The 56,665-nt window shown below is 67.0% G+C and carries 52 protein-coding genes and 1 pseudogene (1 of these 53 cut by a window edge); 22 read left to right on the top strand and 31 right to left on the bottom strand.

The window, feature by feature from the left end:
* The 9 genes in view from A3A5_RS38250 to A3A5_RS0111050 are tightly spaced (at most 13 nt apart) and all read left to right on the top strand, a layout consistent with a single transcriptional unit that may run on beyond the window.
* Positions 1-1,005, top strand: the final stretch of a protein-coding gene (locus tag A3A5_RS38250) for a DotA/TraY family protein (protein ID WP_018310646.1). Its footprint begins 1,833 nt before the window's first position; only the last 1,005 of its 2,838 coding nucleotides appear in the window; the start codon falls outside the window, past its left edge; the stop codon is at positions 1,003-1,005.
* Positions 1,002-1,475 (top strand): hypothetical protein, encoded by a 474-nt coding sequence (locus A3A5_RS0111085; protein ID WP_018310645.1) that lies wholly within the window; start codon positions 1,002-1,004, stop codon positions 1,473-1,475. Before A3A5_RS38250 ends, A3A5_RS0111085 begins: the two co-directional genes overlap by 4 nt.
* A 10-nt stretch (positions 1,476-1,485) precedes the next feature.
* Positions 1,486-1,734, top strand: coding sequence for a hypothetical protein (locus A3A5_RS0111080; RefSeq protein ID WP_018310644.1), 249 nt, complete (start codon positions 1,486-1,488; stop codon positions 1,732-1,734).
* Between the two features lie 10 nt (positions 1,735-1,744).
* A complete protein-coding gene (locus A3A5_RS0111075) occupies positions 1,745-2,230 on the top strand; it encodes a hypothetical protein (protein WP_018310643.1) in 486 nt (161 codons plus the stop codon).
* Positions 2,227-3,021, top strand: coding sequence for a hypothetical protein (locus A3A5_RS0111070; protein ID WP_018310642.1), 795 nt, complete (start codon positions 2,227-2,229; stop codon positions 3,019-3,021). Before A3A5_RS0111075 ends, A3A5_RS0111070 begins: the two co-directional genes overlap by 4 nt.
* A gap of 13 nt (positions 3,022-3,034) precedes the next feature.
* Positions 3,035-4,153: a M23 family metallopeptidase gene (locus A3A5_RS0111065; RefSeq protein ID WP_018310641.1), complete on the top strand. Its 1,119-nt coding sequence runs from the start codon at positions 3,035-3,037 to the stop codon at positions 4,151-4,153.
* A gap of 11 nt (positions 4,154-4,164) precedes the next feature.
* Complete coding sequence (locus tag A3A5_RS0111060; RefSeq protein ID WP_018310640.1) at positions 4,165-4,653, top strand: hypothetical protein; 489 nt, start codon at positions 4,165-4,167, stop codon at positions 4,651-4,653.
* Positions 4,641-5,258: a hypothetical protein gene (locus A3A5_RS0111055; protein ID WP_018310639.1), complete on the top strand. Its 618-nt coding sequence runs from the start codon at positions 4,641-4,643 to the stop codon at positions 5,256-5,258. The genes A3A5_RS0111060 and A3A5_RS0111055 overlap by 13 nt, the downstream gene beginning before the upstream one ends.
* Positions 5,259-5,269: 11 nt before the next feature.
* Positions 5,270-5,869, top strand: coding sequence for a hypothetical protein (locus A3A5_RS0111050; protein WP_018310638.1), 600 nt, complete (start codon positions 5,270-5,272; stop codon positions 5,867-5,869).
* 115 nt (positions 5,870-5,984) lie between these two features.
* Here A3A5_RS0111050 and A3A5_RS0111045 read toward each other — a convergent pair whose 3' ends face one another.
* The 4 genes from A3A5_RS0111045 to A3A5_RS0111030 form a co-directional block, all read right to left on the bottom strand.
* Positions 5,985-6,632, bottom strand: coding sequence for a DNA-binding protein (locus A3A5_RS0111045; RefSeq protein ID WP_198293126.1), 648 nt, complete (start codon positions 6,630-6,632; stop codon positions 5,985-5,987).
* 886 nt (positions 6,633-7,518) lie between these two features.
* Positions 7,519-8,637: a site-specific integrase gene (locus A3A5_RS0111040; protein ID WP_018310636.1), complete on the bottom strand. Its 1,119-nt coding sequence runs from the start codon at positions 8,635-8,637 to the stop codon at positions 7,519-7,521.
* 196 nt (positions 8,638-8,833) lie between these two features.
* The gene (locus tag A3A5_RS0111035; protein WP_232431319.1) at positions 8,834-9,127 is read right to left on the bottom strand and encodes a helix-turn-helix domain-containing protein; all 294 of its coding nucleotides are present in this window, start codon (positions 9,125-9,127) and stop codon (positions 8,834-8,836) included.
* Between the two features lie 23 nt (positions 9,128-9,150).
* On the bottom strand, positions 9,151-9,477 hold the full coding sequence (locus tag A3A5_RS0111030) for a type II toxin-antitoxin system RelE/ParE family toxin (RefSeq protein ID WP_018310634.1): 327 nt from the start codon (positions 9,475-9,477) through the stop codon (positions 9,151-9,153).
* Positions 9,478-9,808: 331 nt separating this feature from the next.
* On the opposite strand from A3A5_RS0111030, the gene pilB reads away from it, so the two are divergent.
* The 6 genes from pilB (at position 9,809) to A3A5_RS0111000 (ending at position 15,656) form a co-directional block, all read left to right on the top strand.
* Positions 9,809-11,533, top strand: a complete 1,725-nt coding sequence (pilB, locus tag A3A5_RS0111025) for a type IV-A pilus assembly ATPase PilB (protein ID WP_018310633.1) — start codon at positions 9,809-9,811, stop codon at positions 11,531-11,533.
* A gap of 79 nt (positions 11,534-11,612) precedes the next feature.
* Positions 11,613-12,884: a type II secretion system F family protein gene (locus A3A5_RS0111020; RefSeq protein WP_018310632.1), complete on the top strand. Its 1,272-nt coding sequence runs from the start codon at positions 11,613-11,615 to the stop codon at positions 12,882-12,884.
* 3 nt (positions 12,885-12,887) lie between these two features.
* On the top strand, positions 12,888-13,790 hold the full coding sequence (locus tag A3A5_RS0111015; protein WP_018310631.1) for an A24 family peptidase: 903 nt from the start codon (positions 12,888-12,890) through the stop codon (positions 13,788-13,790).
* Between the two features lie 63 nt (positions 13,791-13,853).
* Positions 13,854-14,480: a dephospho-CoA kinase gene (gene coaE / locus A3A5_RS0111010; protein ID WP_018310630.1), complete on the top strand. Its 627-nt coding sequence runs from the start codon at positions 13,854-13,856 to the stop codon at positions 14,478-14,480.
* Positions 14,481-14,691: 211 nt separating this feature from the next.
* Positions 14,692-15,450, top strand: coding sequence for a cell division protein ZapD (gene zapD / locus A3A5_RS0111005; protein WP_018310629.1), 759 nt, complete (start codon positions 14,692-14,694; stop codon positions 15,448-15,450).
* A gap of 17 nt (positions 15,451-15,467) precedes the next feature.
* Positions 15,468-15,656, top strand: coding sequence for a DNA gyrase inhibitor YacG (locus A3A5_RS0111000; protein ID WP_018310628.1), 189 nt, complete (start codon positions 15,468-15,470; stop codon positions 15,654-15,656).
* A 28-nt stretch (positions 15,657-15,684) separates the two neighbouring features.
* Here A3A5_RS0111000 and A3A5_RS0110995 read toward each other — a convergent pair.
* The 5 genes and pseudogenes from A3A5_RS0110995 to secA form a co-directional block, all read right to left on the bottom strand.
* Positions 15,685-16,026: pseudogene (locus tag A3A5_RS0110995) on the bottom strand (oligopeptide transporter, OPT family); the annotation flags it as partial.
* 44 nt (positions 16,027-16,070) lie between these two features.
* Positions 16,071-16,514: an NUDIX domain-containing protein gene (locus tag A3A5_RS0110990; RefSeq protein WP_018310626.1), complete on the bottom strand. Its 444-nt coding sequence runs from the start codon at positions 16,512-16,514 to the stop codon at positions 16,071-16,073.
* Entirely contained in the window at positions 16,511-17,407 is an 897-nt protein-coding gene (locus A3A5_RS0110985; RefSeq protein ID WP_018310625.1) for an ATP-binding protein, read from the bottom strand. Before A3A5_RS0110985 ends, A3A5_RS0110990 begins: the two co-directional genes overlap by 4 nt.
* Before the next feature lie 43 nt (positions 17,408-17,450).
* A complete protein-coding gene (argJ, locus tag A3A5_RS0110980; RefSeq protein WP_018310624.1) occupies positions 17,451-18,677 on the bottom strand; it encodes a bifunctional glutamate N-acetyltransferase/amino-acid acetyltransferase ArgJ in 1,227 nt (408 codons plus the stop codon).
* Between the two features lie 149 nt (positions 18,678-18,826).
* Complete coding sequence (gene secA / locus A3A5_RS0110975) at positions 18,827-21,604, bottom strand: preprotein translocase subunit SecA (RefSeq protein WP_018310623.1); 2,778 nt, start codon at positions 21,602-21,604, stop codon at positions 18,827-18,829.
* Positions 21,605-21,887: 283 nt separating this feature from the next.
* On the opposite strand from secA, the gene A3A5_RS0110970 reads away from it, so the two are divergent.
* Complete coding sequence (locus tag A3A5_RS0110970; RefSeq protein ID WP_018310622.1) at positions 21,888-22,391, top strand: hypothetical protein; 504 nt, start codon at positions 21,888-21,890, stop codon at positions 22,389-22,391.
* A 66-nt stretch (positions 22,392-22,457) separates the two neighbouring features.
* On the opposite strand, the gene lpxC is transcribed toward A3A5_RS0110970, so the two are convergent.
* From lpxC to coq7, 18 genes are all read right to left on the bottom strand, one after another.
* Positions 22,458-23,375, bottom strand: coding sequence for a UDP-3-O-acyl-N-acetylglucosamine deacetylase (gene lpxC / locus A3A5_RS0110965; protein WP_018310621.1), 918 nt, complete (start codon positions 23,373-23,375; stop codon positions 22,458-22,460).
* Positions 23,376-23,528: 153 nt separating this feature from the next.
* Positions 23,529-24,035: a peroxiredoxin gene (locus tag A3A5_RS0110960; RefSeq protein WP_018310620.1), complete on the bottom strand. Its 507-nt coding sequence runs from the start codon at positions 24,033-24,035 to the stop codon at positions 23,529-23,531.
* A gap of 449 nt (positions 24,036-24,484) precedes the next feature.
* Positions 24,485-25,678, bottom strand: coding sequence for a cell division protein FtsZ (gene ftsZ, locus A3A5_RS0110955; protein WP_018310619.1), 1,194 nt, complete (start codon positions 25,676-25,678; stop codon positions 24,485-24,487).
* 180 nt (positions 25,679-25,858) lie between these two features.
* The gene (gene ftsA / locus A3A5_RS0110950; RefSeq protein ID WP_012353950.1) at positions 25,859-27,091 is read right to left on the bottom strand and encodes a cell division protein FtsA; all 1,233 of its coding nucleotides are present in this window, start codon (positions 27,089-27,091) and stop codon (positions 25,859-25,861) included.
* Entirely contained in the window at positions 27,088-28,002 is a 915-nt protein-coding gene (locus A3A5_RS0110945; RefSeq protein WP_018310618.1) for a cell division protein FtsQ/DivIB, read from the bottom strand. The genes ftsA and A3A5_RS0110945 overlap by 4 nt, the downstream gene beginning before the upstream one ends.
* A 27-nt stretch (positions 28,003-28,029) precedes the next feature.
* On the bottom strand, positions 28,030-29,013 hold the full coding sequence (locus A3A5_RS0110940) for a D-alanine--D-alanine ligase (RefSeq protein WP_018310617.1): 984 nt from the start codon (positions 29,011-29,013) through the stop codon (positions 28,030-28,032).
* Entirely contained in the window at positions 29,010-30,434 is a 1,425-nt protein-coding gene (murC, locus tag A3A5_RS0110935; RefSeq protein ID WP_018310616.1) for a UDP-N-acetylmuramate--L-alanine ligase, read from the bottom strand. The genes A3A5_RS0110940 and murC overlap by 4 nt, the downstream gene beginning before the upstream one ends.
* A 22-nt stretch (positions 30,435-30,456) precedes the next feature.
* Positions 30,457-31,527: an undecaprenyldiphospho-muramoylpentapeptide beta-N-acetylglucosaminyltransferase gene (gene murG, locus A3A5_RS0110930; RefSeq protein WP_018310615.1), complete on the bottom strand. Its 1,071-nt coding sequence runs from the start codon at positions 31,525-31,527 to the stop codon at positions 30,457-30,459.
* Positions 31,524-32,765 (bottom strand): putative lipid II flippase FtsW, encoded by a 1,242-nt coding sequence (gene ftsW, locus A3A5_RS0110925; protein WP_018310614.1) that lies wholly within the window; start codon positions 32,763-32,765, stop codon positions 31,524-31,526. Before ftsW ends, murG begins: the two co-directional genes overlap by 4 nt.
* Positions 32,762-34,273, bottom strand: coding sequence for a UDP-N-acetylmuramoyl-L-alanine--D-glutamate ligase (murD, locus tag A3A5_RS0110920; protein ID WP_018310613.1), 1,512 nt, complete (start codon positions 34,271-34,273; stop codon positions 32,762-32,764). The genes ftsW and murD overlap by 4 nt, the downstream gene beginning before the upstream one ends.
* A 69-nt stretch (positions 34,274-34,342) precedes the next feature.
* Entirely contained in the window at positions 34,343-35,512 is a 1,170-nt protein-coding gene (mraY, locus tag A3A5_RS0110915; protein ID WP_018310612.1) for a phospho-N-acetylmuramoyl-pentapeptide-transferase, read from the bottom strand.
* 13 nt (positions 35,513-35,525) lie between these two features.
* Positions 35,526-36,926, bottom strand: coding sequence for a UDP-N-acetylmuramoyl-tripeptide--D-alanyl-D-alanine ligase (gene murF, locus A3A5_RS0110910; protein ID WP_026200661.1), 1,401 nt, complete (start codon positions 36,924-36,926; stop codon positions 35,526-35,528).
* Complete coding sequence (locus A3A5_RS0110905; RefSeq protein ID WP_018310610.1) at positions 36,923-38,494, bottom strand: UDP-N-acetylmuramoyl-L-alanyl-D-glutamate--2,6-diaminopimelate ligase; 1,572 nt, start codon at positions 38,492-38,494, stop codon at positions 36,923-36,925. Before A3A5_RS0110905 ends, murF begins: the two co-directional genes overlap by 4 nt.
* Positions 38,491-40,296 (bottom strand): penicillin-binding protein 2, encoded by a 1,806-nt coding sequence (locus A3A5_RS0110900; RefSeq protein WP_018310609.1) that lies wholly within the window; start codon positions 40,294-40,296, stop codon positions 38,491-38,493. Before A3A5_RS0110900 ends, A3A5_RS0110905 begins: the two co-directional genes overlap by 4 nt.
* Positions 40,293-40,610, bottom strand: a complete 318-nt coding sequence (gene ftsL / locus A3A5_RS0110895) for a cell division protein FtsL (protein WP_018310608.1) — start codon at positions 40,608-40,610, stop codon at positions 40,293-40,295. Before ftsL ends, A3A5_RS0110900 begins: the two co-directional genes overlap by 4 nt.
* Positions 40,607-41,608 (bottom strand): 16S rRNA (cytosine(1402)-N(4))-methyltransferase RsmH, encoded by a 1,002-nt coding sequence (rsmH, locus tag A3A5_RS0110890; RefSeq protein WP_026200660.1) that lies wholly within the window; start codon positions 41,606-41,608, stop codon positions 40,607-40,609. The genes ftsL and rsmH overlap by 4 nt, the downstream gene beginning before the upstream one ends.
* Before the next feature lie 7 nt (positions 41,609-41,615).
* Positions 41,616-42,044 carry a division/cell wall cluster transcriptional repressor MraZ gene (gene mraZ, locus A3A5_RS0110885; RefSeq protein WP_010814778.1) on the bottom strand — a complete coding sequence of 143 codons (429 nt, stop codon included), beginning with the start codon at positions 42,042-42,044 and terminating at the stop codon, positions 41,616-41,618.
* Positions 42,045-42,462: 418 nt separating this feature from the next.
* Positions 42,463-43,086, bottom strand: a complete 624-nt coding sequence (coq7, locus tag A3A5_RS0110880) for a 2-polyprenyl-3-methyl-6-methoxy-1,4-benzoquinone monooxygenase (protein ID WP_026200659.1) — start codon at positions 43,084-43,086, stop codon at positions 42,463-42,465.
* Positions 43,087-43,422: 336 nt separating this feature from the next.
* Between coq7 and A3A5_RS0110875 the strand changes: the two genes are divergently transcribed.
* The 4 genes from A3A5_RS0110875 to A3A5_RS0110860 all read left to right on the top strand — a co-directional run bounded on the left by A3A5_RS0110875 (position 43,423) and on the right by A3A5_RS0110860 (position 46,824).
* Positions 43,423-44,562 carry a porin gene (locus A3A5_RS0110875; RefSeq protein WP_018310605.1) on the top strand — a complete coding sequence of 380 codons (1,140 nt, stop codon included), beginning with the start codon at positions 43,423-43,425 and terminating at the stop codon, positions 44,560-44,562.
* Between the two features lie 177 nt (positions 44,563-44,739).
* Positions 44,740-45,741 (top strand): tripartite tricarboxylate transporter substrate binding protein, encoded by a 1,002-nt coding sequence (locus tag A3A5_RS0110870; protein WP_018310604.1) that lies wholly within the window; start codon positions 44,740-44,742, stop codon positions 45,739-45,741.
* A 130-nt stretch (positions 45,742-45,871) separates the two neighbouring features.
* Complete coding sequence (locus A3A5_RS0110865; RefSeq protein ID WP_026200658.1) at positions 45,872-46,375, top strand: MarR family winged helix-turn-helix transcriptional regulator; 504 nt, start codon at positions 45,872-45,874, stop codon at positions 46,373-46,375.
* Positions 46,372-46,824, top strand: a complete 453-nt coding sequence (locus A3A5_RS0110860) for a hypothetical protein (RefSeq protein WP_018310602.1) — start codon at positions 46,372-46,374, stop codon at positions 46,822-46,824. The genes A3A5_RS0110865 and A3A5_RS0110860 overlap by 4 nt, the downstream gene beginning before the upstream one ends.
* A 105-nt stretch (positions 46,825-46,929) precedes the next feature.
* Here the strand turns inward: A3A5_RS0110860 and A3A5_RS0110855 are convergent, their stop codons facing one another.
* On the bottom strand, positions 46,930-48,612 hold the full coding sequence (locus A3A5_RS0110855) for a long-chain fatty acid--CoA ligase (protein WP_018310601.1): 1,683 nt from the start codon (positions 48,610-48,612) through the stop codon (positions 46,930-46,932).
* A gap of 189 nt (positions 48,613-48,801) precedes the next feature.
* Positions 48,802-49,464, bottom strand: coding sequence for a TetR/AcrR family transcriptional regulator (locus tag A3A5_RS0110850; protein WP_026200657.1), 663 nt, complete (start codon positions 49,462-49,464; stop codon positions 48,802-48,804).
* Between the two features lie 210 nt (positions 49,465-49,674).
* Between A3A5_RS0110850 and A3A5_RS0110845 the strand changes: the two genes are divergently transcribed.
* Positions 49,675-52,983 (top strand): carboxyl transferase domain-containing protein, encoded by a 3,309-nt coding sequence (locus tag A3A5_RS0110845; protein WP_018310599.1) that lies wholly within the window; start codon positions 49,675-49,677, stop codon positions 52,981-52,983.
* Positions 52,984-53,008: 25 nt separating this feature from the next.
* Here A3A5_RS0110845 and A3A5_RS0110840 read toward each other — a convergent pair whose 3' ends face one another.
* Complete coding sequence (locus A3A5_RS0110840) at positions 53,009-54,142, bottom strand: aminopeptidase (RefSeq protein ID WP_018310598.1); 1,134 nt, start codon at positions 54,140-54,142, stop codon at positions 53,009-53,011.
* Complete coding sequence (locus A3A5_RS0110835) at positions 54,139-56,247, bottom strand: molybdopterin-dependent oxidoreductase (protein WP_018310597.1); 2,109 nt, start codon at positions 56,245-56,247, stop codon at positions 54,139-54,141. Before A3A5_RS0110835 ends, A3A5_RS0110840 begins: the two co-directional genes overlap by 4 nt.
* Before the next feature lie 303 nt (positions 56,248-56,550).
* Between A3A5_RS0110835 and A3A5_RS41210 the strand changes: the two genes are divergently transcribed.
* On the top strand, positions 56,551-56,665 hold a 115-nt coding region (locus A3A5_RS41210), incomplete at its 3' end, for a DUF4372 domain-containing protein (protein WP_157637156.1).

Genomic DNA, 56,665 nt, shown 5'->3' with positions numbered 1-56,665 from the left:
CTGTTCGTGCGCCCTGCGCTAGCCGTGATCGGCCTATTCGCTGCCATGCTCGTCGCTGACCCAGTAGTGGACTACATCGTCAAGGCGTTTTTCACCACCAGCGGAGCAATCAGCAGCGGCACGACATTGAGCTGGTTCGCTGGCATCTTCCAGTTTTTCTGGACGCTGAGCATCTTCGGTCTGCTCCTGCTGCCGGTGCTGTATGCAATCTACTCGCTGCCGCAGACACTGCCGGATCACGTCCTCCGGTGGATCAACGCCGGTGTCCACGATCTGGGAGCGACGGCCGCAGCCAATGAGATGCGCGGCGGCGTAACGCAAGGCGCGCCGACGCCCCCGATCCTGGGTGGCGGAGGCGGCGGCGGCCGGGCAGGCCGTATTCCCGGCGCGGGCCGCTCTGGCGGTGGTGATGCCATTCGTGGTGATGCACCTCGGCTGGGCGGCGGCGGACAAGGCCATGTGCCGGTAAACGCTGGCGGGCAAGGCGTGGCCCCTCCTAGCGAAACGGCGGCGTTTGGCGGTGCGGCCCCCGCCAGTACAAGCCAGGTGCGATCCAGCGCGCCGGATGCCGCCCGTCCTGCACGGACGCAAGCTGCCGCAAGCGGCGACCAACCACTCTCAGGCGGCACCACCCCTCCCTCGCGCAGTCAGGAGGCCGCAGCGCGTGGCTTCGCCGACCGGGTGTCTGACACCGTAGGCGTTGGTCTTGGCAATGCGGCGCTTAGCGTCGGCCGCACTGCGGCCGGCATCGTTCGGGGCGCAGCCAACTCGGCTCGTTCATCCGAGTCCACACACGGTGCTGTGCTGGGTCTGGTGACCGGCGCAGTTGGCGGAGGCTTCGCAGCAGCCGCCAGCGCAGGGCTCACCACCGCAACGGAGGCGGTTGGGGCGTTCCGCGAGGGTGCAGACGCCCGAATCAAAGCTATGCGCGAGCCTGGCGATGCCGCCGTCAACGGCGGAGACCGAACCGCCAACGACAAACCGGAACCGGAGGACAAGGCATGAGCAACGACTTCTACGCCAGCCCGCAGGGCGCGATGGCCATGCACGGCGCTGGACGTAATCTTGGCCGGTCTGAGGGCTGGCGCGACGGATACGACGAGGGCATCGCCGAAGGCGTCGCACTCGGCCGCCGTCAGGCCCAGGAGGCGACACAGCCGCAAATCGAACAACTGCTCAGCCAGGTTCGCGCGCTCGAAGACCGCACCTGGACCGACCGGGAAAAGTATTTCGCCTTCGCGGTTGTCGGCCTGGCGGCGATTGAGTCGCTGGGTTCTGCCTCGCAGGAACAGCAGCTCGCGTTTCTGACGGCTTACAACCGCCTCCTCAGTGAGGCCAAGGCCAAGCAGCTTTTGAACATTGCTCCGCATGCGAGCGATGCGTTTGAACGCGGCAATCCTGTCGCCGCCAAGTTCCTGCGCTCGATGCTCGCCATCGCGATGCAGCCGCAGGCCGATCACTCTCCCAACCTTTGAGGACATGCATATGCCGAGTCAACCCTTGACGTTCATGCGCGCAGAGAACTTGCGTCGCGTCACCCCCAACACCATCCGGTCGGCTCGCATCGTCCGCGCTGCCGATGGGTTCCAGCTCTTGGCCGTCCTGCCCGGAAGTGCCTCGGAGTGGACTTTGACATCACCGGGCGGCATCGCCGACACGTTTCCTTCGCTGCCTGGCCTCGAAGCGTTCGCCCGCGTCGTCCTGGCCGACAAGCCGCTTTCCATCGCAACTTGAGCCCTCGCCCATGCGCACCAAGACACTGCTCACTCTGGCCTTGTCCTTCGCCGCAGGTGCCGCCTGGGCGCAAGGCATGCCGCTCACCCTCCGCGACGCCAGCGCCTCCACTGCCGACGATTGGGCCAAAGCCGCTCCGCTTCTGAAAGCAGCCATCGAGTGCAGGACCGCGCTGACAGCCACCCCGGCAGTCCGGGCCGTATTCAAAGCGACCAATGACGCGCTTGATGGCGACCACACCCTGCCCGAACCGCTGACCGTTTTCGGCTCGCTCAAGACGATGGGCGTCTCCATCTTCCTTGGCGGCGAGGATGAAGGCAGCAGCTATACCGTCAAGCCCGAGGGCGTGACGCTGCCCCAGGTAGTGAAGGCCGCCAACCTGAAGAAGGATGGCCCGCGCTACATCCGCAAGGTCCGCGACGGGATCATCGAGGCCAGCGAGCCGCGTCCGGGCGAAGTGCAGATCGCCTGCATCCGTGGAGGTGGCGCGCAATGACCACGGCCCGCCTGACCAAGCCTGCGCTCGGCGTCCTCATGGGTGCCAGCATCGCCCTGGCCGCCAGCGCTGTTGCTGGTCAGGCGGGTTCGTCCTGGTTCTCCGGGTCGTTTGCCACTGGTGGCAGTGGCAGTGCTGGTGCCGACCAGGCACTGCTCGCACAGACCGACGCCGCCATGTCGGCCCAGCTCAAGGCCGACGCGGAGAACTGCGATCAGCTCGGCATCGGCGCGTCGATCCGCACGGCCATCGGTGCGCACTCGCAAATGGCCGCCGCGACACCGAACGTCGAGAGCCTGTTCGACCCGGCCGACGACTGCTTCTCGTCCATCAATCAGATCATCGACCTGTCCTTCTCGATCCCCAGCCTGGGCTCGATCCTCTCAGCCGCGCAGGATGCTGTCGTCAAGTACGCCCAGAAAAAGGTCTGCTCGGCCGTGGGCAAGGTGAGCGGCATGGTCACGTCGCCGATCAACCAGACCATCGCGAGCTGGAACCAGCTCGGCACGCAGTTCACCGACATCTCGGGCATGGGCAACACCGCCAACGGTGGCGCGATGTCCACCATCGACCCCCAGCTCGGCGCGGCCTACAAGCCTGCCACCAGCGGCGGGACGTACACGGTCAACGCCAACCCGTTCGCATCGAGCCAGACGACTTTCACGGGCGGCAAGACGGCCACCCCGCAGTCGTCGGCCGCCCCCGCCACGGCGCAGCCGCAAGCCGCAGCGCAGCCCGCAACCGCCGCATCCCAGAGCTTCACGAGCTGGGCCGCGAGCCTGTTCAACTGACGGAGGGCCACGCATGCGCACGTTCATCGCCCTGACGCTCGCGCTGGCCTCGGCCAGCACCTGGGCCGGCACCTGCATGGTGTCGCCAACCCAGAAAGACCTCGTGACAGGCCGCTTCGGGAAGTTCCGCGAAGGTGGTGCAGCCAACTTCGGCAGCGGCAACGCGAAGCCGCACATGCACGACGGCCTCGACTTCTCGACCGGCGCGCAGCCGGGCCAGGTCGTGGCCACCGCTGACGGCGTGGTGACGTGGGCCAAGGCACGCGGCACGGCTGGCAACACCGTGATGATCCGCCGCCCTAGCGGCGAGACGGCCGTGTTCTATCACCTGTCGCATATCGCTGTGAACGAAGGCGATCAGGTCAAGGCAGGCCAGGTCATCGGCACCTCCGGCGCGACCGGCATGGGCCCGACAGGCGTGGTGCATTTGCACTTCATCTACGGCGTGCCCAGCGCCGACGATGCACGGGCCAAGACCTTTTCGGCGGACGCTGCCAAGAACCCGGCGTTCAACCCGGGCCAGCTTCCGACCTCGCTCACGAACAAGAACGCGGCGTTCAATTTCCCTACCGACCCGAGCCCCTATTTCTGCTCCACGTATCCCATCAAGCCGGACGGCCTGGAGCCTGTCTTGGGCGGAGACACGAAGGCCCAGTACGCCAAGCTCTTCGGCTCCACGCCCGCGATGGGCGTGCCGCCGTCCACCCAGTTCGACGCAACGGCCATCGCTGCGGCCAACGGCGACGCACTGCAAGCGGCCTCGAAGGGCGCGAGCGCGCTGGCTGGCGTGCTGAACGACGCGGACGGCTTTGGCGCTCTGCCCTCCGCTCCGCTCGGGGACTACGAGTCGATGTCTCCCGCCGAGATGCTAGCCACCGAGGCGAAGCGCCGTTTCATGGATTCCCAGTGGAATCAAAACGTCACGAAGGTCAGCAGCCGCGCGCTGTGGGTGGACTACCTCAAGGCGCTGGGCACCTCGGCCTACATCAACGAGGCTATCCGGCAAAAGAAGGAGCGCGTCGAAGCACTGATGGCCGTCTACACCTCGCAGAAGCTCGCCGCGAAGCGCAGCCAGGTTGAAGCCAAACAAATGCGCGCGCTTCGTGACGACGCGACTCGCGCGATCAAGTAGAGGACTTCGTGATGCTCCTGTTCTTCGAGTTCGACCGGCTTCTCTGGAGTCACCACATCGGCGAGCACGGGCCGGCGGCCCGGCTGGCTCGCGTGCTGGATGAGTTCCCCACAGTGGAACTGGTGATGATTCGATGGGCGATTGGCCCAATTCGGGGCATGGAAGACGTGCAGGGCGAACTGCCCGAGCTTGGCAACCGCGTCAGGCATCTGTCGCATCGTCCCATGCACTCTGACGTGCTCCATGAGCGCGAGATCACCTCGACGTTGCGTCGGCTGAAACAGATCTATTGGGTCGCCGTCGTACATGAGCGCTTGGCGGGCGGCTACCTCCGCACAGCCCAGAGCAGCGGCGCTCCCCTGGTGCTCTGTCGCAATGGCTTCGATGAAGAAGCCGCTGACCGATTGCGCGTCGCGTTGGAGCGCGTTGTGGGTGCGGAGGCGTTCGTCAGTGCGGACCACGGATTTTCCAAACCGAAGGAGTTCTCATGCGCTTTGTGAGTCGTGCGGCTCAGGCCGCCAAGTACGTCACCGTGACGATGCCGCTGTCGATGTTCGGTTGGCAGCTGAACAAAGGACTCTTCGCGTGGAACCGCTCAATGTGGACGCGGACGATCAATCCCACTTGCCCGGACTGCGATGCCGGCGTGCTCTTGGCTCAACGCGACAGCCCTGCGATCCTGGATCAGGCTGAGGGTGGTGGCGCACGGCCGCTGCAAACCTGGGCCTGCAATCGCTGCGGTTTCGCAATGCTCGCTCCAGAGGGACGCAACGGTATCCTAGAGGTCGCCAATCGCCACCGCCTGGCGCGCGCCCGGATGGCCTTTGGCGAGCTGTCACTGGCCGAGCGCGAAGCCTTCGGTCGCCAGCACCGGATCGCCTCACGCATCTTCTTCGCCGCTGCCGCCTTGATCGGCGCTCATGGCATCTACCTGCTTGCGTCGGCCGCGCCGCTCATCATCGCCCTCAACTGGATGTCGTTCGCCGTCATGTTCTGGGTGTTCGGCATGAAGAAGTCGTATCGGTCGTGGCAGGTCACGACAGGTCACATCTTCCAGGAGGGCGCGGCGCGCCATTGGTTCGGCCACGAAAAGTGGCTTGTTTGAGGGGGGAACCCATGCTGCTGTTCATCGAGCACGACGCCGTGATGGCGACCGCTGAGGCCCGCAAAGCGCTGGCCGACTTCGTGGGCCACCGGCCCGGCATCAACTTGGCCGTGTTCCACGCGGCCGACGAGTCCGAAGACGACGTGCGCGCCGTCTACCCCGCTGCGCTCCGCGAGCGCCTGCTGCTGACGCCCAAGACGCCGCGAGCGCGCGATCTATGCTTCTGGCTGGCCTACGAGGCAGGCTGCGTCTGGGCCGCCTTGCGCAGCACCGGCAAGATGACGCAGTGCGAAGCCTGGGTGACGCTGGTGCCGCCCGCCTGGGAGGAAACGGCTCGTGAGCAGTTCGGCGACAAGCGGGTGGTGGTCATTCCTGCCGCATTCTCGGCCGCTGATGCACGCCGCCTGGCGCGCACCCTCTCCACCTACCGGCGCGTACCCGTCAATCCCGGGTCGTCGGCACGCAACCGTGCCAGCAGTGCCTCGGCCGTGCCGATGGCCTCCAGCTCGGCTGCGGTGAACACCGGCTCGCGCGGTAAATCTGCCGGCCACTCAACCCGAGCGGCCTCACCGGCAAAGCGGTCGGCCAGCTCGGCAAGCATCTTGGGGTAGTGCTGCAGCAGCTCCGCCCCCGGCCCGGCGATGTGGCAGGCATCGAGCACCTGTTGCAAGCTCGCGGCCGTCAGCCGCAGATCGGCGACCAACGCCTCGATGCGGCTCGGTCCGGTCACTTCTTTCCGCCCTTGGCGACGGACGCATCTGCACCCGTCGTGGCGGTCAGGCCCTGAACGGTGCGTTGCAGGGCATCCAACTGCCCCTGCAAGCCCTCGACGGCCTTCGCTGAGGCCCTGAGCCCAGCCAGTTCCTGATCGCGTGCAGCAAGGGCGCGGTGGGCCTCCGCAAGCTGAGCTTCAAGTCGCTCCGCAACCAATGCTTTCTCCTGAATGGTCGCCTGCTGGGCCGCCGTGCTCATCTCAAGCTCGCGCACGCGCTGAATGAGCGTGTCGATACGGCTCGCCTGCTCCTGTTCAATGCCTTCGAGCCGTGCGACTTCAGACTCAGCACCTGCAAGCCGACCTTCGGCCTTGTCGCGGGCAGCTTCGGCCAGCGCGAGCGGTTCGGCGACAGCCGCCTTAGCGTCGTGCAACGCATGGGCGTAAAGGGCCTGCACAAACTCGCGGCCTCTTGCTTCGACATCGGCAGGCAGGTCAACTGCGGCGATCACGCCCTTGCGCTTGGCCTCCCAAGCTTCGAGGTGCCGCTTCACCGTGGTGTACGACCCGCCTGTGCGGCCCTGTACCGCCGTAAGAGTCGGCTCGATGCCTTCCAACATGAGCGCTTCAGCCACTGAGTAAACCGCTTCTTGCGTCGCCACTTGCCTCGCCATCATCAATCCCTCAACTTACGATAATTACCGTAACCGTATTATCGTAATTACGGTAATTACAGTCAAGCGCCATTGATGTGGATATGCCCTGCCTCAAGGGCGCTGGGCAAGGCGCTTCGCCCCCCAACGCCCGTCCACGGAGGAGTGGCCCGCCTGCTGCCGCCGCCGAACCCAGCCTGTGCATGCCCTACGATGGAGGGGCAGAAGGACGCGGCCTCATGCGCTTTCCCAGGCGATTTCGCGTGGGCTGGTCTGCAAGACCACGCTCAATGCAAAACTGCGCTTGGCGTCCAATTGGAAGGCCGGCCCTTTTCTAAAGACCAAATGGGCCTTTGCGGACCACCAGCGACTCCACCGGGGCATAACGTGCGCAGCCCGACAGTCCGGGGGACTGTCGGGTGAGGCGGTAGGAGCCGGGCCGGTAGGCCAAAAACCGGCTCAAGCCGGTTTTTCTCCGTAGCCCGCCGAACACATGCCCCGGCGCACAGGCCGTCGAGCACCAGCGGGCGGCTTGTCCGCCCTTCAAGCAATGCTGCCCCGCAGGGGCCTCGATTTGGGGGAGGGGGAGCCGACTAGATCGGGGGAACCCCCGCAGGGGGTGCCCCGGCCGCAGGCCGCCTTGTGCCGCCTTCTCCACAGTTTTCGCCGCTCTCGCTACTAGTGAAGTTAAAGGCAAAGAGCTACAGGCAACCTTACAGGTTTAGGGAGGGGGCAATTTAACGGAGGGAGGGGGGCAACTTTATCGGAGCGATGCCCCGACAGGGGGGTGCCTTTATCGGAGGTCAGGGGGGTAGATTTATCGTGGACAACTTACTCCGTCCACAGGCTTGCCCCCACCTGCGTGGCTGCCCAAGGGGGGGGCGATTTATCGGAGCTACCCCAGCTTCTTTGCAAGGTCTTCGGCACGCGGGTGGTAGTAGCGCTTGAGCATCCTCAAGTCGCGATGCCCGGTCACGGCGGAAAGCTCCAAGACGTTGGAAAGCTTCTCGGCAAGGCGCGAGGCGGCCTCGTGACGTGTGTCGTGGAAATGGACATCGGCAAGGAACCCGGCAAGTGGCTTGCGCTTCGCCGCCTTGCAGTCTGCCTTGTACTGCTCCTGCGCGCGCTCAATGGCCCGCGTGAAACCCTTGCGCAGCGCCAAGGCAGTGGTCGCAAAGACCTTGCCTGTGCGGCGCTCTTTTGCGTCATCCTCGACCTCAGCATCCTCGTCGGCGTCAGGGTCTGGGAGCGCGGCCAGGATTGCGACAGCCTTGGTCGAAAGCGGGACCGTCCGGGCATCCCCGTTCTTCGTGTCAGGCAAGTGCGCGGTCTGCCGCTTCAAGTCCACGTTCTCCCACTCCAGCGCAAGCAGCTCGCCGCGCCGCATTGCCGTCTCAATCGCGAGCTGGACGAGTGGCAGCAGCCACGGGTTGCGAGCCCCCTTGCTGAACGTCCCGTCAGGCAGCCGCTCACCACCCGTCAGGGCCGCTAGCAAATAGGCCTCTTCTTCGGCCGAAAACCGGCGATCTCGCGCCCTTGCCTTCTCAGGTCGCTTCACGTAGGGAATTGGGTTCTCGACATGAATGCCCCACTCGCGGCGAGCATGGTTGAGCACGGCGGAGATCACGTCAATCTCCCGATTGACCGTCGCCCCACTGACCTCCTTCAAGCGGCGGTCCCGCCAGCTAGCCACGGCGGCGCTGGTGATCGCCGACATCTTGAGCTTGGGAAGCGAAGCGTCTTTCAAGATGACATCGATCTTGATCGACTCGATGTCGGCCGACTTTTTGGCGGGCGTGACCTCCTTCTGATACCGTTTGAGCACCTCAGCCAGCGTGTTCTTGTCTGCCTCCCGGCGATCCACAAAACCAGACGTCTCCAACTCCCGCTCGACGGCCCGCACCCACTTCTCGGCGTCCTCCTTGTACGAGAAGGTGCGGGACTGCGTGGGGAACCCCCCGCGCCTTACCTTCGCCTGCCACTGCAACTCGCCCCGCTTCGTGATGGTTCCCATGTCCCGTGTCCCAAATTTGTCCCAACAAATCAGGGATCACCTTAAACCACCAGTAAAATAGCCGCAAGGGCTAAGCGTTCGGGACGTAGAGGCCGGAGGTTCGAATCCTCTCACCCCGACCAGATTTAAAAGGCCGAATCAACGTCAGTTGGTTCGGCCTTTTGTCTTTCTGCCCCCCCCCCCGCTCGCCGGCAACTCATCCCTTGATCGCCTTGCGCTGAAGCTTGAATGCCTTCAGGTCGGCCGCGGAAAACAGCTGGCTACGCCCCACTTCCGCATGGGGTGCCAGCTTGCCGTCGCGCACCAGCCGCCGGAGGGTGGCAATTGAAACTTCGAGGTATTCGGCCGCCTCCGCGGCGGTGAAGTCTGCTTCAGCGAGATGGCCAAAGACCTCCTCGTGCGAGAAGTTCTCGTCCTTGAAAGCCTGTTCGCCCACCAGCATGAAGAACTTGACGCGCTCCTGCGCGGGCATCTTGCTGACGGCCTTCATCAGGTCTTCTGCGGTCATGATGGTCATCCCTTTCTCTCTGCCCTCAGGTACTGCTTGAGCTCTTCGTAGAAGTTCTCATGCGAGCCCACCTTGTAAAATTCGATCCACAGCATTTCGAGATCTACGCCTGCCGCCTGCTCCCCGGGTCGCGGTGGCCGGTAGGCGATCAGGCATTCCTGCCGGTTGAACTTGAATTTGTGGACCCGGATCCCGGCCAGATCGCCAACCTTGGCCTCCCCAACGCCAGGATCTGCGCAAACCACCTCCACTTCATCCTCGATCGCCAGCTGCAACGGCTTGTGTGCCTTCTTGACGAACTGCACGAAGGGCTTCTTGTAAATTGGCTTCATGCAACGTTATGCACGCATTTTTGATTCTATATCAGATCAAAATGGCGTGGCGTCTTCCGTTGTGAAAAGGCCAATGGAAACATGGGCGGGGACAGGGATTCCTCTCAAAAGGACACCACCCCGGGGCGCAAGGAAGCTGCCTGAACGCCCCTTCTTCCCCGCGCAAGTAGGGTTGCGCCCGTGTCGCGCAAACGCCAACACCGCGCCCGCGTCGGCTTTACAAAAAGTGACCCCAGCGGCAAACTGCCCCGATCCGGGGACGTGGGTCCGTCCGCCCTCGCCTGCGTGGCATCCGCCACCACCACTAACCGCACCGCACAGCGCACCTGCCATGACACTCGGTCTTGCCCTGGCCCAGAGCCGGCGTATCGCGCCCGCCCTGCTTGCTCAGCTGGAGCAGGCCGCGCGTGAAAAGCAGTCGCAGCTGATCGACGAGATCGTCGGCAGCGGCACCATGAGCGCGCACGACCTGGCGCTGTTTGCCGCGGACAAGTACCAGCTGCCGCTGCTGGACCTGGCCCAGTACAACCTGACCAAGGTGCCGCCGGCGCTGGCTGGCAACCGTGAATTCCACGCGCACCGGCTGCTGCCGCTGGGCCGGCGCGAGAACCGGCTGGTGCTGGCGATGTCCGACCCGTCCAACCAGGCCGGGCTGGATGCGATCAAGGAAAAGTACAAGCTGCCGGTCGAAGCGGTGGTGGTCGAGCACGACAAGCTGATGAAGCACGTGCGCTCCGCCGGCGAGGCCCTGGGCACGCTGAAGAACATCTCGCCGGTGCAGGCCGAGCGCAAGATGATCGACTACGATCCGGTGGCCGCGGCCGGCAACCAGCGCAACCGCACCACCGCCGACAATATCGACGACGCTCCGGTGGTGCGCTTCCTGCAGAAGCTGCTGACCGAGGCCTTCCACCGGGGCGCGTCCGACCTGCACTTCGAGCCGTTCGAGACCTTCTACCGCATCCGCTTCCGCGTGGATGGTGTGCTGCAGGAGGTTGCGCGCCCGCCGCTGGATATTCGCGACAAAATCGCCACCCGCATCAAGGTGCTGTCGCGCCTGGATATTTCTGAAAAGCGCGTGCCGCAGGACGGCCGCATGAAGCTGCTGATTGCGCTGCCCAAGCACAAGGATTCCAAGGAAACCGTCGAGAAGGCGGTGGACTTCCGCGTGTCGACGCTGCCGACGCTGTTCGGCGAGAAGATCGTGATGCGGATTCTGGAATCTTCGTCCGACAAGCTGGACATCGACCAGCTCGGCTATGAGCCCGGGCAGAAGGCGCTGCTGCTGGACGTGATCAAGCGCCCCTATGGCATGGTGCTGGTGACCGGCCCCACCGGCAGTGGCAAGACGGTGTCGCTGTACACCTTCCTGAACCTGCTGAACCAGGGCGACATCAATATCTCCACCGCGGAAGACCCGGCCGAAATTCAGCTCCCCGGCGTCAACCAGGTCAATGTCAACGACAAGGCGGGCCTGACCTTTGCCGCGGCGCTGCGTTCGTTCCTGCGCCAGGATCCGGACATCATCATGGTCGGCGAAATCCGCGACCTGGAAACCGCCGACATCTCGATCAAGGCCGCGCAGACCGGCCACCTGGTGTTGTCGACGCTGCACACCAACGATGCGCCGACCACGCTGACGCGGTTGATGAACATGGGCGTGGCGGCCTTCAATATTGCCTCGAGCGTGCTGATGATCACCGCGCAGCGGCTGGCGCGGCGGCTGTGCACCTGCAAGCGCGAGGGCGAGATCCCGCGCGAGGCCTTGCTGGAAGCGGGCTTCCGCGAACAAGACCTGGACGGCAGTTGGCAGCCCTACCACCCGGTCGGCTGCGAGCGCTGCAACGGCACCGGCTACAAGGGCCGCTGCGGTATCTACCAGGTCATGCCGATCACCGAGGCCATGCAGGAGATCATCCTGGCGCATGGCTCGGCACTGCAGATCGCCGAGCAGGCGCGCAAGGACGGCGTGCTATCGTTGCGCGAAGCGGGGCTGCTGAAGGTAAAGCAGGGCGTCACGTCACTCGAAGAAGTGCTGGCGACAACGAATACTTAGGGAAGCAGGACCGGCGGGGCAAGACATAACGTAAGTACAAGACGCAGAACAAGCGTCATTTGCATCGGGGGTCAATATCATGGCGACACGCGCACCAGCGTCGGGCGCCCGGACGGCGGCACCGTCACGGGGGAAATCAGGGAAGGGGCGCAAGGCACCCACCCAGTACATCTTTGAGTGGGAAGGCAAGGACCGCAAGGGCAAGACCTTCACCGGCGAGCTGCGCGCCGAGAACCAGGCCGAGGTCACCGCCACGCTGCGCAAGCAGGGCCTGACCATCGTCAAGCTGAAGAAGCGCAAGGCCGCGCGCGGGCGCAAGATCACCGAGAAGGACATCGCCTACTTCACCCGGCAGCTGTCGACCATGCTCAAGGCTGGCATCCCGCTGCTGCAGTCGATCGACATCATCGCGCGCGGGCACGCGAACCCCAACTTCACCCAGCTACTGTCGGACATCCGCTTCGATATCGAGGCCGGCAGCAGCATGGCCGCGGCATTCCGGCGCCATCCGAAGTACTTCGATACGCTGTACTGCAACCTGATCGATGCCGGCGAACAGGGCGGTATCCTGGACTCACTGCTGGAGCGCCTGTCGCTCTACATGGAAAAGACCATCGCCCTGAAGGGCCAGATCAAGTCGGCGATGATCTACCCGATCGCGGTGCTGACCGTGGCCTTTGCCGTCACGGTGATCCTGATGCTGTTCGTGATTCCGGCGTTCAAGGGCGTGTTCTCCAGCTTCGGCGCCAACCTGCCGGCGCCGACGCTGCTGGTGATCGCCATCTCGGACTTCTTTGTCCAGTACTGGTACCTGGTGATCGGGGCGCCGGTGGCCGGCATCTCCTTCTACCTGCGCGCGCTGAAGAAATCTGAGAAGGTGCAGCGCGCGACCGACCGCACGCTGCTGAAGCTGCCGATCTTTGGCAGCCTGTTCCGCAAGGCCGTGATCGCGCGCTGGACCCGCACGCTGGCCACCATGTTCGCCGCCGGCACGCCGCTGGTGGAGTCGATGGAGTCCGTGGCCGGCGCAGCCGGCAACTGGGTCTACTACGACGCCACGCGCGAGATCGAGCAATCGGTGCGCATCGGCACCAGCCTGACCAACGCGATGCAGGCCACCCATGTGTTCGACAACATGGTGCTGCAGATGACGCAGATCGGTGAGGAGTCCGGCGCGCTGGACAACATGCTGCTGAAGGTGGCCGAGTTCTACGAGCGCGAGGTCGACGATGCCGTCGCCGCGATCTCAAGCCTGATCGAGCCGCTGATCATCGTGGTGCTGGGTGTGCTGATCGGCGGCATGGTGGTGGCGATGTACCTGCCGATCTTCAAGCTTGGACAGGTGGTGTAAGCGATGTTGTCTGCGTGGTCTGCTTCTCCGTATCCAACCGGCAGCGCGCCGCTGGCGGAGGCACTGGCGGCGCTGCCGCCCGCCTTTCTGGTGGTGGCCGCGGCGCTGCTCGGGCTGGTGGTCGGCAGCTTCCTCAACGTGGTCATCCACCGGATGCCGCGCATGATGGAGCGCGACGAGGCCAACTATATCGCCGAGCTGCGCGGCGACCCGCGGCCCCACCCCGGCCGCTACAACCTGATGGTGCCGCGCTCGGCCTGCCCGCATTGCGGCCACGCGATTGCACCGTGGGAGAACGTGCCGGTGCTGAGCTACCTGTTCCTGCGCGGACGCTGTTCGGCGTGCAAGGCGCCGATCAGTGTGCGCTATCCGCTGGTCGAGCTGGCCTGTGGCGTGCTGAGCGCGCTGGTGGCGTGGCGCTTCGGTCCTGGCGGACAGGCCCTGGCGGGGCTGGTGCTGGTGTGGGCGCTGCTGGCGCTGACCATGATCGATGCCGATACGCAACTGCTGCCGGACCAGATCACCCTGCCGCTGCTGTGGCTGGGCCTGCTGCTGAACCTGGGCGGCGTGTTCGTGACACTGCCCGACGCCGTGATCGGCGCGGCTGCCGGCTACCTGGTACTGTGGACGGCCTACTGGCTGTTCCGGCTCGTGCGCGGCAAGGAGGGCATGGGTTTTGGCGACTTCAAGCTGATGGCGGCGCTGGGCGCCTGGTTCGGCTGGCAGGCGCTGCCGGCGCTGGTGCTGCTGTCGTCGGTGGTCGGCGTGCTGTTCGGGCTGGCCAATATTGCGCTGCGCCGCCAGGAACGCGACACGCCCTTCCCGTTCGGGCCCTTCATCGCGCTGGCCGGCGTGGTGGTGCTGCTGTTCGGCCCCGGCGTGCTGCCGCTGTTTGCATGGCCATGACGGTGTCCGACGATATCCGCTGAAGCTGGTATCGTTGCTGCAACATCGTCAACTGAGCCTCACATGCTGGAAATCGGACTGACCGGCGGCATCGGCAGCGGCAAGACCCGCGTGGCCGACATGTTTGCCGCGCGCGGTGCCGCGATCATCGACACCGACCTGCTCGCGCATGAGATCACCGCCCCGGGCGGGCGCGCCATCCCGGCACTGGTCGAGGCCTTCGGCCCGGCCTGCCTGCGCCCCGACGGCGCCATGGACCGCGACGCGATGCGCGCACTGGTGTTCGCCGACCCTGCAGCCAAGGCGCGGCTTGAAGCCATCACCCACCCGCTGATCCGTGCGCTGACCACCGAGCGCGCCCAGTCGATCCGCGATGCCGGCGAGCATCCCTATCTGATCTACGTGGTGCCGCTGCTGGTGGAATCGGGCTCATGGCGCGAGCGCGTTGGCCGCGTGCTGGTGGTCGACTGCACCGAGGCCACCCAGGTGGCGCGCGTGATGGCGCGCAACGGCTTCAGCCGCGAGCAGGTGCGGGCCATTATGGCCAAACAGGCCACGCGCGCCGCGCGCCTGGCATGTGCCGACGACGTCATCGACAACGACGGCCCGGTGGAGGCGCTGGTGGACCAGGTCGACCGGCTCGACCGCTGCTATCGTGAACTGTCGGCGGCGGCCAGGGTCCATCCATAACGCGCAACCCGGCGCGCCGGCGCATTGCATCACGCACGCGACATTGTCCTCGGCCCTTGTCTCGCATAGAATGCGCTGGAATATGCGGGGAAATCACCGCATACTGCCGGTATCCGCCTGCCATATATCGCCCCTTCCGGCATTTCCCGGGCCTCATTCTGCACCGGGCCGCTCCTGAAAGAGCGCCCGACGCCCTGCACGGACATTGCACTTGATTCTGTACGAATACCCTTTCAACGAACGCATCAGGACACTCCTGCGCCTGGAGGACCTGTTCGATCGGCTGGAATACTTTCTCGGCCAGGATCATGCCCACCAGCACCATGTCGCGCTGACCACGCTGTTCGAGATCATCGACGTGGCCGGCCGCGCCGACCTCAAGACCGACCTGATCAAGGAACTGGAACGCCAGCGCCAGGCACTGGCGCCGCTGCGCGCCAGCCCGCAGATCGACCAGGAGGCGCTGGACGCCATCATCGGCGAGATCGAGCAAGGCATCGCCATGCTCAACCAGACTGTGGGCAAGGCCGGCCAGCTGCTGGCCGACAATGAGTGGCTGACCAGCATCCGCAGCCGCGCGATCATTCCCGGCGGCACCTGCGAGTTCGACCTGCCGGCCTACTATGCCTGGCAGCACCGCCCCGCCGAAGACCGCCGCGCCGATATCCTGAAATGGGTACGTCCGCTGCTGTCGCTGCGCATGGGCACCACCATCGTGCTGCGCCTGCTGCGCGAAGCCGGCCAGAGCGGCAAGGTGATCGCCACCGGCGGCAGCTACCAGCAGATGCTGTCCGGACGCAGCTACCAGCTGATGCAGGTCTACCTGGACGATTCGCTGCTGGCCTTCATCCCCGAGATGAGCGCCAACAAGTACATGCTGTGGGTGCGCTTTACGCAGCAGGACGGCGACCTGCGTCCGCGCCCGGTCGATGCGGATATCCCGTTCCTGCTGAAACTCTGCAATTTCTGAAGCCTGCGCTGAACGCTATGCCTGCTGTCGTCAAATGCCCCACCTGCGGCACCGATGTGGCCTGGGTGCCCGACAACAAGTTCCGCCCCTTCTGTTCCGAGCGCTGCAAGCAGATCGATCTCGGCGCCTGGGCGTCCGAGAAATACGTGATCGGCGGCAAGCCGGGCGAAACCTCCGCCGACCAGCCTGAAGACGAGGACGACTGAAGCGCCCTCGCCTTCAGCCCTCCCTGGTTCAGTGCGCCGCCGCCAGCACGCGGCGGTAGAAGCCCACGCACACCAGTGCGAACACCGCCAGGCCCAACCACTGCGCGGTCGCTTCAAACCCCGCCCCGACCAGCGCCAGCGGTGCATCCTTGCCCGACAGGCCGATCAGCGCGGCCAGCATCACCCCAACCAAGCTTTCCCCTACGATCAGGCCCGAGGCCAGCAGCGTGCCGCGCCGCTCGGCATGTTGCAGCGCCAGCTTGACGTCGTCCCCGCGCGCCAGCGCCTGGTTGGGGTCCATGCGCGCAGGCAGCGCGCCGGCGAAGCCATAGGCGCTGTAGAGCAGTTCCAGTACGGGCGGGATCACCGCAATGGCGCGGGAACGTCAGGCAGGCGCGGCCCAGGGTCTGTGCCCTAGGCTTCCTCGGCCAGCCATTCGACCACCGGGATGGTGGCGGGCAGCAGCGGCGCGACCGTCACGGGCACCGTCTGCCAGGAAAAGGCCTGGCCTTCGCGGCCGACCGGGTCACCGCGCCAGGCAGTGACCTTGCAGAAATAAAGACGCACATAGGCGTGCGGGTAGTCATGCTCGAGCACATGCCAGCGCTCGCAGTGCGTGATGTCCAGCCCCAGCTCCTCATGCAGCTCGCGGGCCAGCGCGGCCTCCACCGTCTCACCCGGCTCCAGCTTGCCGCCCGGGAATTCCCAGTAGCCCTCATACGGCTTGCCATCCGGGCGCTGCGCCAGCAGGAAACGCCCGTCGGGCTGCACCAGCACGCCGACGGCAACCTCGGTGACCTTGCGCTGGGCCGTATGGAGCTGGGCCTGCGCCGGGACCTTGTCCTGCCCTTGTGTCATGCGCCCTCCACGTCGGCAATGAACGGCTTGCCATGCTTGCCGCCCCAGTCGCGCGCAAACTGCCAGGCCACGCGGCCCGAGCGCGAGCCGCGCTCCAGCGCCCACACCAGCGCATCGCCGCGCGCCGCGGCGATGTCCTCGTCGGTGCAGCCGAAGTGCCTGAGCCAGTGGCCGACGATGGCCAGGTATTCGTCCTGCTTGGGCGGGTAGAACGACAGCCACAGCCCGAAACGTTCGGACAGCGAGATCTTCTCTTCCACCACTTCGCCGGGATGGATCTCGCCATCGTCGGTGTGACGGTAGGTCTCGTTGTCCTTCATGTACTCAGGCAGCAGGTGCCGGCGGTTGGAGGTGGCGTAGATCAGCACGTTGTCCGACTGCGCCGCCACCGAGCCGTCCAGCGCCGACTTGAGCGACTTGTAGCCCGACTCGCCCTCTTCGAACGACAAGTCGTCGCAGAAGATCACGAAGCGCTCGGGGCGCTGCGCAACCAGCTCGACGATATCGCCGAGATCGCCCAGGTCATCCTTGTCCACCTCAACCAGCCGCAGCCCGTCCCTGACGAAGGCATTGAGGCAGGCCTTGATCAGCGACGACTTGCCGGTGCCGCGCGCGCCGGTCAGCAGCACGTTGTTGGCCGGCAGCTTGTTCACGAACTGGCGCGTATTGCCGACGATGGCGTCCTTCTGGCGCTCGATGTTCTTCAGGTCGTCCAGATGGATCGGCGGCAGCTGGCGCACCGGCTGCAGGTAGCCGATATTGCCGAACAGGCTCTGCCGCTTGCGCCAGCGGAACGCCACGGCCTCTTGCCAGTCGGCGTCGCTCAGTTGCGGCGGCAGCCATTGTTCGAGTCGGGCGAGGAAGTTATCGAGGCGGGCGGCAAGGTCAGACATGGCAGCGGGCGTGTGGCAGTAGAGGTCAGCGTGTTGCTGGCAGTTATGAGCGGTAATCCGCGTTGATCGACACGTAGTCGTGCGACAGGTCGCAGGTCCATACGGTCGCTTCCGCCTTGCCGCGGCCGAGCGCGATGCGCACGGTGATCTCGGCCTGCTTCATCACGCGCTGGCCGTCTTCCTCGCGATAGTCGGGGTTGCGGCCGCCATCGCGGGCGACCCAGACATCGTCCAGCCACAGGTTGACGCGGCCGACATCGAGGTCGTTCACGCCGGCGTAGCCGACCGCCGCCAGGATGCGGCCCAGGTTGGGGTCCGACGCATAGAACGCGGTCTTGACCAGCGGCGAGTGCGCCACCGCATAGGCGATCTGGCGGCACTCGGCCACATCCTTGCCGCCTTCGACGCGGATGGTCATCAGCTTGGTGGCACCCTCGCCGTCGCGCACGATCATCTGCGCCAGCTCCTGCGCCAGCGCGGTCACCGCGTCGCGCAGCGCCTCGAAGGCCGGGCCTTCGGCGCGCTCGACCACGGCGCCGGACTTGGCCGTCGCGATCAGCACGAACGAGTCGTTGGTCGAGGTATCGCCGTCGATGGTGATGCTGTTGAACGAGTGGTCGGCGGCGTGGGAGACCAGCGCCTGCAGCACCGGCTGGGCCACGGCGGCGTCCATGGCGATAAAGCCGAGCATGGTCGCCATGTTCGGGCGGATCATGCCCGCGCCCTTGCTGATGCCCGACAGCGTCACGGTCTTGCCGTCGATCTGCACCGTGCGCGACGCGGCCTTGGGCTGCGTGTCGGTGGTCATGATGGCCTCGGCGGCGGCCAGCCAGTTGTCCGGCTTCGCGTTGGCGATGGCGGCGGGCAGGCCAGCCACCACGCGGTCCACCGGCAGCGGTTCCAGGATCACGCCGGTCGAGAACGGCAGCACCTGTTCGGGGGCGATGCCCAGTTGCGCGGCCAGCGCGTCGCAGGTGGCGCGGGCATTGGCCAGGCCCGGCTCTCCGGTGCCGGCGTTGGCATTGCCGGTATTGACCACCAGCGCGCGGATGCCCTTGCCAGCGGTCAGGTGCTCACGGCAGACCTGCACCGGCGCGGCGCAGAAGCGGTTGCTGGTAAAGACGCCGGCCACGGTGCTGCCTTCTGCCACGCGCACCACCAGTACGTCCTTGCGGTTGGCCTTGCGGATGCCCGCCTCGGCCCAGCCCAGCTCCACGCCGGCGACGGATTTCAGGTTCTCTGCCTGGGGCAGCGGAAGATTGACGGGCATGTGGACTCCTCGTTCCTGCTTGCGTTAACTGCTTGCGCTTTCTGCTAGCGAATTGCTTGTCTCAGACGAACATGCCCGCGGAGGGCGGGCATGTCGTTTCCATTCGCGTCACGCCTTGCAACGGGCGCGACGTCATGCCGGTGCGCGACTCAGCTGAGCCGGCCGTGGCACTGCTTGAACTTCTTGCCCGAACCGCACGGGCACGGATCGTTGCGGCCGACCTTGGGCATGCCCGCCAGCGCCAGCTCGGCGGCGGCCATAGCCGCACCGGTGCGCGGCGACGGCGCTTCCTCGACCGGCTCGCGCCCTTCGGCGAACTCGTCGTGCTTGTACTGGACGTTCTCCAGGTGCGACAGGCCTTCCTCGATCTCTTCCGACGCCTGCTCCAGTTCTTCCGGCGACTGGATCTGCACGTTGAAGGTCACGCGCGTGACTTCGCTCTTGATCAGGTCCAGCAGGCGCGCGAACAACTCGAACGACTCGCGCTTGTATTCCTGCTTGGGATCCTTCTGTGCATAGCCGCGCAGGTGGATGCCCTGGCGCAGGTGGTCCAGCGCGGCCAGGTGCTCGCGCCAGTGTGTGTCGATGCTCTGCAGCATGACCGAGCGCTCGAAGCCGGCGAACGACTCGCGGCCGACCATCGCGACCTTGCTGTCGTAGCGCTCCGCGGCCGCCTTCATGATCAGGTTGAGCAGCTCTTCGTCCTCGATGCTCTGCGCGCCCTCGATAGTCTGCGCCAGCGGCACTTCCAGGCCCCAGTCCTCGCGCAGGCGCGTTTCCAGGCCGGCGATGTTCCACTGCTCTTCCATGGTGTCGGCCGGCACGTGGTCGCGGAACAGCTCAACCAGCACGCTCTCGCGCAGGTTGGTCACCATGTCGCCGACATCCTGGGCTTCCAGCACGTCGTTGCGCAGCTTGTAGATTTCCTTGCGCTGGTCGTTGGCGACGTCGTCGTACTGCAGCAGCTGCTTGCGGATATCGAAGTTGCGCCCTTCGACCTTGCGCTGCGCCGACTCGATCGAGCGCGTGACGATGCCGGCCTCGATCGGCTCGCCCTCGGGCATCTTCAGGCGTTCCATGATGGCGCGCACGCGGTCGCCGGCGAAGATGCGCAGCAGCTGGTCGTCCAGCGACAGGTAGAAGCGCGACGAACCCGGGTCGCCCTGGCGGCCGGCACGGCCGCGCAACTGGTTGTCGATACGGCGCGACTCATGGCGCTCGGTGCCGACGATATGCAGGCCGCCGGCGGTCTTGACCTGCTCGTGCAGCGAATGCCACTCATCCTCGAGCTGCTTGATGCGCGCGGCCTTTTCGGCGTCGGACAGGTTCGGATCCGCCTCGATAAAGCCGGATTGCTTCTCCACATTGCCGCCCAGCACGATGTCGGTACCGCGGCCAGCCATGTTGGTGGCAATGGTGATCATCTTGGGGCGGCCGGCCTGGGCCACGATCTCGGCTTCGCGTGCGTGCTGCTTGGCGTTGAGCACCTGGTGCGGCAGTTGTTCGCGATCGAGCAGGCCCGACAGGTATTCCGAGGTCTCGATCGAGGTGGTGCCCACCAGCACCGGCTGGCCCCGCTCGTAGCAGTCGCGGATATCGCGCACCACGGCGTCGTAGCGCTCCTTGCCGGTCTTGTAGATCTGGTCCTGCTGGTCCTTGCGCTGGGCCGGGCGGTTGGTCGGGATCACCACCACTTCCAGGCCGTAGATCTCCTGGAATTCATACGCTTCGGTGTCAGCCGTGCCGGTCATGCCGGCCAGCTTGCTGTACATGCGGAAGTAGTTCTGGAAGGTGATCGTCGCCAGCGTCTGGTTCTCTTGCTGGACGGTGACGCCTTCCTTGGCCTCCACGGCCTGGTGCAGGCCGTCGGACCAGCGGCGGCCGGTCATCAGGCGGCCGGTGAACTCGTCGACGATCACGACTTCGTCGTTCTGCACCACGTAGTGCTGGTCGCGATGGAACAGGCTGTGCGCGCGCAGGGCGGCGTACAGGTGGTGCATCAGCGTGATGTTCTGCGGCGCGTAGACCGACTCGCCCTCCCCGATCAGGCCCTGCTGCGACAGGATCTCTTCGGCCTTCTCGTGGCCGGCTTCGGTCAGGTAGACCTGGTGGCCCTTCTCGTCGACGTAGTAGTCGCCCGGCTTCTCGACGCCGGTGCCGTCGGCCTTTTCCTCGCCGATCTGGCGCTCGAGCAGCTTGGGGATGCCGTTCATGCGCTGGTACAGGTCGGTCTGGTTCTCGGCCTGGCCGGAGATGATCAGCGGGGTGCGGGCCTCGTCGATCAGGATCGAGTCCACTTCATCGACGATGGCGTAGTTGAGCGGCCGCTGCACGCGTTGCGACGGGTCGTAGACCATGTTGTCGCGCAGGTAGTCGAAGCCGAACTCGTTGTTGGTGCCGTAGGTGATGTCGGAGTTGTACGCCGCCTGCTTCTGGTCATGCGCCATCTGCGACAGGTTCACACCCACCGACAGGCCCAGGAAGTTGTACAGCCGGCCCATCCACTCGGCATCGCGCTGCGCCAGGTAGTCGTTGACGGTCACCACGTGCACGCCCTTGCCGGTGATGGCATTCAGGTACACGGCCAGGGTCGCGGTCAGCGTCTTGCCTTCGCCGGTGCGCATTTCGGCGATCTTGTTGTCGTTCAGCACCATGCCGCCGATCAGCTGCACGTCGAAGTGGCGCATCTTCATGACGCGCTTGCTGGCCTCGCGGCAGACGGCGAAGGCCTCGGGCAGCAGCGCCTCGAGCGATTCGCCGCCGGCGTGGCGCTGCCGGAAGGTCTCCGTCATGCCGCGCAGCTCGTCGTCCGAGAGCTGCTCGAACTTCGGCTCCAGCGCATTGATCTGCGCCACCGTGCGGCGATATTGTTTGATCAGCCGCTCATTGCGGCTGCCGAAGACTTTCTTGAGAAGGCCGGTGATCATCGATTGCTTTCACCTGCGCGGAACCGGATGGCATCCCAGGGATGCGGGCTGCTCCGGCGGCCGGGCGAGGAATGGATAGATTGGCGCAAAACGCCGAGTTTATCATGTGCCGGGGTCACGGCCGGAACGCACCTGGCCCCGTCCCGCAAGGGCAGGCGAGCCTGCCGGATGTCGGTCGCGCTTGTCGCCCGCGCGCCCCATCAGCCAGAGTTTGTGGCGGCCGCCGCAGCTTCAATCCACAGTGGGGCAAGGCGGCCCCCGCGCCCCTTGCTAGAATGCGTGCATGCGCCGCTTCACCCACCACGCCCTGCAAACCCCCGCCGCCAAGCCGCTCAATGACTGGCTGGCCAAGGCCGGCCCGGTTTCCGCGCTGATGCAGACCGCGCGCCAGCTGTCGGTACTTGAGGCCGAGGTGCTGGCGCTGCTGCCCGCCGGCATGCACAACGGTTTGGGTGTCGCCGGTGTCAAACGTGACGCCAGCGACCCGAACGGCCAAGTGCTGCTGTTGCTGGCGGCCCACGGTGCGGCCGCGGCGCGGGTGCGCCAGATCGTGCCGACGCTGCTGGGACGGCTACAGCAGCGCGGCTCGCCGATCACCGCGATCCGGGTGCGGGTGCAGCCAGACGTGCAGCGCCACTCGGACTGGGAAGTGGAGCCGGTGGCCCGCCAGCGCACCAGCGGCCGCATGACACCGGCCGGGCTGGCCAACCTCGACCAGCTGGCGCGCAGCCTGCCGGATTCGCCACTGCGCGATGCGCTCAATACCCTGCTGGCCCACCACCGCTGAAGGCCAGCGCGGCCCAAAACCAAAAAGCCGACCCTTGGGTCGGCTTTCTTGCATCGGCACCGCGGCTCAGGCGAATGCCGGCTGCGCCTGCGGCAGGAACGCGGCCGGGGCTTCCTCGATTCGGTCGAAGGTGACCAGCTCGTAGGCTTCCTGGTCGGCCAGCAATGCGCGCAGCAACTGATTGTTCAGGCCGTGGCCCGACTTGTTCGCCACATAGGCGCCGATCAGCGGATGGCCCACCACATACAGGTCGCCGATCGCATCCAGGATCTTGTGGCGCACGAACTCGTCGCCGTAGCGCAGTTCTTCGTTGTTGAGCATGCGGTGCTCATCCAGCACGATCGCGTTGTCCAGGCTGCCGCCGCGCGCCAGGCCCATCTCGCGCAGGGCTTCCACCTCGTGCGCAAAACCGAAGGTACGGGCGCGGGCAATCTCGCGCACGTAGCTGGTGTCGGCAAAGTCGATCGAGAAGGTCTGGCCGGTCTTGTCGACCGCCGGGTGGCGGAAGTCGATGGTGAACGACAGCTTGAAGCCGAAGAACGGTTCCAGCCGCGCCAGCTTGTCGCCCTCGCGCACTTCCACTGGCTTCTTGACGCGGATGAAGGTCTTCAGCGCGTTCTGCTCCTCGATCCCCGCCGATTGCAGCAGGAATACGAAGGACGCGGCGCTGCCGTCCATGATCGGGATTTCCTCGGCGTCGACGTCGACATAGAGGTTGTCGATGCCCAGGCCGGCGCAGGCCGACATCAGGTGCTCGACGGTTGAAACGCGCGCACCATCCTTCTGCAGCACCGATGCCAGGCGCGTGTCGCCAATGGCCGACGCGGCCACGGGAATCTCGACGGCCTCGGGCAGGTCGACGCGGGTAAAGACGATACCGGTGTCGACCGGCGCGGGACGCAGGGTCAACGTGACCTTGCGGCCCGAGTGCAAGCCGATGCCGACGGTCTTCACCAGGGATTTGATCGTGCGCTGTTTGAGCATGACAGCCTCAACTATTATTAAAATCTATCGTATGATTTTTCTGATTAAGGGATTTTACCACCACCTCAGGGGCGCTGCAGCCGGGTTTTGTTTCCGGCTGTTAACACTGCCTTAACAAGTTGCGTATTATCCACGTTTACCCGGATGACTGTGTCAGCCACGCAACGCCGCCAGCACCGCCTCGGCGCTGCTGACGCGGAATTCGCCCGGGGCTTCGACGTCCAGCCGGGTCACGACCCCGTCATCGATCACCATCGCGTAGCGCTTGGAGCGCACGCCCAAACCGCGCGCGCTCAGGTCCTGATCCAGGCCCAGCGCACGGGTCCACTCGGCGCTGCCGTCGGCCATCATGCGCACCGTGCCGGCCGCCTGCTGCTCGCGGCCCCAGGCGCCCATCACGAAGGCGTCATTGACTGACACGCACCAGACCTCGTCGACGCCGGCCTCGCGCAGCGCCGCGGCGTGCTGCACAAAGCCCGGCACATGCCTGGCCGAGCAAGTCGGCGTGAAAGCGCCGGGCAGGCCGAACACCACAATCTTGCGGCCGCGGACCAGGTCCGCCACCTTGAAGGCATTCGGGCCGAGGGCACAGCCGTTGCCTTCGGTTTCGAAGAATTCCTGCAGCGTGGCGTCAGGGACGCGGGAACCGACAGTGATCATGGGTCGTGGTCCTCCTGGGATTTCTGAAGAATAGTCCGGATGCCGGGGCGCAGACGCCCGTACTCAGCAGATGGGCAATCTCAAGATCATAGGCGCCCTGCCCGCATTGCCAAAGCCGGGTCACATCCGGTGACATCCGGCGCGGATCCGATACACCTTGCTACAAAGACGTCCGCGCGGCGCACCTCTTGGGTGCGCCGCGCGGACGCTGATACATCCCGACCGGGAAGGCGGGAAACCAGTCCGGGGAGGCGGCCAGCGGCACGCCCGTCCCGGCGACGGGATGCGGGTGAAGCTCAGTCCGGCGCAGGCGCGGCGCCGCCAGCGGCCCGGCGGTTCACATCAGTCCATGCAAGGCACGCGCGGATGGGGAGCGCACGTGCATCGCGACAAGGCGACGCGTTCCGTCAGGCGGCCGGTGGAGGCACCGATGCCGCGCCAGGCAGGGCTCAGTCTGCCTGCTTGCGCAGGAAGGCCGGGATGTCGTACGTATCCACACCCTTTTCCTGCAGCGCCGCCACGTGAGCCGACGCCGACTCACGCGAGCTGCGCCACACTGCCGGCGTATCCAGGTTGCTGTAGTCCGGCGAGCTGTGCGTGGCCGCTGCAGCGCTCATGTTGGCCATCATCTGCACCGGCATGTTGTCCGTGCCGGTCTTGAGCAGGGTCATCGGCTGTTGCTTCTTGGCCGAGCGGCCCAGGCCCGTGGCCACCACCGTCACGCGCAGCGCATCGCTCATCGAGTCGTCGTACACCGTACCGAAGATCACGGTCGCATCTTCCGCGGCGTAGCTGCGGATGGTGTTCATGACTTCCTTGGTTTCCGACAGCTTCAGCGAACGGCTGGCGGTGATGTTGACCAGCACGCCGCGCGCGCCGGACAGGTCCACGCCTTCCAGCAGCGGGCTGGCAACGGCCTGCTCAGCCGCCAGGCGGGCGCGGTCCACGCCCGACACGGTGGCCGTCCCCATCATGGCCTTGCCCTGCTCGCCCATCACCGTCTTCACGTCTTCGAAGTCGACGTTCACCAGGCCGTCAACGTTGATGATCTCGGCAATGCCGGCCACCGCGTTGTGCAGCACGTCGTCGGCGCACTGGAAGCACTTGTCCATCTCGGCGTCGTCGCCCATCACTTCGAACAGCTTCTCGTTGAGCACCACGATCAGCGAGTCGACGCTCGATTCCAGCTCGCTGGAACCATGCTCGGCCACCTTGGCGCGCCGCGCGCCTTCGAAGTCGAACGGCTTGCTGACCACGCCCACGGTCAGGATGCCCATCTCCTTGGCCACCTGCGCGACGATCGGCGCGGCGCCCGTGCCGGTGCCGCCGCCCATGCCGGCAGTGATGAAGACCATGTGCGCGCCACGCAGGGCGTCGGCAATCTGCTCGCGGGCCTGATCGGCGCAACCGCGGCCGACTTCCGGCTTGGCGCCGGCGCCCAGGCCCGTATTGCCGAGTTGCAGCACGCGCGAAGCGGTCGAACGCTTGAGCGCCTGGGCGTCGGTGTTCATGCAGATGAATTCGACGCCTTGCACGCCGCGGCTGATCATGTGCTGCACGGCATTGCCGCCCGCGCCGCCCACGCCAACCACCTTGATGATGGTGCCGTCCATCACTTCCGTTTCGATCATGTCAAAGTCCATCACTGCCTCCGAGAAAAATCAGTCCCCAGACGATGCGGCCTCCCCGCCGCAACCCCTGGTTTCTGAACAAGAAACCAATAAAAAGAAAACCTGAAAACTTCCGCCCGTCACGCAGGCCTGTCCGGTAGACCGCCCTGCCCGCGCGCCGTTGCATCGTCAGCGCGTCAATTTCCGCATTGATCAGAAATTGCCGACAAACCATTCCTTCATGCGGGTCCACACCTGCTTGACCGACCCGCTCTGCACCGCCACCTTGCGTCCGCGCATGCGTTGCACGCGGCCTTCCAGCAGCAGGCCCATCACGGTCGCGTAGCGCGGGCTCTTCACCACCTCGTGCAGGTTGCCGCGGTACTCGGGCACGCCCACGCGCACGGGCTTGAGGAAGATGTCCTCGCCCAGCTCGACCATGCCCGGCATCATCGCGGTGCCACCGGTGATGACCACGCCGGACGACAACAGTTCTTCATAGCCGGACTCGCGCACCACCTGGTGCACCAGCGAGTACAGCTCTTCGATGCGCGGCTCGATCACCGCGGCCAGCGCCTGGCGGCTGAGCGTGCGCGTGCCGCGGTCGCCCACGCCGGGGACTTCGATCATGTCTTCCGGGTCGGCGATCGCCTGCTTGGCGATGCCGTACTGGATCTTGATATCCTCGGCATCGGGCGTCGGCGTGCGCAGCGCCATCGCAATATCGTTGGTGATCTGGTCGCCGGCAATGGGGATCACGGCCGTATGGCGGATCGCGCCTTCGCTGAAGATGGCGATGTCGGTGGTGCCGCCGCCGATGTCGACCAGCACCACGCCGAGCTCCTTCTCGTCCTCGGTCAGCACCGCCAGGCTCGACGCCAGCGGCTGCAGGATCAGGTCGTGCACTTCCAGGCCACAGCGGCGCACGCACTTGACGATGTTCTGCGCGGCGCTGACCGCGCCGGTGACGATATGCACCTTCACTTCCAGGCGGATGCCGCTCATGCCGATGGGCTCGCGCACGTCTTCCTGGCCGTCGATGATGAATTCCTGCGTGAGGATGTGCAGGATCTGCTGGTCGGTCGGGATATTGACCGCCTTGGCGGTCTCGATCACGCGCGCCACGTCGGTCTGCGTGACCTCCTTGTCCTTGATCGCCACCATGCCGCTGGAGTTGAAGCTGCGGATATGGCTGCCGGCAATGCCGGTGAAGACCTCCGAAATCTTGCAGTCGGCCATCAGTTCGGCCTCTTCGAGCGCCTTCTGGATCGACTGCACGGTGGCCTCGATATTGACCACGACCCCTTTCTTCAGACCCTTGGACTCTGACTGGCCCATCCCGATCACCTCGTAGCTGCCGTCGGGGCGCAGTTCCGCCACCACGGCCGCCACCTTCGAGGTGCCGATATCGAGACCGACCAACAGGTCCTTGTATTCCTTGCTCATCGGGTTTTCTCCGCGTTCTTACTCTTCAGTCGCGTCGGATTGTTATTGGAAGTACCTGAAACCGCTGCTGCCGCCGCCGGCGGCTTGGCCGCCTTCGCTGCTTTCGCCGCCTTCTCTGTCCTGACCGCGGCTGCGATCTGCGCCTCGGTCAGGAAGCGGGCATTGGCGGCGCGGATGGCAAAGCCGTTGGGATAACGCAGGTCGGCATACTCGATCTGGCTGCCCCATTGCTGGGTGACCTGCGGCCAGGCCGCGACGAAGCGCCGCACGCGCTGGTCCATCGCCACGCGATCCTCATCGTTCTGCTCGCGGCCCAGTTCGACCTCCATGCCGTTGGACAGCTTCGCGCGCCAGGCATAGCGGCCAGACAGGGCCACCGCCAGCGGCTCGGCCTTGAGCGGCTTGAACCACTGGCGCATGACCTCGAGCTTCTCGATCACGTCGCCCTCGCTTTCCGGCGGCCCGTCCAGCGCCAGCAGCTGTGCGTCTTCTTCCGCCTCGGCGGTGTTGGCGACAAAGACCTCGCCATAGGTATTGATCAGGCGGCCACTGTCGGGCGTGCCCCAGGTGCCCAGCGCTTCGTGTTCCTCGACCTCGACCGCCAGGCCGTTGGGCCACTCGCGCCGCACGCTGGCGCGCCGCACCCACGGCACCGACTCAAACGCCTGCCGGGCCGCGTTCAGGTCCAGCGTGAAGAAATTGCCGGTCAGCTTGCCCAGCGCGCTGGCGCGCACGCTGGGCGCGTTCACGTGGCGCAGGGCGCCGCCGTCCAGCGGGCCGATCTCCACATGGGTGATGGCGAACACCGGCCGCTGCGCCAGCCACAGCAGGCCTGCCGCGAGCGCCATCAGCACCACCAGCGCGTACAGCGCGGAGGCGATCAGGTTGAGCAGGCGTGCGTTATGCCACATGGTCCGGTGCGGTCCTGTTCGGTTGCGTTATTCGGGTTTCCAATGCTCGTTGGGGTGCAGGTCCAGCGTGGCCGCGGCCACCACCTGCATCACGAAGTCCTCGTAGCTGATGCCAACCGCGCGCGCCGCCATCGGCACCAGCGAATGGCCGGTCATGCCGGGCGAGGTATTCATCTCGAGCAGGAAAGGCTTGCCGTCGGCGCGCAGCATCAGGTCGGCGCGCGCCCAGCCGCGGCAGCCCAGTACGCGGTACGACTGCACCGCCAGCGCCTGGACTTCCTTTTCGACCTCGGGGTCCAGACCTGACGGGCACAAGTATTGGGTATCGTCAGTAAAGTACTTATTTTGATAGTCGTAGTTGGCTTCGGGCGCAACGATGCGGATCACCGGCAGCGCTTCGGCGCTGTCGCCCTCGCCCACGATCGGGCAGGTCAGCTCGGCGCCGTCGATAAAGGTCTCGGCAATGACGTCGTTGTCCAGCGCCGCGGCCTTCTCGAACGCCGCGCGCATCTGGTCGGCGGCAGTGACCTTGGTCAGGCCGATCGACGAGCCCTCGCGCGCCGGCTTGACGATCAGCGGCAGGCCCAGGTCGGCCGCCACGGCATCAAAGTCAGTGTCCGCATGCAGCATGGCAAAGCGCGGCGTGGCCAGGTCATGGGTCATCCACAGCCGCTTGGTGGCCTGCTTGTCCATGGCCATGGCCGAAGCCAGCACGCCGCTGCCGGTGTACGGCACACCCAGCTGCTCGAGCAGGCCCTGGATGGTGCCGTCCTCGCCGTAGCGGCCGTGCAGCGCGATAAAGACGCGGTCAAAGCCCGCCGCGGCCAGCTCGGCCACGCCCTGCAGGCCCGGGTCGAAGCCGTGCGCGTCCACGCCGCGCGACTGCAGCGCGGCCAGCACGCCGTTGCCCGACATCAGCGAGATCTCGCGTTCGGCCGAGCGTCCGCCCAGCAGCACGCCGACCTTGCCCAGCGACTTGGGATCGATATTGGGATGGGCGACGAAGCTCATTGCTGGCCCCCCGCTTGCACCGATTGGTGCGACACCAGTTGTCCCGGCACGGCCCCGATCGAGCCCGCGCCCATCGTCACGACCACATCACCCGGCCGGACGGCACCCAGGATGGCCTGCGGCATTTCTTCCATCTGCTCCACAAAAACAGGTTCGACCTTGCCGGCCACGCGCAGCGCGCGGGTCAGCGCACGGCCGTCGGCAGCCACGATCGGGGCTTCGCCGGCGGCGTAGACCTCGGCCAGCAGCAGGGCATCGACGGTGCCCAGCACTTTGACGAAGTCCTCAAAGCAATCCCGCGTACGGGTAAAGCGGTGCGGCTGGAACGCCAGCACCAGGCGGCGCCCCGGGAACGCGCCGCGCGCGGCGGCCAGCGTGGCCGCCATCTCCACCGGGTGGTGGCCGTAATCGTCCACCAGGGTGAAGGTGCCGGCGCCATCGGGCGTGGCCACCTCGCCGTAGCGCTGGAAGCGACGGCCCACGCCGTGGAACTCGCGCAGTGCCTTGACGATGGCGGCATCGGGCACCTCCAGCTCGGTGGCGATGGCGATCGCCGCCAGCGCGTTCTGCACGTTGTGCAGGCCGGGCAGGTTCAGCACGATCTCCAGCGGCGGCTCGGCATGGCCGTTGAGCTGGCGCTGCACGGTGAAGTGCATCTGGCCGTCGACCGCGCGCGCGTCCACGGCGCGGATCTGGGCATCCTCGGCAAAGCCGTAGCGCACCACCGGCTTGGACACGAACGGCAGGATCTCGCGTACGTTGGGGTCATCCACGCACAGCACCGCGATGCCGTAGAACGGCAGCCGCTGGGTGAACTCGATGAACGCCTGCTTGAGCCGGGCAAAGTCATGCCCGTAGGTGTCCATGTGGTCGGCATCGATATTGGTAATGACCTCGATCACCGGGAACAGGTTCAGGAACGATGCGTCCGACTCGTCGGCCTCGGCCACGATGAAGTCGCCCGTGCCCAGGCGCGCGTTGGCGCCGGCCGAATTCAGGCGGCCGCCGATCACGAAGGTCGGATCCAGCCCGCCTTCGGCCAGCACCGACGCCACCAGGCTGGTGGTGGTGGTCTTGCCGTGCGTGCCGGCAATGGCCACGCCCTGCTTCAGGCGCATCAGTTCGGCCAGCATCACCGCGCGCGGCACCACCGGGATGCGCTTGCTGCGGGCGGCCAGCACTTCGGGGTTGTCGCCGCTGACGGCGGTCGACACCACCACCGCATTGGCGCCGGTCACGTTGGCCGCGTCATGCCCGTGCATGACCGTGGCGCCCAGCGAAGCCAGGCGCCGCGTGGCGGCATTGTTGCCCACGTCCGAGCCCGAGACCTTGTATCCCAGGTTCAGCAGGACCTCGGCGATGCCGCTCATGCCGGCGCCGCCGATGCCCACAAAGTGGATGTTTTTGACGATATGCTTCATTCGATTGCTGCTTGTATAGGCTTCAGTCCCTGGCCAGCTCGCTGCATACCTCGGCAACGCGCCGGGTAGCCTCTGGCCTGGCCAGTCCGCGCGCCAGGCGCGCCATGTCTTTCAGCTGCGGCCGGGTCAGGCTGGCAATGGTCTGCGCCAGGCCCTCGGCCGTCAGGTCCTTCTGCTGCACGAGCAGGGCCGCGCCCTGTCCCGACAAAAACTTTGCGTTGGTGGTCTGGTGGTCGTCCACCGCGTGCGGGAACGGCACGAACAGCGCCGCCACGCCCGCCGCGGCCACTTCCGAGACCGTCATCGCGCCGGCGCGGCAGATCACCAGGTCCGCGTCGGCATAGGCCCGCGCCATCTCGTCGATAAACGGCAGCGTCTGCGCCGGCACCTGCGCGGCCGCATAGTTGGCACGCAGCGTATCGATCTGCTTGGCGCCCGCCTGGTGCGTCACCACCGGGCGTTCGCCCTCGGGCAACAGCGCGATGGCCTTGGGCACCACCTCGTTGAGCGCCGCCGCGCCCAGGCTGCCGCCCACCACCAGGATGCGCAGCGGGCCGCTGCGCTGGTCGTAGCGCGCCTCGGGGGCGTCCAGGCGGGCAAGTTCCTCGCGCACCGGGTTGCCTGTCCATTCGCTGCCGGGCAGCGCATCCGGGAACGCGCACAGCACGCGGTCGGCCACCTTCGCCAGCACCTTGTTGGCCAGGCCGGCGATCGAGTTCTGCTCATGCAGCACCAACGGCCGACCGAGCAACGAGGCCATCATGCCGGCCGGGAAGGTGATATAGCCGCCCATGCCCAGCACCACGCTCGGGCGCACCCTGCGCAGCGCCACGATGCTCTGCCAGAACGCGCGCAGCAGGTTCAGCGGCAGCAGGAACTTGGTCACCAGGCCCTTGCCGCGCAGGCCCCCGAACTGGATGAACTCCATCGGGATGTCGTGCCTGGGCACCAGCGTGGCTTCCATGCCGGTGCGGTTGCCCAGCCAGACCACTTTCCAGCCCTGCTCGCGCAGCGCCTGCGCGACCGCCAGCCCCGGGAACACGTGTCCCCCCGTGCCGCCGGCCATCACGAGCAGGGTGCGCGGTGCGGTCATACCTTCCCTCCGCGCATCAGTACACGGTTTTCGTAATCAATGCGGAGAAGGATCGCCAATGCCACGCAGTTCATCAAAATCCCCGAACCGCCATAGCTCACCAGCGGCAGCGTCAGCCCCTTGGTCGGCAGCAGGCCCAGGTTCACGCCCATGTTGATAAAAGTCTGCCAGCCGACCCACACGCCGATGCCCTTGGCCACCAGGCCGGCAAAGGTGCGGTCCAGCTGCAGCGCGGTGCGGCCGATATTGAAGGCGCGGCGCACCAGCCAGTAGAACAGCACGATCACCACCAGCACGCCGATAAAGCCGAATTCCTCGCCGATCACCGCCAGGATGAAGTCGGTATGCGCCTCAGGCAGGTAGTGCAGCTTCTCGATGCTGCCGCCCAGCCCCACGCCGGTCCACTCGCCGCGGCCGAAGGCGATCAGCGAATGCGTCAGCTGGTAGGCCTTGCCCAGCGCATTGCTCTCTTCCCACGGGTTCAGGTAGGCAAAGATCCGCTCGCGCCGCCAGGGCGACGCGGTGATCAGCAGCGCGAACGCACCCACCGCCACGCCCACCAGCCCGGCGAACAGCTTGCCGTTGATGCCGCCCAGGAACAGGATGCCCATCGCCACCGCGGCGATCACCAGGAACGCGCCCATGTCGGGCTCCAGCAGCAGCAGCATGCCCACCACCACCACCGCCACGCCCATTGGCAGGAAACCCTTGGACACGGTCTGCATCCACTCCTGCTTGCGCACGGTGTAGTTGGCGGCGTACAGCACCACCGCCAGCTTCATCAGCTCGGACGGCTGGAAGTTCATCACGCCCAGCGGAATCCAGCGCCGCGCGCCGTTCACGCCCTTGCCGACGAACGGCACCAGCACGATCACCAGCAGGATCAGCGCGAAAATAAAGAGCTTCGGCGCGTAGCGGTCCCACACCTTGACCGGGATCTGGAACGACGCAAGCCCGACCGACAGCCCGATCCCCAGCGCGAACGCATGGCGCAGCAGGAAGTGGCTTTCGCGGTAGTTGGCATAGCGCGGCGAGTCCGGCAGCGCGATCGAGGCCGAATAGACCATCACCAGGCCGAGCGCGAGCAGCACGATCGACACCCACAGCATGGGCTGGTCGTACTCCATCATGCGCGAGCGCGTCGGCTTGACACCCGACACGGCGTCGCGCAGGCCACCCCAGGCATTGCCGATGGTGGCGCCGATAAAGCCGCTGCGCTTGACCTGTGCTTCGCTCATGGCAGGATCCCCCGGGACAGCGCCAGTTCTTCCACCGCGCCGCGGAACACCTCGGCGCGATGCACGTAGTTGCGGAACATGTCGAGGCTGGCACACGCCGGTGACAGCAGCACCACATCGCCGCTCCCGGCCAGTCCGGCAGCCTTCGTCACGGCCTCTTCCAGCGTGGCGGCGTCGACCAGGCTGGCGCCGCTGCCCTGCAAGGCATCGCGCAGCTCACCCGCGGCGCGGCCGATCAGCACCACCGCGCGTGCGTATTGCGCCACCGGCGCGGCCAGCGGCGAGAAATCCTGGCCCTTGCCTTCGCCGCCGGCGATCAGCACCACGCGCTTGTCCAGCCCCGACAACGCAGCCACGGTGGCGCCGACGTTGGTGCCCTTGCTGTCGTCGAAATACTCAACATCGTCGATGGTGGCAACCCACTCGACGCGGTGCGGCTCGCCGCGGTATTCGCGCAGGCCGTGCAGCAGTGCGTTCATCGGCAGGTCGATGGCACGGCACAGCGCCAGCGCGGCCATCGCGTTGGTGGCGTTGTGCATGCCGCGAATATGCAGCGCGTCAGCCGGCATCAGGCGCTTGTGGCGCACCGGCACGGCTTCCTGGACCACCTCGGCGGCCTTGCGGCGGCGCGGCTTGCCTTCCCCTTGCGCGTCCGGATCGGGTTCGGCCAGCACCAGCCAGGGCATGCCGCCCTCGCGCAGGATGCCGAAGCTCCCCGGCGTTTCAGGCAGGTCGGTGCCGAAAGTCAGTGGCGAGCGCCCGGGCCGCGCCATGTCCATGGTCAGGCGGTCGTTGCGGTTGAGCACCTGCACGCACTCGCTGTCCGCCGGCCCGAAGATGCGCGCCTTGGACGCCGCATAGGCTTGCATCGTGCCATGCCAGTCCAGGTGGTCCTGGGTGACATTGAGCACCGTGGCCGCGGCGGGCGCCAGCGTGTGCGTGGTTTCCAGCTGGAAGCTGGAGAGTTCCAGCACCCACACCTGCGGCAGCGACGCCGAGGCGATGCAGGCCGACAACTTGTCCAGCGCCGACGGGCTGATATTGCCCGCCACCGCCACGCTCTTGCCGGCGCGCTCCACCAGCCGGCCGGTCAGCGCGGTGGTGGTGGTCTTGCCGTTGGTACCGGTGATCGCCAGGATCTTCGGCGCGTAGCCGGACTCGGCTTCCAGGTGGCGCAGCGCGCGCACGAACAGTTCGATCTCGCCCCACACCGGGATGCCGCGCGCGTGCGCGCTGTCCAGCAGCGCGCCAGTGCCGTCTTCCAGCGGCGACAGGCCCGGGCTGATCGCCACCAGGCCGATGCCGTCGAGCAGACTGTCGGCGAACGGGCCGCCGACGAATTCGGCCGAAGTCAGCTCGGCCTGCAGGAAGGCAAGGTTGGCGGGCGCCTCGCGCGTGTCGGCCACGCGCACCGCGCAGCCGTTCAGGCCACACCAGCGCGCCATGGCCAGCCCCGACTCACCGAGGCCCAGTACCAGCACATGAGGTTTTTGCAGCTCGCCAAACACTTCGATTTCCTGCCTTTGGTTTCCTGTATCTATCTAGAGAGCGCCGTCAGTCCCTGACCCGCGCAACCATTAACGCAACTTCAGTGTCGACAACCCGATCAGCACCAGCAGCATGGTGATGATCCAGAAGCGCACCGTGACTTGCGTTTCCTTCCAGCCACTCAGTTCGAAATGGTGATGCAGCGGCGCCATCCGGAAGAGCCGCCTGCCTTCGCCATAGCGCCGCTTGGTGATCTTGAACCACGTGACCTGCGCCATCACCGACAGTGTTTCCACTACGAAGATGCCGCCCATCACGAACAGCACGATCTCCTGGCGCACGATCACCGCCACCGTGCCCAGCGCGCCGCCCAGCGCCAGCGCGCCGACGTCGCCCATGAAGACCTGCGCCGGGTGCGCGTTGAACCAGAGGAACGCCAGTCCTGCCCCGCCCAGCGCCGAGCAGAAGATCAGCAGCTCGCCCGCGCCCGGGATATGCGGGAACAGCAGGTACTTGCTGTAGACCGAACTGCCCATCACATACGCAAACACACCTAGTCCGCTGCCGACCAGCACCACCGGCATGATCACCAGCCCGTCCAGGCCGTCGGTCAGGTTAACGGCGTTGCTCGAGCCCACGATCACCAGGTAGGTCAGCACGATGAAGCCGGCCACGCCCAGCGGGTAGCTGATCTCCTTGAAGAAGGGCACGATCAGGTTGGACTTGTACGGCATGTCCAGCGACAGCCCGCCCTCGACCCAGCTCAGGAACAGGTCCCACACCTTCACGTTGCTGCTTTCCGACACCGAGAACGCCAGGTAGACCGCGGCCACCAGGCCGATCAGCGTCTGCCAGAAAAATTTCTCGCGGCTCGACATGCCGCGCGGGTCGCGATACACCACCTTGCGGTAGTCGTCGACCCAGCCGATGGCGCCGTAGCCGAAGGTGACCAGCATCACCACCCAGATAAAACGGTTGCCCCAGTCGCACCACAGCAGCGTCGACACCGCGATCGAGACCAGCACCAGCACGCCGCCCATGGTCGGCGTGCCGGCCTTGACCAGGTGGGTCTGCGGGCCGATGGTGCGCACCGCCTGGCCGACCTTCAGCTCGGTCAGCTTGCGGATCACCCACGGACCGAACGCCAGCCCGATCAGAAGCGCGGTGAGGTTGGCCATCACCGCGCGGAAAGTCAGGTAGTTGACGACCCGGAGGAAGCTGTAGTCGTTTTGCAGCCACTGGGCCAGAGCCAATAACATCGTGTTGTCTTATTTAATGTGCGGAAGTGTCTGCGACCAGCGCCGCGACCATCCGTTCCATGCGCATGAAGCGCGATCCCTTCACCAGCACGGCGCCCGCTTGCGCCACCATGCCCCTGCTGTCTTCCTCCAGCGCCTTTGTCAGTGCTTGCGCGGTGCCGAAATGCCGGCCGCCCGCGCCGAATGCCTGCACCGCATGCACGGCCAGTTCGCCGGTCGCCCACAGCGTGCCAACGCCGCGCGCCTTGGCGTAGGCACCGATCTCTTGGTGGAACGCCGGACCCTGGTCGCCAACTTCGCCCATGTCGCCCAGCACCAGGATGCGCGGCGCGGCAAAGCCGGCCAGCACGTCGATGGCGGCGCGCATGGAGTCGGGGTTGGCGTTGTATGTGTCGTCGATGACTACCGTCCCACCCGGTGTGTACTTGACCTGCAGCCGGCCCTTGACCGCATGGAAGCCGGCCAGGCCCGACTGGATCGCCGGCACGTGCACCCCCGCGGCCAGCGCGCAGGCGATGGCGGCCAGCGCGTTGCGCACGTTGTGCTCACCCAGCAGCGCCAGGCGCACGTCGAAGGCATGGCCGGGCGCGCGTACCTGCATCACCTGTGCGCCGTCGAACAGCGTCACGGTGGCGTGCACATCGGCCCGCTGCGAGGTGCCGAAGGACAGCGCGCGGCGCTCGCCCGCGGCTTCGCGCCACACCGGCGCGTGGGCGCCGCCGCTTTCCGCGTCGAGCGGGTACACCGCCACGCCGTGGGCCGGCAGCGCCGCGATCGCGGCGGCGTGCTCGTGGGCAACGGCTTCCACGCTGACCATGAACTCCTGGTGCTCGCGCTGCGCGTTGGTGATCACCGCCACGGTGGGCTGGGCGATGCCGGCCAGGTAGACGGTCTCGCCCGGATGGTTCATGCCGAGCTCCAGCACCGCCAGCTTGTGCGCGGCGCGCAGGCGCAGCACTGTCAGCGGCAGGCCGATATCGTTGTTCAGGTTGCCGCCGGTGGCCAGGCGCTGGTCCTCGCCCACCGCCGCGGCAAAGATCGCCGCGATCATTTCCTTGACCGTGGTCTTGCCGTTGCTGCCGGTCACCGCCACCGCCGGCAGCGTGAACTGGCGGCGCCAGCCGGCGCCCAGCTCGCCCAGCGCGATGCGCGTGTCCGGCGCGACGATGGCCGGCACGCCTGCATCGACCTCGCGGCTGACCAGCACGGCGGCGGCGCCGCGCGCCACCACGTCGGCGATGAAGTCATGCGCGTCGAAGCGCTCCCCCTTGAGGGCGACGAACAGGTCGCCGGGCTCGACGCTGCGGCTGTCGGTATGCACGCGCGAAAACTGCACGGCGCCGTCGCCGCAAACGCGCGCGCCGGCGATCCAGCCGGCGGCTTGCTGCAAGGTGGTCATTGGGGTCTGGCTCATGCCGATACTCCACGGGTGGCAAGCGCCAGTCGTACGTGTTCGCGATCGGAGAACGGGCGCTTGCGGCCCTGGATCTCCTGGGTGGCCTCATGGCCCTTGCCCGCCACCAGCACCACGTCGGCCGGTGCCGCGTGCCTGACGGCATAGAGGATGGCGGCGGCGCGGTCTTCGATCTGGCGCGCGCGCGCGCGCTCGGCCATGCCGTCGGCAATGGCGTCCAGGATGTCCTGCGGGTCTTCGCTGCGCGGGTTGTCGCTGGTCAGGATGACCTCGTCGGCCTCGCGCTCGGCCACCGCGCCCATCAGCGGGCGCTTGATCGGGTCGCGGTCGCCGCCGCAGCCGAACACGCACCACAGGCGGCCGTTGCGCGCCTGCGCCACCGGGCGAAGCGCGGCCAGCGTCTGCGCCAGCGCGTCCGGGGTATGGGCGTAGTCGACCACGGCCAGCGGCGCCTGCGTGGCGTCGTGGCCGCCGCCGGCACCGAACAGCTCCATGCGTCCTTCAACCGGCGTCAGCGCGCGCAGCGCGGCGATGGCCGCATCCCACGCCACGCCGTTGGCCAGCGCCGCACCCAGCACCGCCAGCAGGTTGCTGACATTGAAGGCGCCGATCATCGGCGTGGCCATCTCGGCGCTGCCGAAGCTGCCGTCGATATGGAAGGCGGTGCCGGTGGCCGTAGCGCGCACATTGGTGGCGCGCAGCCACTGGCCGCGCGGACCGCGCACGCCAGCGGCGCCCGGGCCGTCGATGCCGTACTCGATCACGTGCGGCGCGGCAATGGCGGCGGCGTCGGCCGCCAGCAGGCGCTGGCCCATGGCATCGTCGCGGTTGACCACCGCGGTGCGCAGGCCGTCCCAGCGGAACAGGCGTGCCTTGGCGTCCTCGTACTCCTGCATGGTGCCGTGGTAGTCGAGGTGGTCCTGGGTCAGGTTGGTCAGCACCGCCGCCGAGAAATGCGTGCCGGCCACGCGTTCCTGTTCCAGGCCGTGCGAGGACACTTCCATCGCCACCGCGCGCGCGCCGGCGTCGTGCAGCGCCGCCAGGCTGGCCTGCAACTGCACCGCGTCGGGCGTGGTGAAGCCCGTGGCCTGCAACGCGCCGGGGAAACCGGTGCCAAGCGTGCCGATGGTTGCGCAGGGCGTGCCCGCGGCCTGCAGCACGCGCGCCAGCCACTGGCTGCATGAGGTCTTGCCGTTGGTGCCCGTGACGCCGGTCACGGCCAGGCCGCGCACCGGATTGCCGTGCCAGCCGGCGGCGATCGGGCCGGCCAGCTGGTGCAGGTTGGTGACGGCCAGGTGCGGCACGGCATTGCCGGAGGGCCAGTCGAACCCGTCCGCCTCATAGACGACGGCGCCCGCGCCGGCGGCGATCGCCTGCTGGATATAGGGCCGGCCATCGGTGGCGAGGCGGTCGTTGCCCAGCACGTAGGCAAAGAACACGTCGCCGCGCGCCAGGCGCCGGGTATCGCCGGTCAGCTGGGCCGATGCGGCCACGTTGGTACGCAGCCAGGCCAGCGCGTTGCTGGCCTGGGCGGTGACCTCGAGCGGGAGCAGTGGCTTGGCCGTCATTGGGTCGAACTCCACGGTTCGCTCTCCTGCACCTTGTCGCTGACCACCAGCTGGCGGATCGGCGAGTCGGGCTGCACGTTCAGTGCGCGCAGCGTGCCGCCGGTGATGGCCGCGAACGCCGGGCCGGCGACCAGGCCGCCGTAGTGGCTGCCGGCGGTGGGCTCGTCCACGCTGACGGCCACGATCACGCGCGGGTTCGACATCGGCGCCAGGCCGATGAAAGAGGCGCGGTACTTGCTGCGGTTATAGCCGCGGCCTTCGTGCTTGTAGGCGGTGCCGGTCTTGCCGCCGACGCGGTAGCCCATCACCTGCGCCTCGGGCGCTGTGCCGCCGGGCGCGGTCACGGTCTCGAGCATGGCGCGCACATCGCGCGCCACCTGTGGCGACAGGATGCGCTCGCCGGTGACCGGGCCGCTGGTGCGGAACATCGACACCGGGATCAGCTCGCCGTCATGCGCGAAGATGGTGTAGGCGTGGGCCATCTGGAACAGCGACACCGACAGGCCGTAGCCATACGACATGGTGGCCTGCTCGATCGGGCGCCAGCTCTTGAACGGACGCACGCGGCCGGCCACGGCGCCGGGGAAACCGATCTTGGGCGCCTGGCCAAGGCCGACGCTGGTGAACATGTCCCACATCTCCTGCGGCTTCATCAGCATCGCGATCTTGGTCGTGCCGATGTTGCTCGACTTCTGGATCACGCCGCTCACCGTCAGCGCCCCGTAGTTGTGGGTATCGCTGATGGTGGCGCCTTCGAAGTTGTACTTGCCGGTGGTGGTGATCACCGTGGACGGCGTCACACGCTTGAGCTGCAGCGCCAGGCCCACCGTGATCGGCTTCATCATCGAGCCCGGCTCGAAGGTGTCGGTCAGCACGCGGTTGCGCAGCTGCTCGCCGGACAGCCGGCTGCGGTCGTTGGGGTTGTAGGTGGGCCAGTTGGCCAGCGCCAGCACTTCGCCAGTCTGGGCGTCGAGCACCACCGCGCTGGCGGCCTTGGCCTTGTGGCGCTCGACCACGGCCTTGAGCTCGTTGTAGGCCAGGTACTGGATCTTGGCGTCGATCGACAGCTGGATGTCCTCGCCGTCGCGCGGGGTCTTCAGCACGCCGACGTCCTCGACCACGCGGCCCAGGCGGTCCTTGATCACCTGGCGCGCGCCGGCACGGCCGGCCAGGCCGGGCTCGCGCGCCAGCTCCACGCCTTCCTGGCCGCGGTCTTCCACGTTGGTGAAGCCGACGATATGCGCCATCGCCTCCCCTTCCGGGTAGAAGCGCTTGTATTCGCGGGTCTGGTGGATGCCTTCGATCTTCAGCGCGGCGATCTTGTCGGCGACGTCGGGCAGCACCTGGCGCTTCAGGTAGACAAAGCCCTTGTCCTCGGACAGCTTCTTGCCCAGGTCTTTCTCGGACATGCCGAGCAGCTTGGCCAGCTGGCGGATCTTGGCGGCCTCGACCTGGTTGGGCACGTCCTCGGGCACCGCCCAGATGGCCTTGACCGGCAGGCTGGTGGCCAGCACCAGGCCGTTGCGGTCGAGGATCTTGCCGCGCGTGGCCGGCAGCTCCAGCGTGCGCTGGAAGCGCTTCTTGCCCTCGGCCTCGTAGAACTGGTTGCCGGGGCCCTGGATCCAGGCCGCACGCAGGGCCAGCGCGCCGAAGGCCGCGAACATCAGGAACACCACCAGCTTGGAGCGCCACATCGGCAGGCGCAGCCCCAGCACCGGGCTGGCCGAGAACTGGCCGCTGCGCGGGCGCGAGGCGGTGCCGTTGCGGTCACGGCGGGGCGGGTTGGGACGGGCCATGCTCATCGGCGCGCCTCCGCGGCACTGGCCGGCGCCGCCTCGGCAGGCGGCGGCAGCACGATGCCGGACAGGTACTGGGTCTTGCCGGGGTTGACCGGCGCCATCTTCAGCTGCGCGCGCGCCGCGTCGGCGATGCGTGCGCTCTTGCCCAGCGCGCTCTGCTGGTACTGCAGGCGCGACCAGTCGATATCGAGCTGCTTCTCTTCAGCCTGGGCCCGCTCCAGCGCGACGAACAGCGTGCGCGCCTGGTGCTGCGCGCTCACCAGCGACAGCGCGCACAGGATCAGCGCGGCGAGCAGGAAGAAGGTCAGGCGGTTCATGCGCGCGCGCCTCCGCCGGTGGGTGCCGCGGCAGGCGCCAGCTTTTCGGCCACGCGCATCACGGCCGAGCGCGCGCGCGGGTTGGCAGCCACCTCTTCGGTGCCGGGCTTGTAGCGGCCGAGCAGGCGCAGCGTCGGTTGCGGCAGGTCGGCCGCGCGCAGCGGCGCGCGGCGCAGCGCCGGGTCGGCATCCTGCTGGGGACGGGCGTGCGCCGCCATGAACCGCTTGACAATGCGGTCCTCCAGCGAGTGGAAGCTGATCACCACCAGGCGCCCTCCGACCTGCAGCAGTTCATACGCCGCCTTCAGCCCTCTTTCGAGGTCCTCAAGCTCTTGATTGACGTGAATCCGTAGAGCCTGAAAGGTGCGGGTCGCAGGGTCCTGACCCTTCTCGCGTGTCTTGACGGCTTTCGCCACGAGCGCGGCAAGGTCGGCAGTAGTGGCGATGGGTCCGCCATCGCCGGGTTCGCTCCGGCGAGCAACAATCGCCTTTGCAATCTGTACAGCAAACCGTTCTTCCCCATAGTCTCGTATCACCCTGGCAATGTCCTGCTCATCCGCCTGCGCCAGCCACTGCGCGGCAGTGATGCCGCGCGTGGTGTCCATGCGCATGTCCAGCGGGCCCTCGAAACGAAAGGAAAACCCCCTCGCCGCCTCGTCGATCTGGGGCGAGCTGATCCCCAGGTCGAGCAGCACGCCAGCGACGTGGCCGCGCCCCGACAGGCGCTCGGCCATGGCCGCAAAGCTCGCGTGCTCAATGGAGAAGCGGGCATCCTTGATGGTGCCCGCTTCTGCGATTGCTGCTGGGTCCTTGTCGAATGCAACCAGGGCCCCGTCTGGCCCCAGCCGGGCCAGCACCGCCCGGCTGTGCCCTCCCCTGCCGAAGGTGCCGTCGACGTAGACCCCGTCGGGCCGCCAGACCAAGGCGTCGACGGCCTCGTCCAGCAGCACGGTGCGATGGCGCAGGGCGGGGGTTGCCGGCGTTCCGGTAGGACTCATGACCTCGTCAGAAAGAGAAATTCTTCAATGCTTCGGGCATGCCCTGCGCCATCGCCTGCTGTTCCTTGGCGGCGTAGGTCGCGGCATCCCACACTTCGAAATGGCTGCCCATGCCGAGCAGCATGACTTCCTTGTCGAGCATGGCGGCACTGCGCAGTTCCGGGGCGATCAGCACCCGGCCCGCGCCGTCCATTTCCACGTCGGCGGCGTTGCCCAGGAAGATGCGCTTCCACCAGTGCGCATCCATCGGCAGCGCTGCAATGCGCGTGCGGAAGGTTTCCCACTCGGGCCGGGGAAACAGCAACAGGCAGCCATCCGGGTGCTTGGTCAGCGTCACCCGGCCCTCGGCCTGCTGTTGCAGCGCCTCGCGGTGCCTGGACGGAATGGACATCCGCCCCTTGGCATCCAGCGAGAGTGCCGATGCTCCCTGAAACAAGCTCGCTCCCGGTCCCTGCCGGCCGGTTGTCGGCCAGCATGCGCGTGAATCCCTTCTGCTCCGACTATGGCGACATCATCCCACGGCCGGGGCCCAATTTCACACAAAAATACACTTCCTCACACTATTTCCCACTTTAGAGGAAGCCATATGGCGGGTCAAGGCTGGTTGCAGGGCAACAAACGAGTTTTTTTGAATCAGAACAATGACTTAGCGCGCACACCTCACGCACCCAAAAAGTGAATCCTTAATGAAATGAAGATCTTAGGGAGGAAAGCCGAGAAACCACCTGAGAACCACTTGCGGGGGAACTGCCGGCGGCACGGGAAAGACCTGCCCCGTCGCGCGAAGGAAGGATACAACAATTGCCCGCCAGCCCCGCCGGAACCAGGGTCGGCGCGGGGCAGGCAGGGTCGGCTCAGATCCGGTAAGCGGCGGTGGTCATCACGCGCGACGCGCCGCGCATCAGCGCCCGCACCGGGGCGGGCAACGGGATCCCGCCGGCATCGCGCGCGGCGTCGCCGTGGCGGATCTCGTCGTCGCGCATCTGCTCGAGGATGGCGCGCGAGCGGCCGTCGGCCTCGGGCAGGCGGTCCAGGTGCCCGCCCAGGTGGTGCTCGACCTGGCGCTCGGTCTCGGCGACGAAGCCCAGGCTGACACGGTCGCCGGCGCGGCCGGCCATCCAGCCAATGGCGAAGGCGCCGGCGTACCACAGCGGGTTGAGCAGGCTCGGGCGCGAGCCCAGCTCGCGCAGGCGCTCGGCGCACCAGGCCAGGTGGTCTTCCTCTTCGCGCGCGGCGGCATCCATCTGCGCGCGTACCGCGCCGTTGCGCGCGGTGAGCTTCTGGGCCTGGTACAGCGCCTGCGCACAGACCTCGCCGACATGGTTGATGCGCATCAGCCCGGCCACGTGGCGGCGTTCATCGGCGCTCATCTGTTCGGTGTCCGGCGCCAGCCGGTCAGCCGGGTTGGCGCGCGCGGTGCGCGTGGCGCCGGCAATGGCGCGCAATGCCACGTCGAATTCTTTGATCAGGGTGTCCATGTCGCAGAGGCGGTTGGTCTTCGTTCCCGGCAGTCCCTGCCATCGTGGGGTGCGCAGCCGCGGCGCGGCACGCGCAGGGGCCATCGGGATTACCCGCATTGTAGCTTGCCTCTAATCGGCGCCAACCCGCATCCCGCCTTGCATTGATGCGCCTGGCTACTCAGAAACCCTGAGTTGTTAAAAGAAGACAAGGGGGATCGGCCTGAGTAGTGAATTAAGGGTTGTTTGTTACAGTACTTCGCAACTTCCAAGGAAGTTTGACGCGCGGGGGGTGGAGACCAACAGGAGGTTCTCCCGCGCCGTCACCAATAATTCTTACAGTGGAGATCAACGAGCATGAAGAAATCGCTTCTGGCGCTGGCAGCGCTTGGCGCATTTGCTGGGGCGGCGCAGGCCCAATCGAGCGTGACCCTGTACGGTGTCGTCGATGCCAACATCGAATACGTGAGCCATATGTCCAGCGTCACCCCGTCGGCCGCCAATGGCTTCGCCGTCGGCCCCGCGGAAAACCTCTACCGCATGTCCTCGGGCGGCCTGTCCGGTTCGCGTTGGGGCCTGCGCGGCGTGGAAGACCTGGGCAGCGGCCTGAAGGCGCTGTTCGTGCTGGAAAGCGGTTTCGGCATCGACTCCGGCTCGCTGCAGCAAGGCGGCCGTCTCTTCGGCCGCCAGGCCTACGTTGGTCTGGAAAGCAGCCAGGTCGGCCGCGTGACCTTGGGTCGCCAGTACACCTCGATGTTCGACATGATGGCCAACTACTCGCCGACCGGCTATGCCACCCAGTATGAACCGGTGGTCGCCCAGCTCGGCGCGAACTTCCGCTCGGACAACACCGCCAAGTACACCGGCGTGTTCGGCCCGGTTACCGCGGTCGCCCACTGGTCGTTCGGCAACGGCGTCGCCGGCAACGGCGAAGTCCCGGGCCAATTCCGCCGCGACACCGGCTACGGTGCCGGCGTGGCCTGGGCCGCCGGCCCGTTCGGCATTTCGGCCGCCTATGACCAGTACAACCCGACCCTGACCGCCGGCGGCGGCACCGGTGACTTCAAGAAGGCTGCGGTCGCCGCAAGCTATGCCTTCGGCCCGGCCAAGGTCATGGCCGGCTACCGCTGGGGCATGAACAAGCATGCCAACGACAACACCATCCTGAAGGACAACTACTACTGGGTCGGCGCCAACTATCAGGTCATGCCGCAACTGGGCCTGACGCTGGCTTACTACTACGACGACGTCAAGAACTTCAACCCGGCCGCCGCCACCACCAACACCACCAACAACATCAAGAACCCCTGGCAGATCTCGTTCATCGCCGACTACAACCTGTCCAAGCGCACCGACGTCTACCTGACCACGGCCTTCTCGAAGTACGCAGGCCTGAACTTCGACACCTCGGCGATCAGCTTTGCCAACGGCTACTTCCTGGGCACCGGCAAGACCACCATGGTCGGCGCTGCACTGGGCATCCGCCACAAGTTCTGATCGCCAGTCACAAGGACGATCTTGAAAGGCACCTTCGGGTGCCTTTTTGCATTGGCGCGGACTTTGGATATACCCATAGGGCATCACCTCATCGGCGCGGCCACGGGTGACGACTAGAATGCACTGACCCATGCCGCCCACCGTGCCGGGCAGGCGCACAACACCAGGAGACCACGCATGCAACCCAATCGCCGGCGCGCCGTCGCGCTGTTGCTGTCCGCCAGCCTTGCCGCGCTCGCCAGCCAGTCGGCGCTGGCCGCCGACCCGTACCCGGCCAAGCCGATCCGGCTGGTGGTGCCCTTTGCCGCCGGCGGCACCACTGACATCCTGGCCCGCGCCGTGGCCGCGGAGCTGGCCAGGCTGCCGGGCTGGAACGTGGTGGTCGACAACAAACCCGGTGCCGGCGGCAATATCGGCGCGGATCTCGTCGCCAAGGCCGCGCCGGATGGCTACACGCTGCTGATGGGCACCGTGGGCACGCATGGCATCAACCAGTCGCTGTACGGCAAGCTGCCGTTCGACCCGATCAAGGACTTCGCCCCGATCACCGAGGTGGCGGCCGTGCCCAACGTGCTGGTGCTGAACCCAGCGTTCGCGCAGCAAAACAAGATCGAGAGCGTCAAGGACCTGATCACTTACGCGCGCGCCAACCCCGGCAAGATCAACATGGCCTCCAGCGGCAACGGCACCTCGATCCACCTGGCCGGGGAGTTGTTCAAGACCCAGACCCGGACCTTCATGGTCCACTTCCCGTACAAGGGCAGCGGGCCGGCGCTGACGGACCTGGCCGGGGGCACCGTGCAGGTGATGTTCGACAACCTGCCGTCGTCGATGGCGCTGATCAAGAGCGGCAAGCTCAAGGCGCTGGCGGTGACCAGCGCCAGGCCGTCGCCGGCGCTGCCGGGCGTGCCGACCATCGCCCAGGCCGCGGGCCTGCCGCAGTATGAAGCCAGCTCCTGGTTCGGCATGCTGGCGCCGGCCGGCACGCCGCCGGATGTCATCCACCGCATCCAGCAGGAAGTGGCCAAGGCGCTGCATGCCCCGGCCGTGCGCGAACGCCTGCAGGCGCAGGGCGCCGAGCCTGTCGGCAACACGCCGGAGCAGTTCGCCGCGTTCATCCGCGCCGAAACCGCCAAGTGGGCCAAGGTGGTCAAGGATTCCGGCGCCAAGGTGGATTGACACCGATTTGACCGCCGGCAGGGCGGCGGCGCGTATCGCGCATATACTTGAGGCATCAAATGTCGGCTGCCCGCCCCGTGGGCGGCCCCTGGCGGCTGCGGCCGCACACCTGCGCACCGATGCACTGAAGATGCCAAACCCGTTCCCTGCCGCCGGCGCCGAAAGCGCGCCGGTCGACCTTGAAACCCGCGCCGACCAGACCGAGCACGAAGCGCTGCGGCTGTGGTTGCGGCTGTTGACCTGCACCACCCTGATCGAGGGCGATATCCGTTCGCGGCTGCGCCAGGATTTTGCCTGCACGCTGCCGCGCTTCGACCTGATGGCACAGCTCGACCGCCATCCGGAAGGCCTGAAGATGGGCGAGCTGTCGCGCCGCATGATGGTGACAGGCGGCAACGTCACCGGCATCACCGACCAGCTGCAGCAGGAAGGCCTGGTCTCGCGCGAGGCCCTGCCCACTGACCGCCGTGCCTACCTGATCCGCCTGACGCCGGCCGGGCGCGCCGCGTTCTCGCGCATGGCGCGTGCGCATGAGGACTGGATCGGGCAACTGTTCTCGGGCCTGGCCGAGACCGACCGGCGCGCCCTGTTCCGACTGCTTGGCCGGCTCAAGACCGGCCTGATCTCGCCATGAAACCGCTTGCCATCTTTACCCTGTACGGCTTGCTGCCGGTGCTGGCTGCATGCAGCAGCACGCCGCCGCCGCCGCCGCAGGTCACCCCGGTGAATGCCACCATCAGGCTTGGCCGCGTCACCGAGAAGACGTTCCTGACCCGCCTGGACGTGGCCCAGGTGCCCCCGTACTACGGCGGCGGTACCAGCGTCGGCGTGGGCGCCGCGAGCGGCGGCCACGGGGGCGGCGGCGTGGGCGTGGGCTTTGCCTTCGACCTGAGCCGGCTGTTCAGCAAGCCTGCGCCGGTGCAGCAGGTGGACTTGTTTCAGTACAAGGTACGCACCATGGACGGCGCAATCGTGTCGGCCAATGCGCCCGCGTTGCCGGGCGTGGAACCGGGCATGTGCGTGCGGGTGATTTATCTGGACGGGAGCCCGGATGCGCGGCTGGCGCCGTCGAATGAGTGCTGAAGCGCCGCGCGCAAACCGCCCGCGGTGGAATCACTGCTTGTGTGCTCCCTCTCCCGCTAGCGGGAGAGGGAGCAAACCAGCGGGATACCGAATCACTTAGCAAGCTCAGGCCGCCTTGCGGCTGTCGCGCAGTTCGCGGCGCAAGATCTTGCCGACGTTGGTCTTGGGCAGCTCGGTGCGGAACTCGACGTACTTGGGCCGCTTGTAGCCGGTCAGCCGCTCCTTGCAGAACTCGATCACATCGGCCTCGGTCAGCCCCGGATCCTTCTTCACCACGAACAGCTTGACCACCTCGCCCGAGTGCGTGTCGGGCACGCCCACGGCCGCCACTTCCAGCACGCCCGGGCATTCGGCGACCACGCCTTCGACCTCGTTCGGATACACGTTGAAGCCCGACACCAGGATCATGTCCTTCTTGCGGTCGACGATCTTGGTATAGCCACGCTCGTCCATCACGCCGATGTCGCCGGTCTTGAAGAAGCCGTCCGGGGTCATGACCTTGGCGGTTTCGTCCGGGCGGTTCCAGTAGCCGGCCATCACCTGCGGGCCGCGGATGCAGATCTCGCCCGGCTGGCCGAGCGGCACGTCCTTGCCGTCATCGTCGCGGATCACCACTTCAGTCGACGGCAGCGGCATGCCGATAGTGCCGGAGAAGGCATTGGTGTCGGTCGGGTTGCAGGTGGCCGAGGGCGAGGTCTCGGACAGGCCGTAGCCTTCGATGATCGGGCAGCCGGTCTTGGCCAGCCATTGCTTGGCCACCGCCTCCTGCACCGCCATGCCGCCGCCGTTGGCCACGCGCAGGCCGGAGAAGTCGACCTTGCCGATCTCCGGGTTGTTGAGCAGCGCGTTGTACAGCGTGTTGACCGCCGGGAACATGTTGAACTTGTACTTCTGCAGTTCCTGGATGAAGCCCGGGATATCGCGCGGATTCGGGATCAGCACGCTCATGCCACCGCTGCGCATGCCCAGCAGGCAGCAGACCGTCAGCGCGAAGATATGGTACAGCGGCAGCGCGGTGATGGTGATCGGCTGGTCGATATGGGCGCCCTTGTTCAGGGCTGGCTGCATCCATGCCTCGGACTGCAGCACGTTGGCCACGATGTTACGGTGCAGCAGCACCGCGCCCTTGGAGATGCCGGTGGTGCCGCCCGTGTACTGCAGGAAGGCGATGTCGTCGGGGCCGGTGGTGACCGGCTGCAGGGTCAGCCTGCGGCCTTCGGCCAGCACGCTATTGAAGCGCACGCAGGTGGGCAGTTCCCACGCCGGCACCATCTTCTTGACGTTGCGCACGACGAAATTGACGATCGCGCCCTTCAGGCCGCCCAGCAAGTCGCCCATGCTGGCCACCACCACGTGCTTGACCGGGGTCTTGGCCAGCACCTGCTGCAGCGTGGAGGCAAAATTCTCCAGAATCACGATGGCCTCGGCGCCGCTGTCCTTGAGTTGGTGCTCCAGCTCGCGCGGGGTGTAGAGCGGATTGACGTTGACCACCACGAAGCCCGCGCGCAGCACTGCCGCCAGCACTACCGGGTACTGCAACACGTTCGGCATCATGATCGCCACGCGAGCGCCGGGGCGCAGTCCGCGCGACTGCAGCCACGCGGCAAAGTGGGCTGACAGCTGGTCCAGTTCGCCGTAGGTGATCGCTTTGTCCATGCAGACGAAAGCCTTGCGGTCGGCATAGGTGCGGAAAGACGCCTCGAGCAGCGCGGCAAGCGAGCGGAACTGGCTGGCATCGATCTCGGCGGGAACGCCGGCCGGGTAGTGTTTCAGCCAAATTCTTTCCATAGCACCGTCTCCTGAATTTCTGAATGGTCGTTCGATTTTGCCGAGATGCTAAACGTGCGCCCCGGTTAAAACAACAACTTAGACGAAGTCCTCGGGGCCACCGGACTGGCCTTGGAGCCCCTGACGGGCATTATGCGCCACCGATCGGGCGCAAGTAGCGGGATAACCCCTAGTGAGACAAATCTGCACTCACCCGCCGCTGGGCAACGCCAGCTTCATCATGCTGGCGGCAAGCTCCTGCGCCAGTGTCTGCGGGTCCATGCGCCCGGGTTCATGCCAGGTGTACAGGAACCCCACCACGCTGCCGATCGCATGCGCCGTCACGCGCGCGTCGCCGAAGGCGAACACGCCATCGCGCTTGCCCTCTTCCAGCAGCGCATAGAGGTCGCGATAGAAGTCCCGCGCCATGCTGTCGAGCCACGCCACGGTGTCGGGGCGCAGGTACTGGTTGTCGCGAAAGCTCAGCGTGGCCGGCACATGGCAGGCGACGCAGCGCCGCGCCATCTCGAGCAGGCAGGCCTGCAGGCGCTCGCGCACCGGCAGCGCCGGGTCCGCGGTCTCGCGGATCACGGGCAGGCAGGTCTGGGCCGACTCGCGGCACAGGATGTCGAAAATCTCGTACTTGTCAGTAAAGTAGTAGTAGACCGCCGGCTTGGTCACGCCCAGCGCGCGGCACAGGTCGTTCATGGTCATGCCGGGATAGCCCTTGCTGTAGAAGAGCTGCGCGGCAGTATCGAGGATCTGGCGGCGGCGGGCCTCCTGGCGCTCGGCGATATGCGGGCGGGCCGGCTGCGGCTCTGGCGGTGCGCTCAACGGCGGGTTCAGCGGTGCGGATCTGGGTGCAATCGACATGATGCAATTCTCGCATGGCGGGATCGGAATGCCAGCCCGGTCGAGCCCTTGCCTGACGCCGCGGTCTGCGGCGCCCAAAGGGAAAACGGCCGATTGACGCGAATACCCAGTCACCCTAGGATCGTACCCAACGGTAAAAAAATATACCAACGAGTACATACCCGCGCTGCGCCCCGCCCAACGCCCGCCATCAACGCTCCCTCCCGCATCATGACGACCGACAAGCTCCTGATCGCCAATCGCGGCGAAATCGCCATCCGCATCGCGCGGGCCGCCGCGGCCATGGGCATTCCCAGCGTGGCGCTGTACAGCGAAGACGACCGCGACGCGCTGCACGTGCGCAAGGCCGACGCGGCCGTGGCGCTGCCCGGCACTGGTCCGCGCGCCTACCTCGACATTGCCGCCGTGGTGGACGCTGCGCGGCGGGCGGGCTGCGGCATGGTGCACCCCGGCTACGGCTTCCTGTCCGAGAACGCCGACTTTGCGCAGGCCTGCCTGGACGCCGGGCTGGTCTTCGCCGGCCCCGCGCCCGACGTGCTGCGCCTGTTCGGCGACAAGGCCCGCGCCCGCGCGCTGGCGCGCGAGCATGGCGTGCCGGTCGTGCCCGGCACCACCGGCCCGACCTCGCTGGGGCAGGCGCGGGCCTTCTTCGACAGCCTCGACGGGCAAGCGGGCATGATGATCAAGGCGCTCGCCGGCGGCGGCGGGCGCGGCATGCGCGCCGTGCATCGCGCTGCCGAGATCGACGAGGCCTACGCACGCTGCGTCTCGGAAGCGACCGCGGCATTTGGCAATGGCGCGGTCTACGTGGAGCGCATCGTCGCCGCGCCGCGCCATATCGAGATTCAGGTGGTCGCCGACGCCGACGGCCGCGTGCTGACGCTGGGCGAGCGCGAATGCAGCCTGCAGCGCCGCCACCAGAAGCTGGTGGAGATCGCCCCCAGCCCGGCCCTGGACGACGCACTGCGCGCAAGGCTGGCCGATGCCGCCGCCACACTGGCGCGCGCCGCCGCCTATCGCGGCATCGGCACGTTCGAATTCCTGGTGGAAGGCGGCGGCGATGTCGGCCCAGCGTTCTGGTTCATGGAGGCCAACCCGCGCCTGCAGGTCGAGCACACGGTGACCGAGATGGTGACCGGCATCGACCTCGTGCAAACCCAGCTGGCCATCGCCGCCGGCGCGCGCCTGGCCGACCTGGGCCTGGAGCAGGCGAGCGCGCCGCGCGGCATCGCGGTGCAGCTGCGCATCAATGCCGAGCACCTCGACGCGCAGGGCCAGCTGCGCCCGGCCAGCGGCACGCTGACGGCATTCGAGCCGCCCAACGGGCCAGGCGTGCGCGTGGACAGCGCTGGCTTTGCCGGCATGACGGCCAATCCGCGCTTTGATTCGCTGCTGGCCAAGCTGATCGTGCACGAACCCGGGGGCGACTACGCGCGTGCGCTTGCGGTCGCCTACCGCGCGCTGTGCGAGTTCCGCATCGAAGGCATCGACACCAACCGTCGCTTGCTGCAGGACCTGCTGCAGCTGGACGACGTGCGCCGCAATGCCGTGCACACGCAGTACCTGGACCAGGCGCTGGCCGCACTGGCGACGGCCGATGCCGACCACCCGGTGCTGCACGCGCCGCCCGCCCTCGCAGACAGCGCGCCGGCGGACGCGGACCAGGCGCTGGCCGACCTCCCCGACGACGCCATTGTCGTGCCGGCGCCCATGGACGGCGCGCTCGCCGCCATTCACGTGCGCGCAGGCGACACGGTCAGGCGCGGCCAGCCGCTGGCCATCATCGAAGCGATGAAGATGGAGCATCCGCTGGAGGCGCCCGCCCCCGGCACGGTGCTGCGCGTGCTGGCCGTTGCGGGCGCCACGCTGCGCGCCGGCGCCGCGGTCATCGTGCTGGCCCCCGGCGACGATGCCGGCCATGCCGCCGAGACCGCCGCAGCGGCCGACCTCGGCCATGTGCGCGCGGACCTGCGCGAAACGCTGGAGCGCCACGCCCTCGGCCACGACGCCGCACGCGCCCAGGCCGTCACCAGGCGCCACGCCCAGGGCGGCCGCACGGCGCGCGAGAACATCGCCCAGCTGTGCGACGACGACTCCTTCATCGAGTACGGCGCGCTCGCCATCGCCGCGCAACGGCAGCGCCGCAGCGTCGAGGACCTGGTCAGCGCCACGCCTGCCGACGGCATCGTCACCGGCATCGGCACCATCAACGCGGCGCGCTTTCCCGGCGCCGATACGCGCTGCATGGTGCTGGCCTACGACTACACCGTGCTGGCCGGCACGCAGGGGTTCTACGGCCACAAGAAGCTGGACCGGATGCTGGCGCTGGCGCGCCAGTGGCAGATGCCGGTGGTGCTGTTTGCCGAGGGCGGCGGCGGCCGCCCTGGCGACACTGACATGCCGGTGGTGGCCGGGCTGGATTGCACCTCGTTCATCCAGTTCGCACGGTTGTCGGGCCAGGTGCCGCTGGTGGGCATCGTCTCGGGCCGCTGCTTTGCCGGCAATGCGGCGCTGCTGGGCTGCGCCGACGTCATCATCGCCACGCGCAGCGCCACCATCGGCATGGGCGGGCCGGCCATGATCGAGGGCGGCGGGCTGGGCGTGTTCGCGCCGGAGGAAGTGGGCCCCGTCAGCGTGCAGGGGCCCAACGGCGTGATCGACGTGCTGGTCGACGACGAAGCGGCCGCGGTCGAGGCCGCGCAGCGCTACCTGTCCTACTTCCAGGGCGATGTGCATGACTGGCGTGCCGAAGACCCGCGCCACCTGCGCCACGCCATCCCCGAGAACCGCCTGCGCAGCTACGACATGCGCGCGGTGATCGCCGCCATGGCGGACAGCGGCTCGGTGCTGGAGCTGCGCGCGGCGTTCGGCACCGGCGTCATCACCGCGCTGATCCGCATCGAAGGCCGCGCCTTCGGCTGCATCGCCAACAACCCGCGCCACCTCGGCGGCGCCATCGACAGCGCCGCCGCCGACAAGGCCGCGCGCTTCATGCAGCTGTGCGACGCGCACGGGCTGCCGATGGTGTCGCTGTGCGACACCCCGGGCTTCATGGTCGGGCCGCAGGCCGAGAAGACCGCCACGGTGCGGCACGTGTCGCGCCTCTTTGTCACCGCTGGCGCGCTGCGCGTGCCATTCTTCACGGTGGTGCTGCGCAAGGGCTACGGACTGGGCGCGCAAGCCATGGCCGGCGGCAGCTTTGCCGCGCCCTTCTTCACCGCGGCCTGGCCCAGCGGCGAGTTCGGCGCAATGGGCATCGAGGGCGCGATCCGGCTGGGCTTCCGCAAGGAGCTGGAGGCGGTGGCCGACCCCGACGAGCGCGAGGCGCTGTTCGCGCGCATGGTCGACGGCGCCTACCAGCGCGGCCGCGCGCTCAACATGGCCAGCCACCTGGAGATCGACGCGGTGATCGACCCGGCCGACACGCGGCGCTGGCTGCTGCGCGGGCTGGCCTCGGTGCCGCCGGGGAACCTCGGCCGCCAGGCCAACGCAGCGAGACGTTTCATCGATACCTGGTAAGCGGCGCGCGCGGCGGCGCGGCAGCTTAGTTGGCCGCGGTCTTGCCGCCCGCGGTCAGCGTGCCGGTGCGCGTGGCCGGCGGCGCCAGCCGGTGCAGCGCGGCCTCGCGCTCGGCGGCGGGCAGCGCGCCGATACGGGCGGCCTCGTCATAGAACCGCTGCCAGTTGCCGTTGCACTGCGCCAGCAACGCGGTGAAGGCCGGCACCCACTGCTGGTAGGTGGCCACCGCGGCCAGGTGGGCATTGGTCAGGGGCTGGCCGAACCAGCGGTCATAGCCGCTGTAGCCGCCCCACTCCGTGCGCAGCCGCGCGTACTCGGCCCGCAGGTCGGCGAAGATCTTGGCCTTGCCCTCGCGCTTGGCGTCATCATCGAGCGGGGTCTGGTACAGCGCCACCAGCCGGTCGCGCGTGCCCAGCAACAGCGCGCGGAACTGCTGGCGCCGGGCATCGTACTGGCGATAGCTGGCGCGCGCGTCCTCCGACGCATCCTCGGCCAGCCAGCGCTCCACGCCCGCCGCTTCCACCGCGGTGGCGAAGGATTCGTTGAAGGCGGTGTCGTTGCGCACGTAGACCACCTGGTGCGCCAGCTCATGGAAAATCAGCCGCGCCAGCTCGCCCTCGGGCAGGTAGACGAAGGTATTGAGCAGCGGATCGTCGAAATAGCCCAGCGTCGAATAGGCTGGGATGCCGGCCACGTACGTCTCAAGCCCGTCGCGGCGCAGGCCCTGCGCATACTGCTCGGCATCGGACTGGGCGTAGTAGCCGCGGTAGCTGATGCAGCCGACGACGGGGAAGCACCACTTGCGCAGTTCCATCGACAGCTCGGGCGTGGCGAACACACTCCACACCACGTAGGGCCGGTGCAGGTTGGCGTAGCGGCGGTAGCTGCCATTCTCGGGCAGCTTCAGTTCGCGCGAGGCGAAGTCGCGCATGCGGCCGGCCAGCGCCAGCCGCTGCGCCAGGCGCGCATCGTTGGCGTCGCGCGCGCTGGCGATGGCCTCGGTCAGGGGCTGTGCCTGGGCCATCACGCCCAGGTGGCCGCCGATCGACTGCGCGTAGTAGCCGACGGCCTCGCACCCGGCCGTCACCAGGACCACCGCGGTAAGGCCGGCCGCCGCCAGGAGTGCCGCCCTGCGCTGGCGGCCGGGCAGCGGCGTCATGCCGACAGGACTGCCCCTTCCGTGCAGGCCTCGACCTGCACCAGGCAGTCATAGAACACCGGCGCGCGGCCCAGGTCGGTCAGGCGCTGGCTGGTCAGCTCATTGGCGTTCTTGCCGTCCGAAGCCAGCTTCTTCCACCAGATCGACAGGCCCACCACCAGCCCGCGCCGCGCGCGGTCGGTGACGCGGGCGCGTGCCACCATGCTGCCGCGGTCGTTGAAGGCGCGCACCATGGCGCCGTGCACGATGCCGCGCTCGGCGGCGTCGGCCGGATGGATGTCCAGGTGCGGCTCGCCCTCGGTGGCGCGCAGGCTGTCGACGTTGACGAAGGAGCTGTTGAGGAAGTTGCGCGCCGGCGGCGAGATCATCGCCAGCGGATAGCGCGCCGCCAGTTCTGGCGCGGTCTGCGGTGCTTCGTACTGCGGCACGTAGTCGGGCAGCGGATCGAAGCCGTCACGCGCCATCGGCTCCGAATAGAACTGGCACTTGCCCGATGCGGTCGGGAAGCCGCCCTCGGCGAACGGCGCCGCCGGCAGCGCCAGCTTCTGCCAGCCCTGCGCCTTCAATGATTCCCAGCTGATGCCGGCCGCGCGCGCATCGCCCGGAATGATGGCCTGCGCGGCGATGGCCTCGTCGCTGTCGGCAAAGCACGCCTCGGTGAAGCCCAGGCGCTGCGCCAGCCGGCGGAAGATCTCGGTATTGGGCAGGGCCTCGCCCATCGGCGCGATGGCGGCGTTGTTGGCCAGGAAATAGGTATGGCCGTAGGCCTTGTGCACGTCGGTGTGCTCAAGCTGCGTGGTCGCCGGCAGCAGGATGTCGGCATAGTCGGCGGTGTCGGTGCGGAAGTGCTCCAGCACCACCGTGAACAGGTCCTCGCGCGCGAAGCCCGCGGCGACCTTGCCGGATTCCGGCGCCACCGCGACGGGGTTGCTGTTGTACACCACCACGGCCTCGATGCGCGGCGCACCGGGTGTCGGCTCGGCCAGCAGCGCGTCGCCGATGGTGCTCATGTTGACGATGCGCGGCAGCTTCTGCGGCCAGCCCGGCAGCAGGTCCGGGCGCTGCAGGGCGGCCTCGTTGACCGGGAAGAAGCCCGAGGTCGACAGCTGCAGCCCCCCCGCCGGATGGCGCCAGGCGCCCACCAGCGACGGCAGGCACGCCACCGCGCGCACCGCCTGGCCGCCGCCGTGCACGCGCTGCATGCCGTAGTTCAGGCGGATCGCCACCGGCTGGCGCTCGCGCACCGCCAGCTGGCCGTAGAGGCCGGCCAGCCATTCGATGTCCTCGGCCGGGATGCCGCAGATCCCGGCCGCGCGTGCCGGCGTGTAGGCCTGCGCGCGCTCGCGCAGCGCCTCGAAGCCGACGGTGTGGCGTTCGATGTAGTCGTGATCGAGCAGGTCATCGCGGATCAGCACATGGATCAGCGCCAGCGCCAGCGCGCCGTCGGTGCCGGGCATCGGGGCGATATGGCGGTGGCACTTCTCGGCGCTCAGCGAGCGGTACGGGTCGATCGCCACCAGCGTGGCGCCGCGCCGCTTGGCTTCCTGCGCGCGGGTCCAGAAATGCAGGTTGGAGGCAATCGGGTTGCCGCCCCAGATGATCACCAGTTTGGCATCGGCCACGTGCTCCATGTCCATGCCCACGCTGGCGCCGTAGGTGTAGCGCAGCGCGGTGGCACCGGCGCTGGCGCAGATGGTGCGGTCCAGCCGCGACGCGCCCAGCTTGTTGAAGAAGCGCGCGGCCATGCTCTCGCCCTGCACCAGCCCCATGGTGCCGGCGTAGCTGTACGGCACGATGGCCTGCGGATCGCGCGCCGCGATCGCCTGCAGGCGGGTGGCGATGGTGTCCAGCGCCTCCTCCCAGGAGATCGGCGCGAACTTGCCTTCGCCCTTCTTGCCGATACGCTTCATCGGCGTCAGCAGCCGGTCCGGGTGGTAGGTGCGCTCGGTGTAGCGCGACACCTTGGTGCACAGCACGCCCTGCGTGCCGGGATGGTCGGGATCGCCCGCCACCTTGACAGCACGGCCGTCCTCGACGGTGACGAGCAAGGCACAAGTGTCGGGACAGTCATGCGGGCAGGCGGCGCGGACGATGCGGGAAGCCATGGGGTCTCCGGGCGGGGTGTGTTGTTTTCGTTCGGTCGTACGGAACTGGAGATGCCGGCGCAGGCGGCGGGTAGCGGCGCCCGAGCCGCGCCGGCGGGCGGCGCTTTCCCGGCCGTGCGGGGTGATGGCGGGGAGTATCTCGATCCGATTGTATTCGATTACACTAGTGTCCGGTTTATTTGAGGGTCATTGGCTTGGAAGCCAATGCTGACGCGGGTTGTGAGGATTCCATGGGTGTCCACGATTTGAATTTCGAACGGAAAATTTGCGATCCTTTCGGGTTTCAACGACCAGGATCGACCCATGAATGTGGGCAAGACGCTGTTCGCGCAGGTCATGGAATTCGTGCCATGGAAGACCTTCGGTCGCATTATCGAGAAGCATCGCGGAGATGCGGGCGTGCGCACCTTGGGCTGCG

Origin of the sequence: Cupriavidus sp. UYPR2.512 (assembly GCF_000379565.1) — a bacterium.
Taxonomy (GTDB): domain Bacteria; phylum Pseudomonadota; class Gammaproteobacteria; order Burkholderiales; family Burkholderiaceae; genus Cupriavidus.
The sequence above is the reverse complement of the archived record's forward strand: the minus strand, read 5'-3'. Positions and strand labels throughout refer to the sequence as shown.

Coding starts and splice junctions, on each gene's coding strand:
- A3A5_RS0110990 (WP_018310626.1), bottom strand. CDS start 16,514: ATGACACAAGGGCAGGACAAGGTCCCGGCGCAGGCCCAGCTCCATACG.
- A3A5_RS0110870 (WP_018310604.1), top strand. CDS start 44,740: ATGCAACCCAATCGCCGGCGCGCCGTCGCGCTGTTGCTGTCCGCCAGC.
- A3A5_RS0111040 (WP_018310636.1), bottom strand. CDS start 8,637: ATGGGAACCATCACGAAGCGGGGCGAGTTGCAGTGGCAGGCGAAGGTA.
- murC (WP_018310616.1), bottom strand. CDS start 30,434: ATGAAGCATATCGTCAAAAACATCCACTTTGTGGGCATCGGCGGCGCC.
- A3A5_RS0110855 (WP_018310601.1), bottom strand. CDS start 48,612: ATGGAAAGAATTTGGCTGAAACACTACCCGGCCGGCGTTCCCGCCGAG.
- A3A5_RS0111050 (WP_018310638.1), top strand. CDS start 5,270: ATGCTGCTGTTCATCGAGCACGACGCCGTGATGGCGACCGCTGAGGCC.
- A3A5_RS0110865 (WP_026200658.1), top strand. CDS start 45,872: ATGCCAAACCCGTTCCCTGCCGCCGGCGCCGAAAGCGCGCCGGTCGAC.
- A3A5_RS0111035 (WP_232431319.1), bottom strand. CDS start 9,127: ATGAAGGCCGTCAGCAAGATGCCCGCGCAGGAGCGCGTCAAGTTCTTC.
- A3A5_RS0111085 (WP_018310645.1), top strand. CDS start 1,002: ATGAGCAACGACTTCTACGCCAGCCCGCAGGGCGCGATGGCCATGCAC.
- argJ (WP_018310624.1), bottom strand. CDS start 18,677: ATGCCCGTCAATCTTCCGCTGCCCCAGGCAGAGAACCTGAAATCCGTC.
- A3A5_RS0111080 (WP_018310644.1), top strand. CDS start 1,486: ATGCCGAGTCAACCCTTGACGTTCATGCGCGCAGAGAACTTGCGTCGC.
- A3A5_RS0110940 (WP_018310617.1), bottom strand. CDS start 29,013: ATGAGCTTCGTCGCCCATCCCAATATCGATCCCAAGTCGCTGGGCAAG.
- secA (WP_018310623.1), bottom strand. CDS start 21,604: ATGATCACCGGCCTTCTCAAGAAAGTCTTCGGCAGCCGCAATGAGCGG.
- A3A5_RS0110835 (WP_018310597.1), bottom strand. CDS start 56,247: ATGGCTTCCCGCATCGTCCGCGCCGCCTGCCCGCATGACTGTCCCGAC.
- ftsL (WP_018310608.1), bottom strand. CDS start 40,610: ATGAACCGCCTGACCTTCTTCCTGCTCGCCGCGCTGATCCTGTGCGCG.
- coq7 (WP_026200659.1), bottom strand. CDS start 43,086: ATGGACACCCTGATCAAAGAATTCGACGTGGCATTGCGCGCCATTGCC.
- mraY (WP_018310612.1), bottom strand. CDS start 35,512: ATGTTATTGGCTCTGGCCCAGTGGCTGCAAAACGACTACAGCTTCCTC.
- lpxC (WP_018310621.1), bottom strand. CDS start 23,375: ATGCTCAAACAGCGCACGATCAAATCCCTGGTGAAGACCGTCGGCATC.
- A3A5_RS0111015 (WP_018310631.1), top strand. CDS start 12,888: ATGTTGTCTGCGTGGTCTGCTTCTCCGTATCCAACCGGCAGCGCGCCG.
- A3A5_RS0110900 (WP_018310609.1), bottom strand. CDS start 40,296: ATGAGCATGGCCCGTCCCAACCCGCCCCGCCGTGACCGCAACGGCACC.
- murF (WP_026200661.1), bottom strand. CDS start 36,926: ATGAGCCAGACCCCAATGACCACCTTGCAGCAAGCCGCCGGCTGGATC.
- A3A5_RS0110905 (WP_018310610.1), bottom strand. CDS start 38,494: ATGACGGCCAAGCCACTGCTCCCGCTCGAGGTCACCGCCCAGGCCAGC.
- pilB (WP_018310633.1), top strand. CDS start 9,809: ATGACACTCGGTCTTGCCCTGGCCCAGAGCCGGCGTATCGCGCCCGCC.
- A3A5_RS0110860 (WP_018310602.1), top strand. CDS start 46,372: ATGAAACCGCTTGCCATCTTTACCCTGTACGGCTTGCTGCCGGTGCTG.
- coaE (WP_018310630.1), top strand. CDS start 13,854: ATGCTGGAAATCGGACTGACCGGCGGCATCGGCAGCGGCAAGACCCGC.
- A3A5_RS0110875 (WP_018310605.1), top strand. CDS start 43,423: ATGAAGAAATCGCTTCTGGCGCTGGCAGCGCTTGGCGCATTTGCTGGG.
- rsmH (WP_026200660.1), bottom strand. CDS start 41,608: ATGAGTCCTACCGGAACGCCGGCAACCCCCGCCCTGCGCCATCGCACC.
- A3A5_RS0111060 (WP_018310640.1), top strand. CDS start 4,165: ATGCTCCTGTTCTTCGAGTTCGACCGGCTTCTCTGGAGTCACCACATC.
- ftsZ (WP_018310619.1), bottom strand. CDS start 25,678: ATGGACTTTGACATGATCGAAACGGAAGTGATGGACGGCACCATCATC.
- A3A5_RS0110970 (WP_018310622.1), top strand. CDS start 21,888: ATGCGCCGCTTCACCCACCACGCCCTGCAAACCCCCGCCGCCAAGCCG.
- A3A5_RS0111065 (WP_018310641.1), top strand. CDS start 3,035: ATGCGCACGTTCATCGCCCTGACGCTCGCGCTGGCCTCGGCCAGCACC.
- A3A5_RS0111055 (WP_018310639.1), top strand. CDS start 4,641: ATGCGCTTTGTGAGTCGTGCGGCTCAGGCCGCCAAGTACGTCACCGTG.
- A3A5_RS0110850 (WP_026200657.1), bottom strand. CDS start 49,464: ATGTCGATTGCACCCAGATCCGCACCGCTGAACCCGCCGTTGAGCGCA.
- A3A5_RS0111030 (WP_018310634.1), bottom strand. CDS start 9,477: ATGAAGCCAATTTACAAGAAGCCCTTCGTGCAGTTCGTCAAGAAGGCA.
- A3A5_RS0111000 (WP_018310628.1), top strand. CDS start 15,468: ATGCCTGCTGTCGTCAAATGCCCCACCTGCGGCACCGATGTGGCCTGG.
- murG (WP_018310615.1), bottom strand. CDS start 31,527: ATGACCGCACCGCGCACCCTGCTCGTGATGGCCGGCGGCACGGGGGGA.
- A3A5_RS0111075 (WP_018310643.1), top strand. CDS start 1,745: ATGCGCACCAAGACACTGCTCACTCTGGCCTTGTCCTTCGCCGCAGGT.
- ftsW (WP_018310614.1), bottom strand. CDS start 32,765: ATGAGCGAAGCACAGGTCAAGCGCAGCGGCTTTATCGGCGCCACCATC.
- ftsA (WP_012353950.1), bottom strand. CDS start 27,091: ATGAGCAAGGAATACAAGGACCTGTTGGTCGGTCTCGATATCGGCACC.
- A3A5_RS0110845 (WP_018310599.1), top strand. CDS start 49,675: ATGACGACCGACAAGCTCCTGATCGCCAATCGCGGCGAAATCGCCATC.
- A3A5_RS0110985 (WP_018310625.1), bottom strand. CDS start 17,407: ATGTCTGACCTTGCCGCCCGCCTCGATAACTTCCTCGCCCGACTCGAA.
- A3A5_RS0110840 (WP_018310598.1), bottom strand. CDS start 54,142: ATGACGCCGCTGCCCGGCCGCCAGCGCAGGGCGGCACTCCTGGCGGCG.
- A3A5_RS0110945 (WP_018310618.1), bottom strand. CDS start 28,002: ATGTGGCATAACGCACGCCTGCTCAACCTGATCGCCTCCGCGCTGTAC.
- A3A5_RS0111020 (WP_018310632.1), top strand. CDS start 11,613: ATGGCGACACGCGCACCAGCGTCGGGCGCCCGGACGGCGGCACCGTCA.
- A3A5_RS0110960 (WP_018310620.1), bottom strand. CDS start 24,035: ATGATCACTGTCGGTTCCCGCGTCCCTGACGCCACGCTGCAGGAATTC.
- A3A5_RS0111070 (WP_018310642.1), top strand. CDS start 2,227: ATGACCACGGCCCGCCTGACCAAGCCTGCGCTCGGCGTCCTCATGGGT.